The 53,717-nt window shown below is 61.9% G+C and carries 61 protein-coding genes and 1 tRNA gene (2 of these 62 cut by a window edge); 34 read left to right on the forward strand and 28 right to left on the reverse strand.

Translation table 11 applies throughout. The annotated features are described in order from the left end of the window. From ABAC460_RS28690 to dxs, 7 genes are all read left to right on the forward strand, one after another. Window positions 1-249: the final stretch of a hypothetical protein gene (locus ABAC460_RS28690; protein ID WP_023452046.1), read on the forward strand. Its footprint begins 366 nt before the window's first position; only the last 249 of its 615 coding nucleotides appear in the window; its start codon lies off the left edge, out of view; the stop codon is at window positions 247-249. Between the two features lie 66 nt (window positions 250-315). Further along, window positions 316-2,163: a glycoside hydrolase family 2 protein gene (locus ABAC460_RS28695; protein ID WP_031236380.1), complete on the forward strand. Its 1,848-nt coding sequence runs from the start codon at window positions 316-318 to the stop codon at window positions 2,161-2,163. A gap of 114 nt (window positions 2,164-2,277) precedes the next feature. Then, window positions 2,278-3,519 carry an SAM-dependent methyltransferase gene (locus ABAC460_RS28700; protein WP_023452048.1) on the forward strand — a complete coding sequence of 414 codons (1,242 nt, stop codon included), beginning with the start codon at window positions 2,278-2,280 and terminating at the stop codon, window positions 3,517-3,519. 273 nt (window positions 3,520-3,792) lie between these two features. After that, window positions 3,793-4,380, forward strand: a complete 588-nt coding sequence (locus ABAC460_RS28705; RefSeq protein WP_023452049.1) for a histidine phosphatase family protein — start codon at window positions 3,793-3,795, stop codon at window positions 4,378-4,380. Next, on the forward strand, window positions 4,377-4,613 hold the full coding sequence (locus ABAC460_RS28710; RefSeq protein WP_023452050.1) for an exodeoxyribonuclease VII small subunit: 237 nt from the start codon (window positions 4,377-4,379) through the stop codon (window positions 4,611-4,613). The genes ABAC460_RS28705 and ABAC460_RS28710 overlap by 4 nt, the downstream gene beginning before the upstream one ends. Window positions 4,614-4,622: 9 nt before the next feature. Further along, window positions 4,623-5,534: a polyprenyl synthetase family protein gene (locus tag ABAC460_RS28715; RefSeq protein ID WP_023452051.1), complete on the forward strand. Its 912-nt coding sequence runs from the start codon at window positions 4,623-4,625 to the stop codon at window positions 5,532-5,534. A gap of 34 nt (window positions 5,535-5,568) precedes the next feature. Continuing rightward, on the forward strand, window positions 5,569-7,488 hold the full coding sequence (dxs, locus tag ABAC460_RS28720) for a 1-deoxy-D-xylulose-5-phosphate synthase (protein WP_031236382.1): 1,920 nt from the start codon (window positions 5,569-5,571) through the stop codon (window positions 7,486-7,488). Window positions 7,489-7,547: 59 nt separating this feature from the next. Here the strand turns inward: dxs and ABAC460_RS28725 are convergent, their stop codons facing one another. The 4 genes from ABAC460_RS28725 to ABAC460_RS28740 form a co-directional block, all read right to left on the reverse strand. Continuing rightward, entirely contained in the window at window positions 7,548-8,021 is a 474-nt protein-coding gene (locus tag ABAC460_RS28725) for an RcnB family protein (protein WP_023452053.1), read from the reverse strand. A 163-nt stretch (window positions 8,022-8,184) separates the two neighbouring features. After that, window positions 8,185-8,712 carry a DUF1285 domain-containing protein gene (locus tag ABAC460_RS28730; protein ID WP_235075757.1) on the reverse strand — a complete coding sequence of 176 codons (528 nt, stop codon included), beginning with the start codon at window positions 8,710-8,712 and terminating at the stop codon, window positions 8,185-8,187. Continuing rightward, entirely contained in the window at window positions 8,709-9,953 is a 1,245-nt protein-coding gene (locus ABAC460_RS28735) for a cytochrome P450 (protein WP_023452055.1), read from the reverse strand. Before ABAC460_RS28735 ends, ABAC460_RS28730 begins: the two co-directional genes overlap by 4 nt. Then, window positions 9,950-11,068, reverse strand: coding sequence for an alpha/beta hydrolase (locus tag ABAC460_RS28740; protein ID WP_023452056.1), 1,119 nt, complete (start codon window positions 11,066-11,068; stop codon window positions 9,950-9,952). The genes ABAC460_RS28735 and ABAC460_RS28740 overlap by 4 nt, the downstream gene beginning before the upstream one ends. A 312-nt stretch (window positions 11,069-11,380) precedes the next feature. Here ABAC460_RS28740 and ABAC460_RS28745 point away from each other — a divergent pair, with 312 nt between their 5' ends. Beyond that, window positions 11,381-11,584 carry a cold-shock protein gene (locus ABAC460_RS28745; RefSeq protein WP_023452057.1) on the forward strand — a complete coding sequence of 68 codons (204 nt, stop codon included), beginning with the start codon at window positions 11,381-11,383 and terminating at the stop codon, window positions 11,582-11,584. Window positions 11,585-11,756: 172 nt separating this feature from the next. Here the strand turns inward: ABAC460_RS28745 and gluQRS are convergent, their stop codons facing one another. Then, on the reverse strand, window positions 11,757-12,548 hold the full coding sequence (gene gluQRS / locus ABAC460_RS28750; protein WP_023452058.1) for a tRNA glutamyl-Q(34) synthetase GluQRS: 792 nt from the start codon (window positions 12,546-12,548) through the stop codon (window positions 11,757-11,759). A 192-nt stretch (window positions 12,549-12,740) separates the two neighbouring features. On the opposite strand from gluQRS, the gene ABAC460_RS28755 reads away from it, so the two are divergent. Both ABAC460_RS28755 and ABAC460_RS28760 read left to right on the forward strand, forming a co-directional pair. Further along, window positions 12,741-13,301: an HNH endonuclease gene (locus ABAC460_RS28755; RefSeq protein WP_023452059.1), complete on the forward strand. Its 561-nt coding sequence runs from the start codon at window positions 12,741-12,743 to the stop codon at window positions 13,299-13,301. A gap of 113 nt (window positions 13,302-13,414) precedes the next feature. Then, on the forward strand, window positions 13,415-13,651 hold the full coding sequence (locus ABAC460_RS28760; protein WP_081716445.1) for a hypothetical protein: 237 nt from the start codon (window positions 13,415-13,417) through the stop codon (window positions 13,649-13,651). A 98-nt stretch (window positions 13,652-13,749) separates the two neighbouring features. Here ABAC460_RS28760 and ABAC460_RS48080 read toward each other — a convergent pair whose 3' ends face one another. Next, window positions 13,750-15,840, reverse strand: a complete 2,091-nt coding sequence (locus tag ABAC460_RS48080; protein ID WP_023452061.1) for a gamma-glutamyl-gamma-aminobutyrate hydrolase family protein — start codon at window positions 15,838-15,840, stop codon at window positions 13,750-13,752. 146 nt (window positions 15,841-15,986) lie between these two features. Between ABAC460_RS48080 and ABAC460_RS28765 the strand changes: the two genes are divergently transcribed. Then, on the forward strand, window positions 15,987-16,640 hold the full coding sequence (locus tag ABAC460_RS28765) for a TVP38/TMEM64 family protein (RefSeq protein WP_023452062.1): 654 nt from the start codon (window positions 15,987-15,989) through the stop codon (window positions 16,638-16,640). Here ABAC460_RS28765 and ABAC460_RS28770 read toward each other — a convergent pair. Genes ABAC460_RS28770 through ABAC460_RS28780 form a run of 3 tightly spaced genes read right to left on the reverse strand, consistent with a single transcriptional unit; the run spans window position 16,630 to window position 18,721 of the window. Continuing rightward, complete coding sequence (locus ABAC460_RS28770) at window positions 16,630-17,025, reverse strand: TadE/TadG family type IV pilus assembly protein (protein WP_023452063.1); 396 nt, start codon at window positions 17,023-17,025, stop codon at window positions 16,630-16,632. The two genes, ABAC460_RS28765 and ABAC460_RS28770, sit on opposite strands and share 11 nt — an antisense overlap. Next, window positions 17,022-17,471: a TadE/TadG family type IV pilus assembly protein gene (locus tag ABAC460_RS28775; RefSeq protein ID WP_023452064.1), complete on the reverse strand. Its 450-nt coding sequence runs from the start codon at window positions 17,469-17,471 to the stop codon at window positions 17,022-17,024. Before ABAC460_RS28775 ends, ABAC460_RS28770 begins: the two co-directional genes overlap by 4 nt. Before the next feature lie 5 nt (window positions 17,472-17,476). Then, window positions 17,477-18,721, reverse strand: coding sequence for a pilus assembly protein TadG-related protein (locus ABAC460_RS28780; RefSeq protein WP_052012718.1), 1,245 nt, complete (start codon window positions 18,719-18,721; stop codon window positions 17,477-17,479). A gap of 250 nt (window positions 18,722-18,971) precedes the next feature. Between ABAC460_RS28780 and ABAC460_RS28785 the strand changes: the two genes are divergently transcribed. Continuing rightward, window positions 18,972-19,877, forward strand: a complete 906-nt coding sequence (locus tag ABAC460_RS28785; protein WP_023452066.1) for an aspartyl protease family protein — start codon at window positions 18,972-18,974, stop codon at window positions 19,875-19,877. A 24-nt stretch (window positions 19,878-19,901) separates the two neighbouring features. On the opposite strand, the gene ABAC460_RS28790 is transcribed toward ABAC460_RS28785, so the two are convergent. Genes ABAC460_RS28790 through ABAC460_RS28800 form a run of 4 tightly spaced genes read right to left on the reverse strand, consistent with a single transcriptional unit; the run spans window position 19,902 to window position 23,048 of the window. Then, a complete protein-coding gene (locus ABAC460_RS28790) occupies window positions 19,902-21,173 on the reverse strand; it encodes an Nramp family divalent metal transporter (RefSeq protein WP_023452067.1) in 1,272 nt (423 codons plus the stop codon). 20 nt (window positions 21,174-21,193) lie between these two features. Continuing rightward, entirely contained in the window at window positions 21,194-21,775 is a 582-nt protein-coding gene (locus ABAC460_RS0124160; protein WP_031236386.1) for a demethoxyubiquinone hydroxylase family protein, read from the reverse strand. A 53-nt stretch (window positions 21,776-21,828) separates the two neighbouring features. Beyond that, on the reverse strand, window positions 21,829-22,383 hold the full coding sequence (locus ABAC460_RS28795) for a disulfide bond formation protein B (RefSeq protein ID WP_023452070.1): 555 nt from the start codon (window positions 22,381-22,383) through the stop codon (window positions 21,829-21,831). Window positions 22,384-22,391: 8 nt separating this feature from the next. Further along, window positions 22,392-23,048, reverse strand: coding sequence for a YqaA family protein (locus tag ABAC460_RS28800; RefSeq protein WP_023452071.1), 657 nt, complete (start codon window positions 23,046-23,048; stop codon window positions 22,392-22,394). A 207-nt stretch (window positions 23,049-23,255) separates the two neighbouring features. Here ABAC460_RS28800 and ABAC460_RS28805 point away from each other — a divergent pair, with 207 nt between their 5' ends. From ABAC460_RS28805 to ABAC460_RS28835, 7 genes are all read left to right on the forward strand, one after another. Further along, on the forward strand, window positions 23,256-23,711 hold the full coding sequence (locus ABAC460_RS28805; RefSeq protein ID WP_023452072.1) for a MarR family winged helix-turn-helix transcriptional regulator: 456 nt from the start codon (window positions 23,256-23,258) through the stop codon (window positions 23,709-23,711). 137 nt (window positions 23,712-23,848) lie between these two features. Then, complete coding sequence (locus ABAC460_RS28810; RefSeq protein WP_023452073.1) at window positions 23,849-24,577, forward strand: hypothetical protein; 729 nt, start codon at window positions 23,849-23,851, stop codon at window positions 24,575-24,577. A 7-nt stretch (window positions 24,578-24,584) separates the two neighbouring features. Further along, on the forward strand, window positions 24,585-25,394 hold the full coding sequence (locus ABAC460_RS28815; RefSeq protein WP_155914571.1) for a hypothetical protein: 810 nt from the start codon (window positions 24,585-24,587) through the stop codon (window positions 25,392-25,394). 109 nt (window positions 25,395-25,503) lie between these two features. Beyond that, window positions 25,504-25,588, forward strand: a tRNA-Leu gene (locus ABAC460_RS28820). A 171-nt stretch (window positions 25,589-25,759) separates the two neighbouring features. Then, window positions 25,760-25,891 carry an Arm DNA-binding domain-containing protein gene (locus ABAC460_RS49535; protein ID WP_023452075.1) on the forward strand — a complete coding sequence of 44 codons (132 nt, stop codon included), beginning with the start codon at window positions 25,760-25,762 and terminating at the stop codon, window positions 25,889-25,891. Window positions 25,892-26,417: 526 nt separating this feature from the next. Beyond that, window positions 26,418-26,681 carry a hypothetical protein gene (locus ABAC460_RS28825; protein WP_023452076.1) on the forward strand — a complete coding sequence of 88 codons (264 nt, stop codon included), beginning with the start codon at window positions 26,418-26,420 and terminating at the stop codon, window positions 26,679-26,681. A 527-nt stretch (window positions 26,682-27,208) separates the two neighbouring features. Beyond that, window positions 27,209-29,263, forward strand: coding sequence for an alkaline phosphatase D family protein (locus ABAC460_RS28835; protein ID WP_023452078.1), 2,055 nt, complete (start codon window positions 27,209-27,211; stop codon window positions 29,261-29,263). 42 nt (window positions 29,264-29,305) lie between these two features. Here ABAC460_RS28835 and ABAC460_RS28840 read toward each other — a convergent pair whose 3' ends face one another. Further along, on the reverse strand, window positions 29,306-29,989 hold the full coding sequence (locus ABAC460_RS28840) for a hypothetical protein (RefSeq protein WP_023452079.1): 684 nt from the start codon (window positions 29,987-29,989) through the stop codon (window positions 29,306-29,308). A 22-nt stretch (window positions 29,990-30,011) separates the two neighbouring features. Continuing rightward, window positions 30,012-30,449 carry a GNAT family N-acetyltransferase gene (locus ABAC460_RS28845; protein WP_023452080.1) on the reverse strand — a complete coding sequence of 146 codons (438 nt, stop codon included), beginning with the start codon at window positions 30,447-30,449 and terminating at the stop codon, window positions 30,012-30,014. A 54-nt stretch (window positions 30,450-30,503) separates the two neighbouring features. Between ABAC460_RS28845 and ABAC460_RS28850 the strand changes: the two genes are divergently transcribed. Then, the gene (locus ABAC460_RS28850; RefSeq protein ID WP_023452081.1) at window positions 30,504-31,166 is read left to right on the forward strand and encodes a YiiX/YebB-like N1pC/P60 family cysteine hydrolase; all 663 of its coding nucleotides are present in this window, start codon (window positions 30,504-30,506) and stop codon (window positions 31,164-31,166) included. A gap of 163 nt (window positions 31,167-31,329) precedes the next feature. Here the strand turns inward: ABAC460_RS28850 and ABAC460_RS48085 are convergent, their stop codons facing one another. Then, window positions 31,330-33,111 carry a lectin-like domain-containing protein gene (locus ABAC460_RS48085; protein ID WP_023452082.1) on the reverse strand — a complete coding sequence of 594 codons (1,782 nt, stop codon included), beginning with the start codon at window positions 33,109-33,111 and terminating at the stop codon, window positions 31,330-31,332. Window positions 33,112-33,413: 302 nt separating this feature from the next. On the opposite strand from ABAC460_RS48085, the gene ABAC460_RS28855 reads away from it, so the two are divergent. The 4 genes from ABAC460_RS28855 to ABAC460_RS48090 all read left to right on the forward strand — a co-directional run bounded on the left by ABAC460_RS28855 (window position 33,414) and on the right by ABAC460_RS48090 (window position 35,648). After that, complete coding sequence (locus ABAC460_RS28855) at window positions 33,414-33,857, forward strand: hypothetical protein (RefSeq protein ID WP_023452083.1); 444 nt, start codon at window positions 33,414-33,416, stop codon at window positions 33,855-33,857. 37 nt (window positions 33,858-33,894) lie between these two features. Further along, on the forward strand, window positions 33,895-34,128 hold the full coding sequence (locus ABAC460_RS28860) for an alkylphosphonate utilization protein (protein WP_023452084.1): 234 nt from the start codon (window positions 33,895-33,897) through the stop codon (window positions 34,126-34,128). A gap of 150 nt (window positions 34,129-34,278) precedes the next feature. After that, window positions 34,279-35,088: a hypothetical protein gene (locus tag ABAC460_RS28865; protein WP_031236389.1), complete on the forward strand. Its 810-nt coding sequence runs from the start codon at window positions 34,279-34,281 to the stop codon at window positions 35,086-35,088. Window positions 35,089-35,168: 80 nt separating this feature from the next. Continuing rightward, a complete protein-coding gene (locus ABAC460_RS48090) occupies window positions 35,169-35,648 on the forward strand; it encodes a hypothetical protein (RefSeq protein WP_155914572.1) in 480 nt (159 codons plus the stop codon). A gap of 18 nt (window positions 35,649-35,666) precedes the next feature. On the opposite strand, the gene ABAC460_RS28875 is transcribed toward ABAC460_RS48090, so the two are convergent. After that, window positions 35,667-37,133 (reverse strand): catalase, encoded by a 1,467-nt coding sequence (locus ABAC460_RS28875; protein WP_023452087.1) that lies wholly within the window; start codon window positions 37,131-37,133, stop codon window positions 35,667-35,669. Window positions 37,134-37,278: 145 nt separating this feature from the next. On the opposite strand from ABAC460_RS28875, the gene ABAC460_RS28880 reads away from it, so the two are divergent. Further along, on the forward strand, window positions 37,279-37,716 hold the full coding sequence (locus ABAC460_RS28880; RefSeq protein WP_023452088.1) for a GNAT family N-acetyltransferase: 438 nt from the start codon (window positions 37,279-37,281) through the stop codon (window positions 37,714-37,716). Here ABAC460_RS28880 and ABAC460_RS28885 read toward each other — a convergent pair whose 3' ends face one another. From ABAC460_RS28885 to ABAC460_RS28900, 4 genes are read right to left on the reverse strand one after another with little or no spacing between them, the layout of a single operon-like run. Continuing rightward, window positions 37,717-38,649, reverse strand: a complete 933-nt coding sequence (locus ABAC460_RS28885; RefSeq protein ID WP_023452089.1) for an alpha/beta fold hydrolase — start codon at window positions 38,647-38,649, stop codon at window positions 37,717-37,719. A 12-nt stretch (window positions 38,650-38,661) separates the two neighbouring features. Next, complete coding sequence (locus tag ABAC460_RS28890) at window positions 38,662-38,856, reverse strand: hypothetical protein (RefSeq protein WP_023452090.1); 195 nt, start codon at window positions 38,854-38,856, stop codon at window positions 38,662-38,664. A gap of 26 nt (window positions 38,857-38,882) precedes the next feature. After that, entirely contained in the window at window positions 38,883-39,086 is a 204-nt protein-coding gene (locus tag ABAC460_RS28895) for a helix-turn-helix transcriptional regulator (protein WP_023452091.1), read from the reverse strand. Continuing rightward, on the reverse strand, window positions 39,083-39,472 hold the full coding sequence (locus ABAC460_RS28900; RefSeq protein ID WP_031236390.1) for a membrane protein: 390 nt from the start codon (window positions 39,470-39,472) through the stop codon (window positions 39,083-39,085). The genes ABAC460_RS28895 and ABAC460_RS28900 overlap by 4 nt, the downstream gene beginning before the upstream one ends. 172 nt (window positions 39,473-39,644) lie before the next feature. Between ABAC460_RS28900 and ABAC460_RS28905 the strand changes: the two genes are divergently transcribed. After that, window positions 39,645-40,010, forward strand: coding sequence for a hypothetical protein (locus ABAC460_RS28905; protein ID WP_155914573.1), 366 nt, complete (start codon window positions 39,645-39,647; stop codon window positions 40,008-40,010). Window positions 40,011-40,089: 79 nt separating this feature from the next. Here ABAC460_RS28905 and ABAC460_RS28910 read toward each other — a convergent pair whose 3' ends face one another. From ABAC460_RS28910 to ABAC460_RS28925, 4 genes are all read right to left on the reverse strand, one after another. Next, on the reverse strand, window positions 40,090-40,488 hold the full coding sequence (locus ABAC460_RS28910) for a GFA family protein (protein WP_023452094.1): 399 nt from the start codon (window positions 40,486-40,488) through the stop codon (window positions 40,090-40,092). Between the two features lie 73 nt (window positions 40,489-40,561). Then, window positions 40,562-41,176, reverse strand: coding sequence for a hypothetical protein (locus ABAC460_RS28915; protein ID WP_023452095.1), 615 nt, complete (start codon window positions 41,174-41,176; stop codon window positions 40,562-40,564). Continuing rightward, window positions 41,176-42,543, reverse strand: a complete 1,368-nt coding sequence (locus ABAC460_RS48830) for a M48 family metallopeptidase (RefSeq protein WP_155914574.1) — start codon at window positions 42,541-42,543, stop codon at window positions 41,176-41,178. Before ABAC460_RS48830 ends, ABAC460_RS28915 begins: the two co-directional genes overlap by 1 nt. A gap of 5 nt (window positions 42,544-42,548) precedes the next feature. Continuing rightward, the gene (locus ABAC460_RS28925) at window positions 42,549-43,256 is read right to left on the reverse strand and encodes a hypothetical protein (protein ID WP_023452097.1); all 708 of its coding nucleotides are present in this window, start codon (window positions 43,254-43,256) and stop codon (window positions 42,549-42,551) included. 163 nt (window positions 43,257-43,419) lie between these two features. Between ABAC460_RS28925 and ABAC460_RS28930 the strand changes: the two genes are divergently transcribed. From ABAC460_RS28930 to ABAC460_RS28950, 5 genes are all read left to right on the forward strand, one after another. Further along, window positions 43,420-44,598 (forward strand): acyltransferase family protein, encoded by a 1,179-nt coding sequence (locus ABAC460_RS28930; protein WP_023452098.1) that lies wholly within the window; start codon window positions 43,420-43,422, stop codon window positions 44,596-44,598. Window positions 44,599-44,675: 77 nt separating this feature from the next. After that, a complete protein-coding gene (locus ABAC460_RS28935; RefSeq protein ID WP_023452099.1) occupies window positions 44,676-45,308 on the forward strand; it encodes a TetR/AcrR family transcriptional regulator in 633 nt (210 codons plus the stop codon). Continuing rightward, complete coding sequence (locus tag ABAC460_RS28940; protein WP_023452100.1) at window positions 45,301-46,230, forward strand: HlyD family secretion protein; 930 nt, start codon at window positions 45,301-45,303, stop codon at window positions 46,228-46,230. The genes ABAC460_RS28935 and ABAC460_RS28940 overlap by 8 nt, the downstream gene beginning before the upstream one ends. Next, on the forward strand, window positions 46,227-47,156 hold the full coding sequence (locus ABAC460_RS28945; RefSeq protein WP_023452101.1) for an ABC transporter ATP-binding protein: 930 nt from the start codon (window positions 46,227-46,229) through the stop codon (window positions 47,154-47,156). Before ABAC460_RS28940 ends, ABAC460_RS28945 begins: the two co-directional genes overlap by 4 nt. Before the next feature lies 1 nt (window position 47,157). Beyond that, complete coding sequence (locus ABAC460_RS28950) at window positions 47,158-48,288, forward strand: ABC transporter permease (RefSeq protein WP_023452102.1); 1,131 nt, start codon at window positions 47,158-47,160, stop codon at window positions 48,286-48,288. Here ABAC460_RS28950 and ABAC460_RS28955 read toward each other — a convergent pair. From ABAC460_RS28955 to ABAC460_RS28965, 3 genes are read right to left on the reverse strand one after another with little or no spacing between them, the layout of a single operon-like run. After that, window positions 48,285-48,602 carry a rhodanese-like domain-containing protein gene (locus ABAC460_RS28955; RefSeq protein WP_023452103.1) on the reverse strand — a complete coding sequence of 106 codons (318 nt, stop codon included), beginning with the start codon at window positions 48,600-48,602 and terminating at the stop codon, window positions 48,285-48,287. The two genes, ABAC460_RS28950 and ABAC460_RS28955, sit on opposite strands and share 4 nt — an antisense overlap. A gap of 27 nt (window positions 48,603-48,629) precedes the next feature. Further along, entirely contained in the window at window positions 48,630-50,057 is a 1,428-nt protein-coding gene (locus tag ABAC460_RS28960; RefSeq protein ID WP_023452104.1) for a TIGR01777 family oxidoreductase, read from the reverse strand. A 2-nt stretch (window positions 50,058-50,059) separates the two neighbouring features. Continuing rightward, window positions 50,060-50,692: a DUF4166 domain-containing protein gene (locus ABAC460_RS28965; protein WP_031236392.1), complete on the reverse strand. Its 633-nt coding sequence runs from the start codon at window positions 50,690-50,692 to the stop codon at window positions 50,060-50,062. A gap of 144 nt (window positions 50,693-50,836) precedes the next feature. On the opposite strand from ABAC460_RS28965, the gene ABAC460_RS28970 reads away from it, so the two are divergent. From ABAC460_RS28970 to ABAC460_RS28980, 3 genes are all read left to right on the forward strand, one after another. Further along, a complete protein-coding gene (locus ABAC460_RS28970; protein WP_023452106.1) occupies window positions 50,837-51,181 on the forward strand; it encodes a metalloregulator ArsR/SmtB family transcription factor in 345 nt (114 codons plus the stop codon). Between the two features lie 186 nt (window positions 51,182-51,367). Then, window positions 51,368-53,506, forward strand: a complete 2,139-nt coding sequence (locus tag ABAC460_RS28975) for a sialidase family protein (protein ID WP_031236394.1) — start codon at window positions 51,368-51,370, stop codon at window positions 53,504-53,506. Continuing rightward, window positions 53,503-53,717, forward strand: the 5' end (the start) of a protein-coding gene (locus tag ABAC460_RS28980; RefSeq protein ID WP_023452108.1) for a sialidase family protein. Its footprint extends 1,933 nt past the window's final position; the window shows 215 of its 2,148 coding nt (coding positions 1-215); the start codon lies at window positions 53,503-53,505; its stop codon lies beyond the right edge, outside the window. The genes ABAC460_RS28975 and ABAC460_RS28980 overlap by 4 nt, the downstream gene beginning before the upstream one ends.

A 53,717-nucleotide genomic window follows, 5' to 3' on the forward strand; every position in this document is an offset into this window, starting at 1 on the left:
ACCGGTGAGGCCGGCCAAATGGGGGCGGAAGCGACCACGCCGGACCATTTTACCTACGATAACAATCAGACCAACGAACTCAACCAGGACAACAACGACCCCGCCAAGGTCGAGATCGCCAACAGCATCGATATTCCCTTGAGCGACGGCCGGATCATATCGGTGATGATGCAAAAGGAAGATGCCGGATACACGGGGTTGATCTCGCAATGCGCGGGGTTGGGGCCGAAGACGGGCGATAAATTGTGATCGATAAGGATTGAAATTGATCGTTTTGTAGTCGAAGATGCCGGAAATCCAGTTTGGAGAGCCGGTATGAGGATAATGCGCGCGCTGATGGCCATGGTGCTGGTCTGGCTGGTGGCTGGAACGGTCGCGGCCCAGGATCTGCGGCCAAGGGTTCTGTTGACGGGGCGGAGCGGTGATGACCTGTCGGGCCAGTGGACCTATTCCAAGGACCTGTATCGGACGGGGTTGACCGACATCAATGGCTGGGTCGCCAAGTCGCGCATGCAGCGCTATCGCGATGTCGATGTCGCCGCCGAGGAGGCGAGGGGCGGGGCCACGTTTTTCGAGTTCGACCTGGACCGCGGGCCGCAGATGGGCATTCCCGGCGCGTGGAATTCGGCGGAAGCGGAACTGCGATATTATAACGGGCTGATCTGGTTCCAGCGTAAGTTTACGCCTCAGGCGCTGGAGGGGCGGCGGGCGTTTTTAAGGTTCGAGGCGGTCAATTACCGTGCCTATGTCTATCTCAATGGCAAGGAAGTCGGGCGGCACGAAGGCGGGTTTACGCCCTTCGTGGTGGAGATCACCGACGCTCTGAGATCGGGCGAGAACCGGCTGACGGTCGGGGTGGATTCGCGCCATGACGACCAATCCATTCCGACCGAGATCACCGACTGGGACCTGTATGGTGGGATCACCCGGCCGGTGCGGGTCATCTATACGCCGGCGACCTTTATCGATGACGCGACCCTGGAATTGACCGGGGACGGGCGGTTGGCCGGTGGGATTCAGTTGAGCGGACCGGGCGCGGCCGGGCAGGCAGTGACCCTGACCGTTGCCAGGCTGGGGGTAACGGTCAGGGCGACGACCGATGCGACGGGCTATGCGGCGTTTGATCTGAAGGCGCCGCGGGGTTTGCAGCGCTGGTCGCCGGAGACGCCGGTTCTTTACGATGTCGGGTTTGCCACGGCGGACGACCGGGTGAGCGACCGAATCGGTTTTCGGACGATTGCCGTCAAGGGCAACGAGATCTTGTTGAACGGCAAGCCAGTCTTTCTGCGCGGGGTGTCGATGCACGAAGAGGAACTGGGCAGCAATCCCGGCCGGATCATCAATGAAGCTTCGGCGCGGGCCTTGCTGAGCGAGATCAAGTACGGGCTGAACGGCAACTATGTCCGGTTGTCGCACTATCCGCATTCGGAGGTGACGGTGCGGCTGGCCGATGAGATGGGGTTATTGGTGTGGAGCGAGATCCCGGTCTACTGGACGGCCGACTGGGACAATCCGGCGGTGCTGGACAAGGCCCGGCGGGTGCAGGCCGAGACCATCTATCGCGACCGCAACCGGGCGTCGGTGATCATCTGGAGCATCGGCAACGAGACGCCGGTGTCGGAACCGCGCACCCGGTTTCACAGCGCTTTGTCCGATACGGTGCGCAGCCTGGATCCGTCACGGTTGATCGGGGCGGCGTTGCTGGTCGAACGCAAGACGGTGGATGGCCATCCGGTGATCGAGATCGCCGATCCGCTGCTGCCGAAGCTGGATGTGATGGCGGTCAATACCTATGCCGGATGGTATGGCGATGACGGGCTGGACGACTTGCCGGGGATGGTGTGGGATGTGCCGGCGGACAAGCCGCTGATCTTTTCGGAGTTCGGCGCCGATGCCCTGGCGGGGTATTTTGATCCGACGGCGACGCACAAGTTTTCCGAGGACTATCAGGCGCAATATTACCGCAGGACACTGGCGATGGCGGACCGGATCGGTAATCTGCGCGGCATGTCGCCGTGGATATTGAAGGACTTCCGTTCGCCGCGGCGTGAGCATCCGGTGTACCAGAACGGCTGGAACCGCAAAGGGCTGCTGTCGGAGACGGGGGAACGTAAAATGGCCTTTGAAATTTTGGCGGACTACTACAAAGACAAATTGCACTGATCTGCCATCCCGCCTTGTTTTCTTATGAATAAGGGGCATATTCAGGATCGGGCCCCGCGTCCAATCCCGGCGGCCCGACGTACAAGAGTCTCAACCTCATAACCAAGGTCGACCATGTCCGCTGACGCCTCCACCCCCATTTCCGCCGAAACCGAACTGAAAGCGTTACCGTTTCATCTGCGCAAAGGCGTCGAGGTCCTGCGCAAGGCTTTTCACTACGGCACGCTGGAGGTGGTTCTGCCGTCCGGTGCGCATATGGTGATCGCTGGCAAGGCACCGGGCCCGACCGGCGTGCTCCTGGTCAGCGATTTCAACTTCATGAAGCGGGTTATGGACTCCGGCGATATTGGCTTTTGCGACGGCTATCGCGAAGGCGAGTGGGACACGCCCGATCTGGCCACACTGCTGGAAGTTCTGACGCTCAACAGCTACCACCTGGGGCAGTTGTTCACAGGCAACCCGATCATGCAGACGATCAACAACCTGCTGCACGCCTTCAACAAGAACACGAAAAATGGCAGCCGGCGTAATATCTTTGCCCATTATGACCTGGGCAACAGTTTCTACGATCAGTGGCTGGACCAGAGCATGACCTATTCGTCGGCTCTGTTCAGCGGGGATCGGTTCAGTGAGCACAAGGATCTGGGCGCCGCCCAGACCGCCAAGTATGCCAAGCTGGCCAAGCTGGTCGACCTGAAACCCGGCCAGCACGTGCTGGAAATCGGCTGCGGCTGGGGCGGGTTCGCGCAATATGCCGCCGAGGTGATTGGGGCCAGGGTGACCGGGCTGACCCTTTCGCCGGCTCAGCGTGAATATGCCATCGAGCGGATGGAACGGCTGGGGCTGTCCGACAAGGTCGACATCCAGCTCAAGGACTACCGCGACGTCGAGGGGCAGTATGATGCCGTGGTCTCGATCGAAATGTTCGAGGCGGTCGGCGAGGCCTATTGGAAGACCTATTTCGACAAGCTGCACGATGTGTTGAAAAAGGGCGGCAAGGCGGGATTGCAGATCATCACCATCGCCGACGAGGTGTTCGAGGATTATCGCAAGCGGGCCGACTTTATCCAGAAGTATGTCTTCCCGGGTGGGATGCTGCCTTCGGCGCAGAAGCTGGTCGAGCAGACGCGCGCGGCCGGGTTGAAGATGGTGTCGGATTTCCGGTTCGGCCATGATTATGCCGAGACGTTGAAGCAATGGGGCGTCAGGTTCGAAGACGCCTGGAAGGAAGGACGGATCAAGGGGTTTGATGGCTCGTTCCGGAAGTTGTGGCTGTTTTATCTGGCCTATTGTGAAGCTGGGTTCCGCACTGAGCGGACCAATGTCGTGCATCTGGAACTGCAGCGGGCGGATTGAGGTTCGGCTGGCGTCTGAGACTGGGGGGACGACATATACCCCTCCGCCGGCTTCGCCGGCACCTCCCCAGCCTCGCCGGCAGGCATTCGTGGAGAGGAGGGCGTTTTTGGATTTCCACAGTGCTCAGCCGGGCGACCGTCGTGAAAGGGCTTGTCTACGCCGTTAAGGAACGTTACCAACGGGCCCTGTTTTCTTACCATAGGCGAATCCGCAAGGACCCGCCGATTTGGGGACCCGGTGCGCGACACTGTAACCAATTCTGAAGCCCCCCCTATGGGTGCCATCACGCTGTGCCGTCACGGCGAACCGGCGCTGTCGCGGCGGCATACCATGGACTGGCGCGGTTATCGCGACTGGTGGGCCAGGTACGAGGAGGGCGGGCTGCTGGAAGGCCAGACTCCGCCGCATTGCCTGGAAGACTATGCCCGCGATGCACGTTACATCTATTCCTCGACCCTGCGCCGGGCCCAGGAAACCGCTCTGGCCGTGTGCGGCGGGCGGGCCTTTGAGCCGATGGACATGCTGGTTGAAGCGCCTTTGCCGCCGCCGAAGCTGCCGACCTGGATCAAGCTGTCGCCGAAATCGTGGGGATGGGGCACCGTGTCGCGGCTGTGGTGGTGGTATTCCGACCGCCACGAGGCCGAAGAAACCCGTGCCATGGCCGAGAAGCGCGCGAAGGACGCCGCCGATTTCCTGGTCGCAAAAGCCCGCGAAGGCGGTGACGTATTGGTATTGGCGCACGGCTATTTCAACCTGATGATCAGCCTTGAACTGAAGAAGATGGGCTTTATAAAGACGGTGGAGCAGGGGTTCAAATACTGGGGGTGCCGCCGCTACGAGCTGAAAAGGGACCGCAAATGAATGATACCGTTGAATTGTCGTTTGAGGACGCCCTGAAGCAGCTCGAAAAGATCGTCAGTGAGCTCGAATCGGGCCAGGCGCCGCTGGAAAAATCATTGGACCTTTATAAAAAGGGTGCTGAGTTGAAGGCGCTGTGCGAAGCGCGCCTGGAAGCCGCCCGCCTGCAGGTCGAAAAGATTTCGCTGAACAAGGCCGGCGTCCCTGAAGGCGTGGCTCCCGCCGTTTTTGAATAAGGATTCGCCGTGACGCCGGTCGCCGCCAATACCGACCTTCCGCCGCTGCAGCAAAGGCTGGCGGAGACGGCTGACTTGGTCACCGTGGCGCTGGACCGGCTTTTGCCGCGTGGCGAAGGACCGGAATGCCGGCTGACCGAGGCCATGCGTTATGCGGCGCTGGGGCCCGGCAAGCGGTTGCGGCCCTTCTTTGCGCTGGAAACGGCGCGGTTGTTCGATGCCGACGCGAACGCCGTCTTGCGCGCCGCCTGTGCCCTGGAATGCATTCACGCCTACAGCCTGGTTCATGATGATCTGCCGTGCATGGACGATGACGACCTGCGCCGCGGCCGGCTGACCGTGCATCGCGCCTATGACGAGGCGACCGCGGTTCTGGCCGGGGATGCGCTGCAGAGTGTCGCTTTCGAGATCATGGCGTCCGAGGATACCCATGATGATCCGCTGGTGCGCTGCGAGCTGTTGCGGATGTTGGCCCAGGCGGCCGGCGCTCAGGGCATGGCCGGCGGCCAGATGATCGACCTGATCGGGGTCCATGACGACCTGGGCGGGGTGGCGCGGATGCAGCGGCTGAAGACCGGCGCTTTGATCGTCTACGCTTTCCAGATTCCGCTGGTCATTGCCGATGTCGGCGAACGCGAAGGCATGGCGGTGACCCACTTCGCCCAGGACTTAGGGTTGGCCTATCAGATCGCGGACGATGTGCTCGATATCGAGGGCGATCCGGAGGAGATGGGCAAGGCCGCTTCAGGTAAGGATGCCGCCAAGGGCAAGACCAATTTCGTCACCCTGCTGGGGCTGGATGAGGCGAAAAGCCGCGTCAAAATATTGTCCGAACAGGCCAAGTCCCGTCTTGATATTTTTGGCGGAAAAGCGCGATACTTGCGCGAAAGTGTTGACTTTGTTCTGAACCGGCGCAATTGAACGCCGTTCGTTGCGTGTGAAACGGTTGTCCGACTTGTCTCCTGAAACCCCCGTTCTCGACAGCCTGCATGAGCCGCAGGATATCCGGCGTTTGAGCCCGACCCAGGTCAAGGCCCTGGCCGACGAGGTTCGCGCCGAGACCATTGATGTCGTGTCGAAGACCGGCGGGCACCTGGGTTCGGCGCTGGGTGTGGTCGAGCTGACGGTGGCTTTGCACCATACCTTCGAGACGCCGCGCGACATCCTGATCTGGGATGTCGGGCATCAATGCTATCCGCACAAGATCCTGACCGGACGACGCGACCGTATCCGGTCGTTGCGCCAGGGCGGGGGATTGTCGGGGTTCACCAAGCGGTCGGAAAGCCCCTATGATCCGTTCGGCGCGGCCCATGCGGCGACGTCGATTTCGGCGGCTTTGGGGTTCTGCGCTGCGCGCGATCAGAAGGGCGAGGATCACAAGGTCATCGCGGTGATCGGCGACGGTTCGATGTCGGCCGGCATGGCCTATGAGGCGATGAACAATGCCGCCGAAACGACGCGCAACCTGACGGTTATCCTCAACGATAACGACATGTCGATCGCCCCCCCGGTCGGCGGCATGAGCGCCTATCTGGCCAACCTGGTCTCGGGTGGCGCCTATCAGGCTGTGCGGCGGTGGGGCAAGAGCGTGGCCGAGCGGCTGCCGCGGTCGATCTTCGAACTGGTTCGTAAGTCGGAGGAGTTCTCGCGGACCTATGTCACCGGCGGGACCTTCTTCGAGGAGCTGGGATTCTATTATGTCGGGCCGATCGACGGCCACAATATGGAGCATCTGTGCCAGGTGCTGCGGCGGGTGCGCGAAATCCGCGATCGGCCGGTGCTGGTCCACGTGGTAACGCAGAAAGGCAAGGGTTATGACCCGGCCGAGAACGCCGCCGACAAGTATCATGGCGTCGCCAAGTTCGATGTCATTACGGGTGAGCAGTCGAAGCCGAAATCCAATGCGCCGAGCTATACCGAGGTTTTTGCTTCGGAGCTGATCAAGCAGGCGCGCCGGGACGATCGCGTCGTCGCCATCACCGCCGCCATGCCGTCGGGTACCGGGCTGGACCGCTTTGCCGAGGTGTTTCCGACGCGGTGTTATGACGTGGGAATCGCCGAACAGCATGCGGTGACTTTTGCGGCCGGGTTGGCGGCCGAGGGCATGAAGCCGTTCTGCGCCATCTATTCGACCTTCCTGCAGCGTGGTTACGATCAGGTGGCGCACGATGTGTCGCTGCAGAACCTGCCGGTGCGCTTTGCGATCGACCGGGCGGGGCTGGTCGGGGCCGATGGCGCGACCCATGCCGGTTCGTTCGATATCGGTTATCTTGGCGCGCTGCCGCATATGATGATCATGGCAGCGTCCGATGAGGCCGAACTGGCGGCGATGATCGCCACGGCGACGGCCTATGATGATGGCCCCAGTGCCTTCCGCTATCCGCGCGGTGACGGTGTAGGGGTGACGATTCCGGAGATTGCGGAACCGCTGGCGATCGGCAAGGCCCGGATCGTGCGGGAGGGCTCCAAGGTGGCCATACTGTCGCTGGGAGCGCGGTTGCAGGAGGCTTTGAAGGCCGCCGATATGCTGGCGGCGCGGGGCCTGTCGACGACAGTGGCCGATGCGCGCTTTGCCAAACCGCTGGATACCGACCTGGTGCTGCAACTGGCCAAGAACCATGAGTGCCTGATTACGGTTGAAGAAGGTTCCGTGGGTGGTTTCGGCGGGTTCGTTCTGCACTACCTGGCCGGTGCCGGGGCTCTGGATAACGGTCTCAAGATACGGACCCTGACCCTGCCGGATATCTATCAGGATCAGGACAGTCAGGCGAACCAGTATGCGCAGGCTGGGCTGGATGCGGCCGGGATCGTGCTGACGGCGGTCAAGGCGCTGGGGCTGGAAGACGTCCTTGCCGCCAAGCTGGTCAAGGGATAACGAAAAAAACGGCGCCCTCCGGTGGAGAGCGCCGTTTCAGTTCAGTTTACGGCCCGGCTCTAGTAATCGCCGCCGATGATCAGGCCGGCGATCAGGCCCGTGGCGACAGCGGCCAGGACGTAGTTGTCGTCGACCCGGCGCCATTCATAGCCACGCGGCGGGGAATAGAGGCGGCGATGGCTGCGGTAGTCGACATAGCGGCCGCGGTTCCAGTCATCGTAACCGACATAACCGCCGCGGCGCCAGTCGGAACGGTCGCGCCAGCCGTTGTGGTAACCATTGTTGTAGTGGCGACGGTCGTCGCGGCGGTCCCACCGGTCACGGCGGTTGTCGTAACGGTCCCAGCGGTCGCGCCGGTCATGACGATCCCAGCGATCGCCACGATCGCGATGATCGTAACGGTCGCCGCGATCATAACGGTCACCACGATCGTGGCGGTCATAACGGCCGTGGTCGCGGGCCATGGCGGCATCGCTCAGGACGAAGGTCCCGGCGAGGACGGTGGCCAACGTAGCAGCAATAAAGCGTTTCATGGCGAATTCCTCAAAAATCTGTTGCAGTCGCCCCGTATGTGCAAATGTAACCGGCCTGACATGAACCCGACATGAATAGTGCCGTCAGGTTCGCCGGGCGGGGTGTGGATGTGGAGGCTGATAAGCAAGGAAACCGCAAGGATCGTTGCTGGCTACGCGTCGGTCAGATGGCGTCCGAGGTTGCGATCGGAAAGAACTGACCGTTTGAGGTTATTCCGAATACCCCGTCGCGGACTTCGGCCAGGGCGGCCAGGTCCTGGGCCAGGGCGCGAGTCAGGCGGGCTTCCAGGCCTCGGCGGACTTCGATGTAAGGGACGAAACCGTCGTCGTTATTCGTGAAGCGCAAGGGGTGGTCCGGGCCAGCGGTGACTGCGTCGTCGACATTCGTCCGGAAGGTCAGGGCGCCGTCGATCTGCGCCATTTCAACCGCGATGAAGGGAACGTCTTCAACCGTGATGCCCAGTTTTTCGACGGGTGTAACCAGGACATAGCCGTCACTGTCGCGGCGCAGGACCCGCGAGAACAGCCGCACCATGGCCGGACGGGTGATCGGGGTGCCGTTGTGAAACCACGTGCCGTCACGGGCAATGCGAATGTCGATGTGACCGCAGAAGGGCGGGTTCCAGGTTTCGACCGGTAGGGCCTTGTCCTGGGGCAGGTCGCGCAGGAAGGCCGGCAGGTTCTGCATCATGCGGCCCTGAAGGTGACGGGCAGGGCTTCGAAGCCGCGCACGGATAGACCGCGGCGGCGGACCGCCGCGCCGGTAGGTTCGATATCCTTCAGCCGGCGCAGCAGGGTCGAAAAGACGATGTCCAGCTCCATTCGCGCCAGGTGGTTGCCCAGGCAGACATGCGCGCCGCTGGCAAACGCGATGTGGCGGTTGGGCGTGCGGCCGGCGTCGAAGCGATCGGCCTGTGGGAATGTGGCTTCGTCGCGGTTGGCGCAAGCGTAGAGCAGGCCCAGTTTCGTGCCTTTCGGGATCTGCCAGCCGTTGAAGTCGATGTCGGCGGCGGCAAAGCGATGGAAGAAGGGCAGGGGCGCGTCGTAGCGGAACATCTCCTGGACGGCCGTGGTCATCAGCGACGGATCGGCGCGGAGGCGCTGCAACTGATCGGGATGGGCCAGCAGGGCGGCCAAGCCGTTGCCCAGGATATCAATGGTCGAGCCGTGGCCCGCCATCAGGATCAGCATGCAGGTCGAGATATAGTCGTCCTCGCTGAGGTCGCCGGCGTCGTAGCGGGCGATCAGCCGTGAGATCAGGTCGTCCTTGGGCCGGCGGCGGCGGTCGTCCGACAGGCGCAGCAGATAGTCGTAGAATTCGGTCGTGGTGCGTTCGGCCAGGGCTTTGCGCGCGTCGCTGCGGTCGATATCGAAATACTGGACGATGTCGTCGGACCATTGCCGCAGGGGACCGCACTCTTCCTCAGGCACGCCCAGGAAGGTGCCGATCACCGGCCCCGGCACCCTGGCGGCGAAGTCCTCGATAAAGTCCATCCGGCCGGTATCGATGACCGCATCCAGAAGCCGGTCGACATGGGCCTGGGTTTGGGCGTGCAGGCGTTGCAGCGACAGCGTGCGGAATTCGTTGAAGATCATCCGGCGCAGGCGCTGATGGACCTCGCCATCGGCATTGAGCAGGGAGAACTGCACGAAGCGGCTGTGGTGCGGCATGTCGTGCCAGTTGTCGCGTACCTGCTGGGCCGCGATCTCGTCGGGTGTCATCACCGCTTCGGGCGAGCGGACGCAAGACGCATGGACGGCGGCCGCGGCGACGTCGTCAAAGCGCGACAGCAGCCAGATGTCGTAGTCAGCGAAATACCACGGCGCGCCGTAATCGCGCAGGCGGGTATAGGCGGGGTAGGGATCGTCGGCGAAGGCGTCGGACAGGGGGGCGAAACCCAGGTCCGGTTGCGATCCCGGCAGGGGCTTCATGCCACGTCCTGGTTTCTTGGCTGGTTTCTTGGCTGGTCGGGATGGGTTTCCTCGGCCCCGTTCAAGCGGATGAGTTCCAGCCAGTTCTGCGCCATGTCGCGCGTGGCGGCGCGCACGCCGTCGACGACGCTGGCCAGCAGGTCGAAGCCCAGAGGCAGGCTGTCATAACGGCGATAGACGACCTTGGTGCGGGCGGCAATCAGGCGTTTGGCGAAGGCTTCGGCCTGGGGCGCCAGCGGGTCCAGGCCGGCGGCGGCGATCAGGGTGCGGGGCTGGCCGATGATCAGCTTTTCATGCGCCGGCGAGACGCGGGGATCGGTCAGATCTGCGCCGGCCCCGGCGCCGGCATAGTGCGATATCATCTGGTCGAGGTCGTCGGCCGTGACCGGCCACAGGCCCTCGGTCGAGGTTTTCATGGCGCCATCGCCCAGGTCGAGCAGGGGCGTGACCAGCAGTTGCGCCACCGGCAGGGGCTTGAAGTCGCGTTTGAGGTCCAGGCACAGCCGTGCCGCCAGGTTGGCGCCCAGGGTTACGCCGCCGACGGCGACCTCGCCGCTGCGCGAACCCAGGCGGACGGCGTGGGCCTGGGCCCAGTCCCAGGCGAGGCGCGCGTCGTCATAGGCGGCCGGGAAGCGATGGGCGGGCGCCAGGCGATAGTCGGGCAGGAAGACCGGGCAGCGGGCTTCATGGGCGAACAGGGCGCAGAAGGCCTTGGACAGATCGGGGCCGCCGATGATACCGCCGCCCTGGTGGAAAAAGACCAGCAGGGGTGCGTCGGGCGCGATGACCGCCGGTTTGATGATGATGCCGCCAATGCCGCCCGGTGTGTCGCCCGCGGCCGGTTCGATCCTGACCTTGATCCCGGCGGGCAAGCCGAGCAGAGCGGCGGCCTGCTGCCATTCCTCACGCGCGCTTTCCAGGCTCTTGCCGCTCAGGCTGAAGGTGACCTCCTGCTTGGCGGAGGTGAACCAGGTGCGCCACAGGAACTGGATTTGCGCATCCAGGGTCCGGCCGCCGACATAGACCACGCCGCCGCCCGAAAAGAAGCGCAGCACCGCGCTGGGCAGGGACAGGATCTGGCGCAGCAGCCACAAACGCAGGAAAGGGGATGTCATAATTACGTTTCCTAGCACCTTTTCTGAGTTGTTTAGCGGAATTTTGGCCTTCAAACGGGCAAAAGTGGGACATTTTGGCCGAAATCCAGCAGAAAATGCCGGTGGATTCGCCAAAAACCGTGTGTTTTCGTTTGACGGTCACGGAAACTGCTGTCTTACTTGGGTTACAATCCGTTACTCTGGCTGCCTATGCTACCGGGATTTACAGGGTCTTGTGCCCTTTGGTCTCAACCGCCTGCTACCGAGACGATTGTACGTGACGTGTTACGCACGTTGCGCCTCGATAACAGCTCGGACCAAAGGAGAGCACACATGGCCGAAGGTACCGTAAAGTGGTTCAACAGCACCAAGGGTTTTGGCTTCATTCAACCGTCCGCGGGCGGCAATGACGTCTTCGTTCACATCTCGGCCGTTCAGCGCGCCGGCCTGCAAGGCCTGGCCGACGGCCAGAAGGTGTCGTACGAGCTGCAGAACGAGCGCGGCAAGACCGCCGCGGTCGATATCAAGCTTCTCTAAGCTGCTGCTACCGGAGTAAAAGCGTTTCGAAAGCGCAGGCCGCGAGAGTGGTCTGCGCTTTTTGTTTGCCGGAAGATGGGGGCGGAGTCTGTTGAGGAAGATACCCCTCCGCCGGCTTCGCCGGCACCTCCCCACTTCGTGGAGAGGAGGGAGTTCGCGTCATCGTGCGGGATTAGGCTTGAGCCTTCGGAGCGGTGTCCAGCATGGTGCGAATGTCTTCGGGAGACAGGCCGGCATTGCGGTAGTCCTGTAGGGATTTAGAGCCCTTGCGTTTGGCCAGGCGGCGGCCTTCGTCGTCCAGCAACAGAGCGTGGTGTGTGTAATGGGGTGTCGGCAGGTCCAGCAGCGCCTGCAAAAGCACCTGGGTGTGGGTGGCGTCGAACAGGTCGTGGCCGCGAACCACATGCGTGATGTCCTGCCGGGCATCGTCGATCACCACCGCCAGATGATAGGCCACCCCGATGTCCTTACGGCCCAGGATGACGTCGCCGTTGATCTCCGGGCGGGCCGGATTGTCGTTGAATTTTAATGCGTCATAGCGCGCGCCGAGGTGTTGGCGAGCAGCGTCAAGCGACAGCCGCCAGGCCGGAGGGGCAGGGGTGGTTTCAGCAACTTCGTCACCTTGCGGGGCGCTGAGGGCGGCTTCGGCCTGGCCCTTGCGCGTGCGGCTGTCGGCATAGAGCACGCCCATGTCGCGCAGACGGTCCAGGGCCGCCTGGTAGTCTGTCAGATGTTCGCTCTGGCGAAGGACGGGCGTTTCCCATTTCAGGCCCAGCCAGGCCAGGTCGTCGAAGATCGCCTGCTCGAACTGCGGACGGCAACGGGTGTGGTCGATATCCTCGATACGCAGGATAAAGTCGCCGCCGTGGTCCTGGGCGAAGTGGTAGGCCGTGAGCGCGCTGAAGGCGTGGCCCAGGTGCAGGTAGCCGGTCGGAGACGGCGCGAAGCGGGTGCGTACGGTCATGTTCGCTTACTACACCACGCGGTGCCGGCGGGCCACAGATTGGGAAATCTCGGCTGTCGTAAAAAATTGACGTTTCTTTTGCCTGGAATCGGAGTCAAACTATCCACAGGCACCGTCTTCCAGCCGAAGGAGGTTCGTCTTCAAACACTGTTGTTTCCTTTCGCCGCAATCCGTTCAACCGGGGAGGCGGCCATGCAAGTCCTGAAAGCGCCGCCACACGACTGGCGCGCCCTTGTGCTCAACGCCGATTTTCGGCCCTTGTCCTATTACCCGCTGTCGACCAAGCCGTGGCAGGACGTCGTCAAGGCGGTGTTCGAAGATCGCGTAGACGTAGTCTCGACCTACGACATCGAAATCCATTCGCCGTCGATGAAGATGCTGTTGCCCAGCGTCGTGTCGCTGAAGACCTATATCGACCAGAACCGCCCGCCGGCCTTTACCCGATACAATGTCTTTCTGCGCGACCGGTTCTGCTGCCAGTACTGCGGTTCGCCGCACGACCTGACCTTCGACCATGTCGTGCCGGTCAGCCAGGGCGGAAAGTCGTCCTGGACCAACATTCTGACGGCGTGCGCCCCCTGCAACTTGCGTAAAGGGGGAAAAACACCCATCCAGGCGCGAATGATGCCGACAAAAAATCCACACCGGCCCACAATGTTTCAATTGCAGGAGCTGGGGCGGCGTTTTCCCCCTAACTATCTTCACGAAAGTTGGATAGATTACCTGTACTGGGATACGCTCCTCGAGGCGTAGAGGGTTTCATTTTACAGGTCTTGGCATAGAATATGTCGTCTCCGGTGCGGTTTGAAATGGACAGGCGCGCGTTTGGCGTCGTGAACTTCCCGCGGCCGCGCGGCAAGACGCGTATGCCTATGGAACCGCTGACCAAGGCGTTGCAATCGACGTTGGGCGTTCGCATCCAGGCCAAACGCAAGTGGCTGTTCGGCCGCAAGCATCACAGCTTCCTGTTCATGGGCGAGCAGGTGCAGATCTGCCTGCTGGAAAATGGCGACGCGACCTTCGACCTGGGCCTGGTCGACGACGAAATCCGCGAGACCTTGCTGGAACATCTGCGGACCAGCCTGGAGTTCGAAGGGCGTTAGAGCGCGTTTCGATCCGGAAGAATCGGATCGGCGCTCTAAACTTTTGTTTTGACGCGCATCTTTATCCAAAAAGTGCGTCACACTTTTTGGGATGCGCTCTAAACTTCCGCCAGCGGCTCCGACAGGGCGCTTTCCTCGGCGCTGCGTTCGGCGGCGCGCAGGCGGGCGGCTTCAACCAGTTCCCGGAAAAGCGCCAGGCACGAACGCCGGTAGATCATCAGCTCGGGATGGAACTGCACGCCGATCCAGAAGCGGCGCGACGGATCCTCGACCGCCTGGATGATTCCGTTGGGTTCACGCGCCGTCACGCGCAGGCCGGCGCCGACGCGCTCGATCGCCTGGCGATGGATGGCGTTGACGCGGACCTCGGGTTTTCCGAAGATCATGTGCAGCTTCGAGCCGGCGGAGATACGGATCGGCTTGCGCAGAAAGATCGGCTCGATCCAGCCCTCGGCCGAGACCGGCAGGTGGAAGCCGGTCAGGTCGGCGTGCAGGGTGCCGCCGGCAAAGACGTTCAGCATCTGGGCGCCGCGGCAGACCCCCAGCACTGGCAGGTCATGGTCGCGGGCGCTGTTGGCCCAGGACGCTTCCATGTCGCCGCGCGCCAGGTCGTAGCGGTAGCCGTGTTTGGGTTTGCCGTTATAGGTTTCGGGAAAGACGTCCGAGCCGCCGCCAAAGACCAGGCCGTCGATGGTACGTGGATCGCCGGGCGCTGCCGCCGTCAGCTTGACCGGCCGGCCACCGGCGAGCCAGACCGCCAGCTTCATCGCCCACCAGGCCAGCAGGTCGCCGCGCGCGGGCTTGGTGATGCCGATGGCCGGCCGCCGCCTCGCCACCGGGTCGCGCGGGGGCGGAAGCGCTTCGGTCCGGTAGGTGATTTCGGGCGGCAGTTTGCGGTGGCGGATCAGGTGGCTAAGCACGAACAAGGCGCCCAGGCCGACCAGCGGATCCTTGTCGCTGCTGAGCTCGCTGGGGGCTTCGCGATGTTTGGCGATGGCCGTGGTCATGGCTTCGAGGACGTCGTGAGCCGAGGCTGTCGACCCAAGCGCTGAGGCCGCCTCTTCCATGGCGCGGGCGAGGCGGCCGGTGACCAGGTTGCGCTTGGCCCGGCGCCAGGCGTCGGCGGCGGCGTTCAGGTGCGGATCCGATGCGGCGACGTCTTCCAGGGTAGCCAGCAGCCAGACGGCCGGTGTGCGGGTGACCACGCCGACCTCGGCCTGAGGCTCTTCGACCGGTAGGCCGATGGTCTGGCGGTACAGCAGCCACGGAAAGTCGACGCCGGTTTCGATCGAATGGAAGATGCCGGCCCAGAAGCGGGCATTGATCTCGATCATCTGCGGCGGATCGGCGTCCTGGCCGGTCCAGCGGAAGTCGATCTCGCAGACTCCGTCCCACGTCGTCGCCTCCAGGACGCGGACGACGGCGGCGCGGAACGGCTCGGCGTCGACCGACTCGCGGATGGCGCCGGCGCCGGCCTTTTTCGGGAAGGTGGCCAGGTTGCGGTAGGCCATGATGGCGCCCAGTTCGCCGTTATGCGCCAGGGCCGCGACGCAGTAGTCGTCGCCGGCCGCGAAGGTCTGGATCAGCGGCGGGGGATCGAAGCCCAGGGCCGTGGCCTGGGAGGTCAGTTCGCCGCGGTTGTGGGCAATGGTCACCCCTCGGCCGCCGACGCCGGTGACCGGTTTGACGATCAGGGGAAAGTCCAGGTCGATGCGGTCGAGGTCTTCGGGCGAGGTGGGGCTGAACCCTTGAGGCGCGGGCAGGCCGAGGTCAGCGATCAGATCTCCGAAGCGGTCCTTGGTCTGGACCAGGTCGATGCTGGCGGCGTCGGGCGCGGCCACCCGGATCAGCGGTTCGAAGCGGTCGCGGTGGCGGGCGATCAGTTCGACCTCGCGGAAGACCGGCATCAGGACATAGGGGCGGCCGTCGCGCGGGGCATGGGTACGCACGGCCTTTTCGAGATCGTCGAGATAGCGGGCGGGGTCGCTTTCCCACGGCGCCACGACGAAGGTTTCGCGGACATGTTTCGAAAACGTCAGGACCGTCATGGCGACGTCGTCGCAGCCTATGACCTCGATGCCGCGTTGCGCCAGCGACCGGGCGATGACCAGGGCCATCAGGCTGCGGCCATAGGTCAGGATGACCCGGCCCGGGTGGGGTGTTTCGTTCGCCGCCGCGCTTGAACCCATTTGTATATCCATTATGCCATGACCGTCGCCGACGCCTTTTCCGTTTACGGGGAACGGCGCACAGTGCCGTTGATACGGGTCAAGTTCATAAGTTTTCGACAGGTCTTTGTGTGGCGCATGTAACCCAGGCGAGGGGATCGTCCCCGATGCGATTGTGGCTGAGCCTGGCGGCTGTCACGATCGTGGCCGGACTTGCCTGGCATTACGGCATCGGGATCGCTCATGTGAAGGCGCTGCTGCTGCCGTTGCAGGAGATGCAGGCCCGGTCGCCGTGGCTGTTTGCCGCCGGCTATCTGGCGGTTCATATCCTGCTGGAAGCCCTGTGCGCGCCGTTCGAGATACTGCTGGCGGTGATGGCAGGGGCGCTGTTCGGGCCTGTGCTGGGGGCGATCCTGGCATCGTTCGGTTCGACGATCGGCGGAACGGCGGCGTTTTCATGGTCGCGGTGGCTATTGCGCGAGCGGGTGCGGGCGTGGTTCCCGCGCCGTTCGGCCATGGTGGATGAGGGCATGGCGCGCGACGGCGTGCTCTATCTGGTGACCTTGCGGCTGCTGCCGGTGGTGCCGTTTTTCGTGGTCAACCTGCTGGCCGGTTTGACGCCGATTCGCACGCGGACCTTTTACCTGATTACCCAGATTTCGCTGTTTCCAGCCATATACCTTTATGCCAATGCCGGTACGCAACTGGCGCGGATCGACGCGGTGAGCGATATCCTGTCGCCGGCCTTCCTGGGCGTGCTGACGCTTCTGGCGATCCTGCCGTGGCTGGCAAAATGGGGATTGGCCAGGATTAAGACGTAACGACCGGTACCACCAGGCTGGAGCCCATCGAAATCGACGAGTCGGTCATCAGCGGCACTGAGAGCAGGAAGTCGTAGGTCCAGGTGACGCGCCGGACCTGGACGTCGGTGGCGATCTGCTCGGTGGTGACGGTGACGTTAAGGTCGTCGACTGGCACCGCGACCAGCATGCCCATGGCGTTGGCTTCGATGGTCGCGGCCGAGGTGGCCGGATCCAGGATCAGGCTGCGCGACGACCGTTCGATCGCGTTGCGCACGGTCCCGCCGCAATAGACGCCATAGCCGACATTGAACACGCCGATCAGGCCCATGATCAGGACCGGGGACACCAGGGCGAATTCCAGCGCCGTCGCCCCCGACCGGTCGCGACCAAAACCACGCCTCATCTGACGCGGACCTCCTGCTGGGCGATGATCGAGGTGTCGGTGTACCACCCGTCATAGGGCTGGACGATCGATACCCGAACATAGGCCAGCGGGATGGATGAGTCGGCGCACACCGTCGAGCAGGTGGCGGCGATCGAGGCGCAATAGCATTGTTTGACCGCCGAGACCGTGGCGTCCTGGGTTTCCGGCCTCCACGAGGCCAGCACGATGCTGCGAGCGACGCCCAGGTCCGAGCCGCCGCGCATGACGTACTGCGCCGCGCTTGAGACGCTGGAGCGCATGGCCTTTTCCTTCATGGTGACGGCCGAGAGGTCGTCGACCGCGGCCAGGACGCCCAGCAGGATCGGTGTCACCAGAGCGAATTCGACGATGGCGGCGCCCCGTTTTTCACGGGCGAACCGGCGGATGAGGGACTTCAGGTTCAAGGGGGGGATTGTCTTGATCATCGGGTCTACTCCACAAGTTTAACGACGCCGCCGACGGCAAGGGCGCTCATACCGTAGGCAGAGCAATCGATGGCGACGGTGGTATTGCCGCTCCACGCAATCGTGCGGGCGACAAGCTGGGTGCAACCGTTATGGCCCTGGAAATTGCCCAGGTACGAAACGGGTTGTTTCGGAAAATAGATGGCGCCGGTCATCTTGGAGGCCATGTTGCCGTTGACCGTGATGCTGGTCGTGGTGCCATTGCTGCGGCTGCCGAAGAACAGCATCCCCTTGTAGGTGCCGGTGGTCGGCGGAGTCAGGGTGAGGACGGTATTGCCGTTGAAGGCCAGGGTGGCATTGTTGGTCAGGTAGAACATGACCCCGCTGCCGCTGAGGGTCGAGTTGCCGTTCACCCGAAAGGTGCCGCCGTCGATGATATAGACGCCTGGATTGAAGGTGACGTTCTTGTTGATCGCAAGGCCGCCGCAGTAACGGCCGGGCTGAAGCGTGGCGCCGTTGGAATTCTGGCAGGTGCCTGGAACGGTCGGTTCCGGCACGTTGCGGAAGGGATCAGCGACCGGCGGCAGGCCGGTCTTGGCCGAAGTGCAGACCGTCTGGGTGACCAGAGCGCCGAGCGACACACCGCCGGTCGTCATCAGGCAAGGCGCCGTGACGCGGGTCGAGCCCTGGCTGTAGATGGACGAGGCCGACAGCGAATTGGTCATCACGTTGCAGCCGGTGAAGGTCGCCGTCGAATTGCCCGAGAAATAGACCGCCTGGTTGGCCGAGGTGTCGAGCGCCAGGACGCAGGCATTGGAGGCATTCTGGAAATTGGCGACGGCGCGCGACCTCAGCGTGATGACGCTGTCGTCGAAAACCTGGGAGAAGTAGCGCGGCTCGCGGCGGGTAAGGATGACCTCGGCGGACTTGTCATCCTTGTGTGTGCCGGAAGTCGGCGGCGCATGCAGGGTAACCGTGCCCAGAGTGGCGTTGAAGCCGTTGGCAGCGGCGGCGGACTGGGCTGCGGCCAGCATGGCCTGGGGCGAGGATCCCGCCCGCTTTTCCAGGCCGGCGGCATAGGCCGCGGCGTCGGCCGCCTGCTGCAGTTTGCCCTGATCCAGATACCAGATACCGCTTTCGAGACCGAAGGCCGCGCCTCCCGCGACCAGCGGCACGCTGAAGGCAAAAATCGTCGCTACGTTGCCGGACTTGTTCCGTACAAAGCCCCGCAAACGCTTGTGGAAGTCCCAGACCATAACCGCACCCACCATCGTTGCAGATCAAGGGTTACGCCCCGAAAATTTCACAGGTGTAAAAAAATCCGGTTAAATCCCGTTAAGCTTCGTAAATTTTTCGCGCCAGTGGGGAATTGTTCCGGCTGCTGTTCGGCGGGCTTTGGCTGTGCTATCTTCGGGACATATAAAAAGCAAAAACCGGGGAGAATTCATGGACATGGTAGGATCGTACAGGCGCAGGCGTGATGTGCTTGCCGGGGCTGCCGCGCTTGGTTTCTTGCCGTCAATGGCGAGTAGTCAGGATGTTGCAACCCAAGCGGCGCCGTTAACCGAAGACAACGAGGTCGCGGCGCTGGACGCGCGCAGTAATTACGACCGGCTGACCGTACCGGTGACGGTCAATGGCAAGGGGCCTTACCAGTTCATTGTCGATACAGGCGCGGAGTCGTCGGTACTGTCGGATCGGGTCGTTGCGGATCTGGGGCTGGGCAGCGGCGTTGACGTGATCGTCGAAGGTTTGGCGCGGCGTATTCCGACGAAAGCCGTCGAGGTTGCGGAATTGGGTTTTGGCGCATTTCACCGCAAGAATCTGCTGTTGCCGGTCTTGCCGCGGACCATGCTGGGCTGTGACGGCTACCTGGGGCTTGATGCGATCGAGCGAACGCGGGTGACGTTCGACTTCGCTCATAAGCAGGTGCGCATCGAACAGGCGCGAAACATGCCGTGGGAGACGACGCGGTCAGATGTCTCCCGCATCAAGATGGAGGGCCACGCCGGTTACCTGCGCACCGGTGAATGCTGGGTCGACGGGGTCATGGCCACGGCATTTATCGATACGGGCGCTGAGGTGTCGATGGGTAATCCGCCGCTGCTGGCGGCTTTGCAGCGCAAAAAACATGTGGCGGATACGCTGGGGCAAATCACTCTGGTCGGGATTACGGGCGGCGAGATCGAGGGACAGGTGGTTGCGGTGCAGGCGATTCAGATGGAGGACCTGAGATTTACAGACGGCGTTCTGGCCATTGTCGACGTGCCCAACTTCACGATTTGGCAGGTGGACAACAAGCCGGCCTTCCTGATGGGGATGAACTTCCTGCGGCAGTTCGCCAGCGTCGCCATCGACTACCGCGCGCGGGAACTGCGCTTCGAACTGGCGCGGCTGGATAAGGAAACGGGGCGGTACCTGGCCTGACGCCGGATCGGGTTTTTAAAGAATCTATCCGAAAAACTGGAAATATACCAGGCAGCCGGCGGCCAGGGTCATCAGTACCAGGGCCAGGCCGCCCAGGAGGTTCGACACGCGGCCGTTGGTGAATTCGCCCATCACCGCCTTGTTGTTGGCGATATGCAACAGGATACCGATCAGAACCGGCGCGGTTACACCGTACAGGATGGCCGACCACAGCAGGGCCTGGATCGGCGAGATGCCGAGGTAGTTGATGCCGAGCCCCACCGCCAGCGACACGATCACGACGCCGTAGAAGGCCGGCGCCTCATGGAACTTCTTGTCCAGTCCCTCCTGCCAGCCGAAGGTCTCGGCGACGATATAGGACAGGCACCCCGATAATACGGGGATGGCCAGAAACCCGGTGCCGATGACGCCTATAGCGAACAGGTAGTAGGCCGCATCACCCGCGACCGGCCGCAGCGCCTCGGCGGCTTCGGCGACGGTATCGATGTGATGGATGCCGGCCGTATACAGGGTCGATCCGGCCGTAAGGATAATGAAGAACATGACGATGCTGGAAAACAGCATACCGAGATCGACATCGAAGCCCATCTCCCTGATCAGGCGCTTGTCGACCACGACCTGTTTCTTATGCAACTGAACTTCGGCTTCCATGGTGGTCTGCCAGAAGAAGAGGTAGGGCGATATGGTCGTCCCCAATATAGCGACCAGCACGCCGACGAAGGCCTTATCGAAATGAAATTCCGGAACAAGCGCGTGGCGCAGGACAGCCATCCAGTCGGTGCGGGTTATGAACGGCACCGCCAGATAGACCAGCAGTACGGCGCATAGCCATTTCAGCACCGAGGCCAGTCTTTGATAGGGCAGGGCAATGATGGCTGCCAGCAGCAGTGCCGTGAAGACGACGCTGAATGCCTGGGCGTGAACCTGGGGGAAAATCAGGTTGGCCACAGCGCCCATGCCGGCGATATCGGCGCCGATGTTCAGCACGATGGCCGGAACGCTGAACAACAGCATCAGCCACAGGACCGGCTTCGGATAGGTCTTGCGCAGGATGCCGCACAGGCCCTGTGACGTCACGAGACCGATGCGGGCGCACATCTCCTGGATCGCAGCCATCAGCGGAAAGGTGATCAGTGTGGTCCACAAGGTGGCCAGGCCATATTGTGCACCGGCTTGAGTGTAGGTGGCGATGCCCGACGGGTCGTCGTCGCTGGCGCCTGTCACCAGGCCGGGGCCGAGGGATTTCCACAGCCTGGAAAGGCGTCCGGGTTGGGCAGGAGCCTGTGGCGTTTCCATACGGTTCCCTGTTTGGGGGCTTACAGCTTTTCGCTGATCTTGATGGCGACGCGGCAGCCGGCCTTGATCACGGCCGAGAGCAGCGGATAGGCCGGGGCCTCGTGCGCGCCCTGTGCGACGGCGTGGTCGTGGTGGCCCAGTTCGTCGTCGCGGTACTTCGACAGTTGCGCCGCCAGTTCGGGATCGGACGCCTGAAGTTCACGCACCTGATCGGCATAGTGCTCGCCGATGACGCTTTCGACCGCTTCGGTACAGGCGTGGGCGGCCTTTTCGCCCAGAAGGGCCGTGCCGACGCCCAGACCCAGGGCGGCCAGGCGCCAGACCGGCGTCATAGCCGTTGGCCGGACCTTGTTGTCGCGCAGGAGTGTTTCGAAGGCGTCGAGATGGACCTGCTCTTCGCCCTCCATCCGGGTAAACTGTTCGGCCAGGCCGATGTGCGGTGTCTGGCGGAAGACGGCGCTCTGGCCGCGATAGATGTGCACGGCCGCCAGCTCGCCGGCGTGGTCGACGCGCAGGATTTCTTCCAGCCGAGCACGGCTTTCACCCTGACCAGGACGAGGGGGGGCGGGACGGGGAGGAACGGGCTTGAGCGGTTGGGTCATGGCGATATCCTACCACAGATCGGCAGCGGCGCGACGCGGCGTTTTGAAGCGGATTAGTGCTTCTTCTTGCGGCGGAAGCGCAGCGACGCGATCAGGCTGAGGAGGGCCAGGATGGCGCTGGCGATAGCGTTGTAACCCGCCATGGTGATGCCCCACATCTGCCAGGCGATCACGTCGCACATCGGAGGTTTGGACGTGGCGCCGCCAAGGAAGGCGGCCATCGAATCGATACTGAGTTCGCTGCTGTCGGCAGTGCAGGTTTCCGGCCCCCGCCACCAGTGCTGCTCGACCCCGGCATGGAACAGGGAAATGGCGAACCCGGTGGTGAAGATGGCGAACAGGACGAAGGAGAAGACGCGCGGCGGGCCCTTGGCGCCGGTAAACAGCGCCCAGACCGAGGCCACCAGCGAGACCCCCACCGCGATCCAGTAGACATCACGCTGCTTCAGGCACAGGTGGCACGGATGCAGTCCGCCGAATAGCTGGAAGCTCCAGGCCGTGGCCAGCATGGCCAGCGACGCCACGAGCGCGGTAATGCTCCACCAGCGTGAAAAGGCCAGCCGGAGTTTGGCGCCGGCGTCGGTGGAAGGTTTGGGCGTGAGTGACACGAAGAGCCTCAGTGCGGGATCAGTTTGATGGCGACGATTCCTAGCACGATCAATACGACCACAACAGTGCCCACAAAATAGAAGCGTTTTTCCAGTTGCTCCGTGATTTGCGGACCGAAGCGCTTGCAGGCCCAGGCGACCAGGAAGAAACGGGCGCCGCGGGTGGCGGCGCAGGACAGGAAGAAGGGCAGGAGGGACATTTTACCCAGGCCGGACGCGATGGTCACCAGTTTGAACGGAATGGGCAGGAAGCCTTTGATCAGGATCACCCAATGGCCGTACTGTTGCATCAGGTGCTGGAAGTCGGACAGGCGGTCGCCATATCCGAGGAATTGCAGCAGGGACCGGCCGACCGGCTCGAAATAGTAGCCAATAGCGTAGCCGAACAGAGCGCCGAGCAGAGACGCAATGGTGCAAACCAGGGCAAAACGATAGGCGCGGTCCGGACGCGCCAGAATCATCGGCGCCAGCATAAGGTCGGGGGGGAGGGGAAAGAACGAGCTTTCCGCAAACGAAATAGCGAACAGGCCCTTTTCGGCATGGGGACCGGCGGCGATCTTCATCATCCAGACATAGAGCTGGCGCGGCCACATGGCGATCGTGCGCAGCGGCGCCGGCAGGCGTTTGACGAATTCGGGAATTTCGGAGGAGGGCGTCTTGGACACGGGGGATGCGGATTCCGATGGCGTGGGCCTCTCCCTTAGCAGCAGATTATGCACTTGTCGCCCCGCAAACGGCGGCGTAAGCGCTTACATTCTGGAGCCGGTTTCCTAACCTTTAGCGAAAATAGACAAAGCCTTAACTATTACTGATTTGTCATTGGCGGCTGGGTAGGGCATCAGCTAGCCTACCGACAAAAGGACCGAGTTTCCATGCCGCATTCTTCGTTGACCCTGGACGAATACACACCCTACCGCCTGGCGGTGGCCTCCAGCGCCGTCAGCACCCTGATTTCGACGGCCTATGACAGCCTTTATGGCCTCAAGATCCCGGAATGGCGGCTGATCATGATCCTGCGCGAGGACGGGCCTTCGACCCAGCAGGCCCTGGTCAAGCGCGGCGGCATGGACAAGGTGACGATTTCGCGCGCCGCCCAGGCCCTGGCCAAGCGCCGGCTGATCACGCGCGCGCCGCACGAACACGACGGCCGGTCGCACCACCTGATTCTGACCGCGGAGGGTGAACGCCTGTTCGCCGATGTCGCGCCGGCGGCGGCCGAATATGAGAAGGTTATGCTGGCCGATTTCACGCCGGACGAGGTGGCGACCTTCAAGAAGCTGCTGCGCCGTGTCGAAGAAGCCGCGCTCAAGGCACAAAACAACCGCTGACGGGCGAAGTCGCGGATTCCTGACGCAAAATCGGTGATGCGGGATGGCGTGCCCCTTGTCTATCTGTTAACCTTTGTGGTTAGCTGGATCAGGACACGGCGGGATACCGTGTTGTCACGCGTAAGGGAGGAGGGGGCTTGCAGGTCGATTATACCAATGACGGGCACGGCTTACCGTCCGACTTCCCCAGCGATCCCGTTTTCCAATGGGACCTGATGCTGGGCTTTGTCGGCCTGGTGCTATTGGCGCTTGTCCTGGCGGGCCTGTTCATCTTCTTCCAGCGGCTGGGCCGCCAGATGGTGCTGCGCGAAGCCGACGACGCCATCGTCAAGAAGGCCGATCTGGTGTCGAAAGCCCTGTCGCGCGCCGCGCGTGCGCCGCGTGACCAGCAGGAGGCCAAGCTGGCCGAAGCGGTCGGAGAACTCGACAAGCATTTCGGCGCCACCCTGGCCGCCGCCGCCGGTGTCAGCAAGGCGATCGGCGCCGTCAACACCTCTCTCGAAGGGCTGACGGAAGGGGCGCCGCAGGCGAACGGGCTTTTTCCGAACGGCAGCCATGTGCAGGGCAATACCATCATCAATATCGCGGTGAATAACGGCGAAATGTCGAATGGCAACCCGGGCGTGCCTCCCATCGGCGGCCAGCCGGCGGCAGCACCGGCGCCGGACATCGAGGTCACGCCGCGCGAACGGCATGAAATCGTCTGGGAGGCAATTCAGCGTCTGTTCGACTACTGGAAATTCCGCTCGGCGGTGGTGGCGCAACTGCGCGCCGTGCGTCAGCAACTGGATCATTCGCCGTCCTGGGAAGCGCCGCGTCCCGAAGGCGGTGCGGCGGTGTTCGGCCGTCGCGATGAAGCGTCATGAGGGTGGCATGAACGACTTCGATGACAATTTCGGCGGACCGGCCGACGCTTACAACGATCCCTACCTGATCGACTCGGCGCTCGATCCGTACATCTTCGTCACCCTTGGCATGCTGGCCCTGCTGGTCGTGGTGGTTTGCCTGGTCGGCTATTATATCGGCCGCTCGGCGACGCGGCGGCGGCTGGAAGCCGAGCGCAAGGCGTCGCGCGACGCCATCTACGGCAATGTGCGTTATGCCCTGGACAAGGCGCTGAAATCCTCGGGCGCGGTGATCCTGGAACGTGGGCGTGAAGTCGCCGACATCCTGGACGCCAGATTAGGGTTGCTTCTGGTGCTGCACAACAAGCTCGGCAAGGCCGTGGCGACCTTGCGCGGCGCGCCGAGTGCCAAGAAGCCCCAGGCGGCGAAACCGGCGGGACCGAAGGTCGCGCGTGGCACCTACAGCCATGCCTTCGAGGTGACGCAGGCCCTGGAAGATCTGAGCGACTTCTGGACCGAAGCCAATGTCAAGAAACTGCTTGAGGATGCCCAGCGCGAATTGAGCACGCCGCCGTCCGCGCCGGTGGTGCAAAATGCGTCGATGTTCAAATGGGAACGCAAGAAAGCGACCGCGGCCGACGTGGTCAAGGGCGCTCTGGACGACGCCAACAAGGCGGGCACGGCGCCGGTAGAGCCTTTGCCGGGCGAACCCGCGCCTGTAAAGGCCGAGGAAGCGCCGCCACCTCCGGAACCGGATCCGACGCCGCCACCGGCGCCCGCACCGAAACCCAGGCGCGGCGGCCCCCTGCCGGCGCACAAGCGGAATATGCTGGCTTAAACGCTTCGGCGAAGCGATGGCGCGAGTTTCGTCTTCATCCACAAATCCTGCCAAAAACGGTCTTGCACCCGTTTGCGAAAGTCTTTATCTCTCCGGCTTCTTGCCTCAGGCCCCTGTGGTGGAATTGGTAGACGCGCCGGATTCAAAATCCGGTACCGCGAGGTGTGTCGGTTCGAGTCCGACCGGGGGCACCATCAGAGCGTTCATAACGCTTCGCGGGCATTTGAAAATCCCTTATAAATATGGTATCTCAGGCTTGAAAGTGTTCACAGGTCTTCGCATTCCTTCGCCCGTACTCAGGCATTTTGGGGGTCATGATTGGGGTCACTTCACATTCGACTCCATATCGTGAAGGAAGTGACCCCTTGGCATTGTCAGACACCTCGCTCAGAAACGCCAAACCCAAGGAAAAGCAGTACAAGCTGCACGACCTAGGTGGGCTGTTCGTTATCGTCCGACCGAGCGGCGGTAAGCTGTGGCGCATGAGCATGGCATGAGTATCGAGCCCGCTTTGAACAAGTCGACAGGTCACTTGGAGCCGCTATTGAAAAGATCATTGACGCTTCGGGCAGTCACGCCACTAACCCGGACGCCGTCTTTGAAAAGGTAGGTGACTGAAAATTCGGCTACATGGATTGCAGATTTTACGATTCCGCATGTGAACTCGATAAGAATATTTGTGATTTTTTCTTATTTATTATCACGGAGGCTGAATGGCTGAATGGCTGAATGGCTGAATGGCTGAATGGCTGAATGGCTGAATGGCTGAAAATGGGGCCTCACTGTTTAGGCAAACCGAACGATCCTGGTTAAATTTGGTTAGAATATATTGAGAGGTTTTCTCCGGCGACTTTGATCGTAAGGTTTAACCACGTTAAATTGTGTTGGTTCATGGGGGCGCACAAGCGCCAATGCTTAGGAGACGTCGAAATTGGCGAAGCAGCAGCCGCACGGCGGCAAACCTTTCCCGCATTATGCGGGAAAGGTGAGGCCAACATAGACCCGGAAAGAGTTCGAAGTCCAATGCAAACGGTTAAGATCACAGTTGTAGAGAGGCGACATGACGACGAAAAGCTTGTAGAGACCCGTTTTGTTGATGTGGAGACAGATCGGCGACTTACCGGCTTGGTCGCTCGCCGCATTCTTCGGCACCAGTTCCCGGAAATTGGAGAGGTCTTTATTGTTAGCAAGACCGAGTCTGGCTGGACAATTCAAAAAGCACTGAAGCCGGGCGAATGTTGCGAATATCATTTTGTCTGGCGGCACTACAACCTCATGCCCGCCTAATCACGCGCCGCATATGCCAGCCGTTTTCGAGGTACATTTGCTTTGAAATTTCTCGCAAAGTCCTCTTGAAGTGGAGAAGGTTCTTTGCAGTCATAGTGTCCGCATCAACGCGCGACCAGACGACGTGAGCAGGACGCCGCCCTTCCTTTTCATGGAAGATGATCATGCGCGGGTGCCCGAGTATAGCGGTGACCCTTGCCAAGGCCTGATGTTCTTTTAACGGCGCGTTTCCTCGGGTGCGGCGGGGCGCGGTTAGAGGCTGGTCAAAAAGCTTTGCCTTGATGTATGTGGCAAGGGACATCGGAGCCGCCCAGCCATAAACGTGACTTTGCCATTGTGGCCAAGACCGGGGCGAGACCAACGCCGAGGCTTTGGTAGGCAGGCGGCACAGAGAAGGTTCCGAAAATTTCGATATAAATAGTTTGAGGTGAAATCGCAGGGGGCTCGCCTCGACAACCTTACGATGGGTTAACTTGACTTGGGATCGGCGGAGGCAAAGGATCGGCCCCGTCAACCGGGGACATGACATGGATCGACGGAAATTCCTGGCCGGCGCGACTGCGCTCGGCGTCAGCGGACTTTGGGCGGGTCGTACAGTAGCCGCCTCACGTGTCGCCTGGCGTGAGGATCGGGCGCTCTATCCGCAGGGCGTCGCTTCGGGCGATCCCGATGATCACAGCGTCATCCTGTGGACCCGGCGGCCGTTCGAACAGGGTGATCGCCATGAACTGACCGTCGAGGTGGCGCGGGACCCGCAGTTCCGCAAGGTCGTCGCCACTGCGCGCGTTCCCGTGCTCGCGGTGGCCGACTGGACCTGCCGCGCACTGGTCGGTGGCCTGGCGCCGGCAACCGTGCACTGGTACCGCTTCACGGACGACAGCGGCGCCGGCAGCCGCATCGGCCGCACGGTAACAGCCCCGAAAGTGTCGGACCCCAGGCCCGTCCGTTTCGCCTTCGTGTCGTGCAACAGCGTCAATGAAGGGGCGCAGAATGCCTATCGCCGGATGATCTGGGAGGACGAGCGCGCGCCCGATGATCGCAAGATCGGCTTTGTGCTCCACCTCGGCGACTTCATCTATGAAGTCATGGAATATCCCGACGAAGTGCAGCATCGTTATGGGCGGACCGTCTACGATATGGGCCGCATTCCCGATGCGCGCAAGGTCGGTAATTTCCATGTGCCGACGACGCTTGAAGGATACCGCTTCGTCTACCGCGCCCATATCAACGATCCCGACATCCAGGACGCGCGCGCTCATTTCCCGTTCGTCTGCATGGGCGACAATCACGAATTCTCGTGGCAGGGCTGGCAGAGTTTCGTCAAGTTCGGCGGCAAGATCGAACCCGCCCAGCCGCTGCGCGTTGCCGCCAACCAGGCGTGGTGGGAATATATCCCGTCGCGGGTCCGCAAGGTCTCCGGCGCCGGTTTGGAGCAGTTCGATCCCCCCGCGGTCGCCCTGGCGCCCATCGAGACCTTCGACGGTGATGGTTTCGGCACCGAGGCCAACAATCGCACCGCGGTGGACAGTATGGTGGCCTATCGCGCCATGCGCTACGGCCGCAATGTCGAGCTGATGGTCACCGATTTCCACAGCTACGCCATGGAGTATCCGGCCAGCCGGCCGGAGACGGACGTGTTCGATTTTCCCTTCCCGGTGTATCCGCAGGAGCTGATGGAGATTGTCGATGGCGGCCGTGACTATAATAGCGGCAATCCCCCCGAAACCATCACCATCGGCGACAAATCGGCACCGAACTTCCGCAAGGACGAGCCGGCCTTCACGCTTTTGGGGCGCGATCAGAAGGCCTGGCTGAAGGATCGGCTGGCGCAATCGAACGCGACCTGGAAGATCTGGGGCGCGACCAACGGTCCACTCGATGCGCGGACCGACCCGCAGAATTTGCCGGACGAACTCGTGGACATGAAGTGGCCCGGCAAGGATTTTGGCACCTTTGGCGGCGCCGATTTCAGCAGCGCGTTCGCCGAGCGCGCGGAAATCTACGATCATGTCCGTGACCATAAGATTTCGGGCTTTGTGACGGTATCGGGCGATCGCCACAGCTTCTGGGCCGGATATGCCGCGCCCAGATTGCCGCCCGCCGGTTTCGATCCGGTGGGGTTGAGCTTCATCACCGGTTCGGTCTCGGCGCCGGGCATGGCGGAAGCGTCCGAATATTATAAGGACTTTCCCCTGTTGCCGCTTTTCGTACGCAAGCCGGAGGGGGGCGCTCCTGAGGCGACCGTCAACCTGACGATCAAGCGGGGGGTGCGTGCAGCGCTCGAATATGCGGCCAGCGGTGATATCGACAAGGCGCGGGCGCTGACCAACCCCGATGTCGCGCCACACCTGGAATTCGTCGACATGGCCGGGCATGGCTATTGCGTTGTCACCGCCGGGCCAAAGGCGATCGAGACCGAGTTCGTGTGCATCGTCCGTCCGGTCACCCGGGCAACCACGCCCGACGGTGGTCCGCTGCGTTACCGCGTTTCGCATCGTGCAGGGTTGTGGCAGCCGGGTACGGCGCCGAAACTGGAGCAGAGTGTGCTCGAAGGCGAAGGCGAGGCCAAGCTGTCGATGTGATAACGCTTCAGGGGACAGGCAATGTTGTCCGCCGCTCCTGTGCTAGACGGGGCGCGGTTTGCGCTGCCAGGACACTTCCCGCCAGCGGCGCCGGTCCGGCGACAGGCCAGATTTGCGGTCGTAGACGAACTCGCGCCCCAGGATCATATCCAGACCCGACAAGGCGAGACGGGGCAGAGCGTGCGACAGCAGCACCGGCGCGTCCTCGTCCTTTTTGACCGTCATCTGGATGCCGGTGAATCTGACCGGACCCTCATAAAGAAAGGGAATGACCTCAGGCCGGTTTCCGCCCCAGTTGTATTCCGCCGACCAATGGACCATGAGGTGCTGTTCATCCAGCCAGTCTCCAATTTTCAGCCGGTTTTGCGTCAGGGCCGGCGCGTCATTGCCATAGAAGGCTTCGGTCTCCACCTGGTCGCTTTCGGTCAGCCGCAGACCCGTGATGTCTGCCAGGTCGGCCGGAAAGGCCAGGCCGTCAAGAGGTAGGCTGAGATCGGGGGCAGGTTCGGCATCCTCACCCGAATGTTCGTCGACCGAGATCGACAGGTCCCACCAAGCATGCGTGTAATCCGGACCGTACAGCCAGGCATGGATGGGCTGGCCGAACAAGGATTTGCGCTGCACTGCCCAGGCTTCCGTGGCGACGCCGATGCTCAATTCAGCGCTTTCTATGTCCGTGATGACACGGTGATCGATGTGCAGACGCGGTGCCGGAAGCTCAGTCATGGGGTACCTGAAAACGAAGAGATCAGACCAGGAGCTTGGCCATGGTGACGTGGGGGATGGTGACTTCGGTGTATTCGTCGCCTTCGACGATGTAGCCGTGGCGGGCATAGAAGTCACGCGCCGTAACCCGCGCGGCCAGGATGATGCGCGTGGCGCCTTCGGTGCGGGCGGTTTCTTCGGCGGCGGTCAGGAGTTGCGCTCCGATCGACTGGCCACGATGCGAGTCCGCCACGGCCATCTGGCGCAGTTTGAACGTGTCCGCCTTGTACGGCGTCAGGACGACCGTGCCTATCAGGTCTTCGCCGGCAAAGGCGGCCAGGTGGATATCGCCGGCTTCCGTGGTCAATTGCTCCGCCGTAAAGTCGAGCCCCAATGGCGTGCGCAGGATGGCGCGGCGCAAAGCCACCATGGCGTCGTAGTCGGGGGTCGAATGGGCGATGCGGCGGACGGCAAGGGGCATGGTCAAGTCCTGGAAGTTGTGGTTGTGTAGGTCAAATCGCCGGTGGGGGGCAAGATGAAACGCAAGACATGGCTGATCGGGATCACCGCGGTGCTGACCGTGTTGATCGTCTATGCCGGGGTGCGTGTCATGAGCAAGGCGCCGGACTTTCGTGACGGCGATCTGATATTCCAGACCTCAGACAGCAACCAATCGGCAGCGATCCTCGCCGCGACCGGCAGCGCCTTTACCCATATGGGAATCGTCGAAAAACGCAGAGACGGCTGGTACGTCATCGAGGCCGGCGGGAACGTGAGGTCAGTGCCTTTGCGCAGTTGGGTGAAGCGCGGCAAGGGCGGGCGTTATGCGGTCTATCGCCGGGATTTGACGCCGGATCAGGCGCGTACCGTCTTGAAGGCGGCGCATCGGCTGGATGGCCGGCCCTATGACATCTTCTTTTCGTTCAATAACCGCGCCATCTATTGCAGCGAGTTGCCGTATCTCGCCTATGGCAAGGCCGGGTTGACGATCGGCACGGTCCAGAAGGTGCGCGATCTGAATGCCGACAACGGGTTGGCCAAATCGCTGATCGAAAAGCGCTGGCAGCGGCATGAGGACTGTAAGGGGCTGGAGTTCGAGGCCTGTTACGCCCGGATACTCGACCAGGATCTGGTGACGCCGGTGTCGATCGCCAAGGACAAACAGTTTCGGCAGGTTTTCAGCAATTATCCGTTTTAGGAGAGCGTTTAGAGGCCGGACATACCATCAGCCGGACAGATATGGCCGTGTTCGAGGTCAAGCTTCTGCGGGCCAAATCCCCCACCGTCTCATTTGCTTCCAGCAAATGATCCACCTCCCCGCATAGCGGGGAGGTATAAGGTATTTATTTTGCTGATTTTTTTTACCACACAATGTGCGCCAGCACGTCAGCGGTGGTGGCGTTGTTGACCGTGATGATGTTCGTGCTGTTGATCGTGATCAGCACGTTCGAACCCGACTGGGTGACGAACTCAGCGTGCGTGACGCCGGCGGTGAAACCGTTGATGTTGATCGTGTCGTTTTCCGCGGCGCTGAAGTCGGCAATCGTGTCCTTGGCGGCGCCGAACTGGAACAGGAAGATATCCGCCCCCAGGCCACCCGTCAGGACGTCCTTGCCGCCCAGACCGTTCAACGTGTTGTTGCCGCTGTTGCCGATCAGGGTGTTGTTCGAACTGTTGCCCGTGGCGTCGAGGTTTTCTGTTCCGGTCAGTTGCAGGGTTTCAACATAGCGGCCGTGCAGGTTGTAGCTGACGCTGGCATAGATGATGTCGTTGCCTTCGCCGGTGGCTTCGGTGACGCGGCTGTCGCTGTTGCTGACGTAGAAGCTGTCGTCACCCAGGCCGCCGACCATGGTGTCGACGCCGGCCTGGCCGTTCAGGACGTCGTTGCCGGCGCCGCCATCGATGCGGTTGTCACCGGAATTGCCGTTGATGATGTTGTTCAGCCCGTTGCCGGTGCCCTTGGTGTTGGCCGTGCCCGTCAGGGTCAGGTTTTCCAGGTTGGCGCCCAGGGTATAGCTGACATGGGATTGGACCGTGTCGGTGCCTTCGCTGGCGCCTTCGGTCACGACGTCGCCGGCGATGTTGACGACGTAGGTGTCGTCGCCCAGGCCGCCGGCCAGGGTATCCGCGCCGGTGCCGCCGTTGAGAATGTTGTTGCCGGTATTGCCGGTCAAACTGTTGTCGAGCGTATTGCCCGTCAGGTTGATATGGCCTTCACCGCTCAGGATGCCGACTTCGACGGCGGCGCCCGCCAGGGAGTAGGTCACGGAGCTGTAGACCGTGTCGGTGCCTTCGCCGACTTCCTCGTCGATACGGTCGAGGCTGCTGTCGATATAGAAGCTGTCGTCGCCCAGGCCGCCATACAGCAGGTCGTTGCCCGTGCCGCCGTCCAGGATGTCATTACCGGCGGCGCCCGACAGGCTGTCATTGGCGCCATTGCCGTTGATGGTGTCGTTGGCGCCGTCGCCGGTCAGGACGTTTCGGTCGGCGTCGCCGTTCAGCGCGACGGTCTGCGAGTCGTAGCTGAAGGACAGGATGTCGTGGATTTCGGTCGAACCGCCGGTGCTGGCGGTAAAGCCGACCGAGACCAGGTTGGTGTTCAGCACGGCGATCAGGTCGATGGCATAGGTCAGCTGCGCCGTCGCCGGCTTGATGCCGTTGTCCGACAGGAAGACCGACAGGGTGCCGCCGCTGTATTCGACCCATACGTCCCAGACATTGCCGTTGTCCATGGGTGTCTCGACTTCGGAATAGGCCACCGAGGTCACCGAGCCGTCCTGGTCGATGCCGATATGGTTGCCGTTTTCATTCGCGTTCTGCCAGGTGTCGAACTCGATGGCGACGCTGTTGGCCAGGCCGGCATAGCCCAGGCCTTCGCCGTAACCCGAGGCGCCATTGCCGGTTTCACCAGCCGCCAGGACAAAGGTCAGGCCGTCGGCGCCGCCATTGCCGGGTTCAGTGATGCGGAACTGGAAGTGGCTGGTGAAGGCGGCCGCCGAAACCTTGGTGTCGGAAAACACCGCGCCGACGCTGTTACCACTGGTCGAGTTCAGTCGAAGAACCGTGCCGTCTTCGGTTTCGACCGCAGCGGCGGCGTTATACAGATCGAGACCGGTCAGGTCCGAGAAATCGTCGTATTGCATGTTCCATCCCCGGGGTCTTTTCTTTTAAAAGACCTCATCTATCATCGTATTTATTAGACAAATGACGGTTTTAACTTATCAAGCCAAGAAAAAGGCCGTGATAACAGCGGTTAACGTCACGTTTATGATTATGAACAAAACCCCGTTATCTGGCAACCGGGAATTTCATTTTTGAAAAACATTTGGGTGATTCGGCGGGTGTGCGTTTGCCGTTCGCTAACAAAATAAGGCGCAGAGGCTTATCGACCCGCGGTGCGGACTGGCCTAGGTTCGCCGGGAAACGATATCAAGGAGACACCACCATGACCCGGACCCTTTTGATTGCGACGGCTTCGCTGCTGGCCCTGGCGGCTTGTTCGCCGAAGACGGAAACGTCCACGACGACGACCACGACCACGACCACCAGTGTCATCGCCGAGTCCGCGGCGACCTCGATCACTTCGGCGGAGGCGTCCTTCATTGAATCATCGGCGTCGCTGGACACCTTCACCGGGAAGTGGACCGGACCGGAAGGGACATCGCTGACGGTCACGCCCAATGGCGGCACCTATAAGGTGACGGTGGTCAATCTGGACGGTCCGCGTGATTTTGCCGGTATCGGGGTCGACAACGGGATCAAGTTCACCCGCGACGGTCAGGCCTTTACCATCCGCAAGGGCACCGGCGACGACACCGGTATGAAGTGGCTGGCCGGCAAGAAGGACTGTATTGTCGTTGCTCTCGGCGAAGGCTATTGCCACGACTAACGGCGCACGGTAGGCAGCCTTCGAAACGGAGGCTGCCATGAGCGACGAAGACGATATCCTTGTCAAAGACAGCAATGGCACGCGCCTGAACAACGGCGACAGCGTCACCCTGATCAAGGACCTGAAGGTCAAGGGCTCGGGCGGCGTTACGCTGAAGCGCGGCACGCTGATCCGCAATATCCGGCTGACCGATGATCCGGCCGAGATCGAGTGCAATGCCGATAAGGTCAAGGGGTTGGTGCTGCGGACAGAGTTCGTCAAAAAAGCCTGACCTCACGCCCCGGCGGTGCACGACAAAGTGACAAATGCCAGCGGCGTGCTCGCATGGAATCTTTATGAAATCCTTGCCATACGGTTAATCGGCTGGCTGCGGTGGCAGACCAAAGGGGGCATTTCCTTTTCTCCCCGGAAGGACATGTCAATGGCAAAAGACCTTGTACTCATGCGCTCGCGCGGCCGCGCTTTCCAGGCCGTCGTCATCCTCCTGGCCGCGATCGCCCAGATCGTCTGCGCCCGTCTCACCGAAGTCCTGGATACCGGCATCAGTGTCGAACTGCGCTCCGCCGTCGCCACCCATCCCTTGGTACCGTGGAACTTTGCCTTCACCATCTGGGGCGCTATCTTCCTGTTCGCCCTGGTGTCGGCCATCTGGCAGATTTTACCGGAACAGAAACATAATCGCGCCCTGGCGGCCGCGGGATGGAACATGGCCGGTATCTGGGCGATCAACGCCCTGTGGCAGGTCTGGGTGCCGATCGCCGGCTTCGACTGGGTCAGCGTTGTTCTGGTGTTGTCGGGCCTGATCCTGGGCGTCAGCGGGCTGTTGAAGCTGCGTCAGGACATTCAATTGTCACGGCTGGACGAGATCATGGTGTTCGCCCCCCTGGCACTGGTCACCGGCTGGCTGACGGCCGCGTTTTCCATTAATGTGACCACCGTTCTGGTCAGCGGATATTATGCGCTGGACCCCAGCCATGTCGGCGTGTCGCTGGGCTTCCTGGTCGGTCTCATCCTGTTTGGCGGTGTTATGACCTGGATGACGGAGAGCCTGGTCTATGCCGGCGCGCTGATGTGGGCGCTGTTCTGGATCATGATGGCCAATATCTATCGCGACAACGAACCGGCCATGGTCACCACCAGCCTGATCGGCATCGCTTTGATCGGCCTGGTCAGCGCCTGGGCGGTCACCCACCATCATGAGAGCGGTCCGATGCATGTCCGTCGTGGTTAACCCGCCGCGGTTGAAGACCTTTCCCGTTTTCCGGAAATCGTGTTAGCCTCTCCGAAAAATCACCTTCGGGGAGGCTTTTCATGTCGGGCAGGGGTGGATTGAAGATCGTGGTCCTCGGCGGCCTGGTCGCCGGTTTGCTGGACATTGTCGACGCGTTCCTGTTCTGGAGCTGGAAGGCCGATGTCCCGCCCATGCGCATCGGTCAGTCGATTGCCGGTGGCTGGATGGGCGAAGCGGCCTATCGCGGCGGATGGGGGACCTTTGCGCTGGGCATGGTTTCACACTTCGGTATTGCCGTTGCCATGGCTCTGATCTTTTTTGCCGTGGCGAAGCTCGTCCCGCTGATTGCGCGCCACGCCGTGGTGCTAGGCGCTGTCTATGGCGTCGCCCTCTATGCCGTCATGACCTACGTTGTGGTGCCGATGTCGATCGCGACCGTCGGCCAGACACCGCGCTATCCGCCCAACATCGATGTGGTCTTCCTGAACGCCCTGTTCTGCCATGTCGTGCTGGTGGGGATGGTAATCGGCGTCTTCACCAAGCGGGCGGTGAAGGCCTGACCTTCACCGCCGCAGGAATTACGCGACCGCCGCTGTCCGGGCGGCCAGGGCACTGCGGATTCCGTCGCCATAGGCCGGATCGATCCGGTCGAAATGCTCCAAGGCACGTGCGACGATGAACTCCGGCACGCCGGCCATAGATCCGGCGATGCTGTCGCAGGTTCGTGACTTCTGGCCGTCATCGAACAGGTTGAACAGGGCGCGCGCCTGGCTGTAGTCGTCATTGCCGGCGCGATGATCATAGCGGTCGGCGTCGCCTGAGATGCGCAGCGGCGGTTCCCGGTATTGGGGCGCCTGGGCCGGACCGCCAAAGCTGTTGGGCTCGTAATAGGCCTCCGTCGCCGTCTGGGGGGCGAAGAAGCGCATCTGGCCGTCGGCATGGTAGTTGTGCACCGGGCATTTCGGCGCATTGACCGGCAGGGCTTCATAGTGCGTCCCCAACCGGTAGCGGTGGGCGTCGGCATAGGCGAAGATCCGCGCCTGCAGCACCTTGTCGGGTGAGAAGCCGATTCCCGGCACAATGTTCGATGGCGAAAAGGCGGCCTGCTCGATCTCGGCGAAATAGTTGTCGGGATTGCGGTTCAGCTCCATGACGCCGACCGGGATGAGCGGGTAGTCGGCGTGCGGCCACACCTTGGTCAGGTCAAACGGATTGTACGGCGTGGTCTCGGCCTCCAGTTCCGGCATGACCTGGACGTACAGGTCCCATTTCGGGAAGCGGCCGGAGTCGACGGCGCCGAACAGGGCTTCCTGGTAGGTTTCGCGTGATTTTCCGATGACGTCGGCAGCCTCGGCATTGCTGTAGTTGACCTTGCCCTGGCGTGTCTTGAAGTGGAACTTGACCCAGAAGCGCTCGTTATCCGCATTGATGAAGCTGAAGGTATGCGAGCCGAAGCCATCCATGTGCATGGGCGAGACCGGGATGCCACGGTCGGACATCAGGATGGTCACCTGGTGCAGGGCTTCGGGGCTGAGGCTCCAGTAGTCCCACATGGCGGTCGCCGAGCGCAGGTGGGTTTTCGGGTGGCGCTTTTGCGTATGGATGAAGTCCGGGAACTTGTAGGGATCGCGGATGAAGAAGACCGGCGTGTTATTGCCGACCAGGTCCCAGTTGCCCTCTTCGGTGTAGAACTTGACCGAGAAGCCGCGGACGTCGCGTTCGGCGTCGGCGGCGCCCAGTTCACCGGCAACTGTCGAGAACCGCGTCAGCAACGGCGTGGTCTTGCCGACCTCGGAGAAGATGGCCGCGCGGGTGTAGTTCGTAATGTCGTGGGTCACGGTGAAGGTGCCATAGGCGCCCCAGCCCTTGGCGTGGACAACGCGCTCGGGGATGCGCTCACGGTTCTGGTGGGCCAGCTTTTCGATCAGTTGGTAGTCCTGCAAAAGCAGGGGGCCGCGCGGCCCGGACGTCAGGGCGTTCTGGTTGTCGGCCACTGGCGCGCCGGCCGAGGTGGTCAGGTGGTAGGGGCATTTGGCTTCGGACATCAGGTCGCTCCTCAGAAATCGATATGTTGAGGTTACGGGCTGTTGTTACATAAGGACAATCGATTATAATTTTATGTTCGATAAGATGAATTTATGCGGTTGCGGCGAGGCACCCGTCGCGATAGGACGGCGCCGGAGGTGACCCATGGATATTCGCGCGGTAACGGCAGAGGACAAGGCGGCGTGGCAGCCGCTGTGGCAGGCCTATCTCGATTTCTACAACCAGCCCCTTCCGCAAGAGGTCACGGATCTGACGTTTGCGCGTTTCCTGGACGTCGAGGAGGCGATGTTCATGGTCGTGGCGCGGGTCGAGGGGGAGATGGTCGGGTTCGCCACCTATATCCTGCATCGCTCGACCTGGGCGAAGGACGGCTATTGCTATCTCGAAGACCTGTATGTCGACGACAAGGCCCGCGGCCGTGGTGCGGCGCGGGCCCTGATTGCTGCGGTCGCGGACGATGCCCGCGCGCGGGGTATGGGACGGCTTTACTGGGTCACCCACGATCATAACGAACGGGCACGGGCTTTGTACGACAAGGTCGCCGACCTGACCCAGTATGTGCAGTACCAGACGGTGTTGTGACTACTTCAGCGCGGCTTCCAGCGCCGTGTAGAAGGCGTCCGGCTGGTCTAGCATGATGAAGTGCAGGCTTTTGTCGACTGGCGTGAAAGTCACGTTCGGCTGGCCGGTATAGGCGGTTTTGTAGAAGGCCAGGGTTGCGTCCTGGGTCATGCCGTAATGCGAGGCTACGGGTACGATCACCGTGGTCGGCGTGGCGATCTTCGCCAGGTCGGGACGCAGGTCCAGGACCAGGTCTTCGTACATGGCCTGGGCGAAGACGCGGCGGTCAGAGGCCAGCGACCAGGCGACGACCGTTTCCTGGTCGGCCGGGCTGGTGACCATGCGACCGGCGCCGGCGCGCTGCTGGGCGGCGAAGGCTTCCGCCGGGGCGTTGACCAGGCCGTCGCGCATGGCGGCTGCTTGGGGCGCGGTGCCCTGCGCCGTGGCGTTGGGATCGAAGATCAGACCGATAAAGGGCAGGGCGTCGACAATGACCAGCTCGCCGGCGTCCTCAGGGTGCGACCTGGCCAGCATCAGGGCCATCAGACCGCCCAAAGAATGGCCGGCGACGACTGGCTGCTTCAGGCCGTTGGCCTTGATATAGGCATCGACGGCGTCGACCGACGGCGCCAGGATATCGCCTTCCGCATTGGCGCCGGCGGGTTCACCACCAAAGCCTGACAGGTTCAGGACGTGGAAGCGATACTGGCCCTTGAACTTGGCGACCGTACCGTCCCACACCGTAGCCGGGGAGCCCAGGCCGGGGATCAGGATGACGTCCGGGCCTTCGCCGGTGACGGTGACGCTGAAGCGGGCATGGGCTTCGTCAGGAAAGTGGACGGTTTCGGCCTTGGATTGGGAATAGGCGACGGCGCAGGCCACGAAGATGCCGATGCCGATGGCGAACATGGCGCCCATGGACAGGCCTTTTTTGCGTTTTGGGGATTCGGACATGGTGGTGTTTCCTTAGAGGGTGGTGATGAAGGTGAGACAGCGGTTGGCGGCATCAATCAGGGCTTTGGCCAGGCGGTGCTCCGGTTCCAGGAACAGGAAGGCGAAGAAGGCTAAGCCGGCGATCAGGCGAAGCAGGTAGAAGAAGTCGGGCGTGATCGGCCGGGTAAGGTAGTAGCGGTCACGTTCCGCGAGGGGACGATCGGTCATCGGAAGATTCCTTTGTAGAGAAGGGTTTAGGCCGGCCGGTAGGGGTTTTCGAAGATGCTTTCCACCGGCCGGTCGAATACGGCGGAAATCTTGTAGGCGAGGTCCAGGGACGGAATATGCTTATCGGTTTCCAGCGCGATGACCGCCTGGCGTGACACCCCGAGCTGGGCGGCGAGGTCAGCCTGGGTCAGGCCCTTCTCGGTGCGCAGTTCCCGCAGGTACTGTTTCATGACGCCTGCCTCACGAAGATCGAGGTCGCGCCGTACAGGCCCCAGAACAGGGGATAGACCAGGTAGAGCGAAAATTCATGAGCGCCGGCGTTGTTTTCCAGGAAGCCCCAGGCCGTGCACAGGAACAGGGTCAGGCCGGTGGCGATGACGAAGCGGCGGGTGGTAATGGCGCGGACATATTCGTCGACGGCGTCGATATAGCGCAGAAAGACAATGATGGTGCCGCCGATCGGCAAGGCAGGCGCCACGGCCAGGACATAGAGCAGGGGGCCGGTGGGCTGCAGGCTCTTGATCAATAAGATCGAGCCGATGAGGGCCGCGGCATACAGCACCATCCAGAAGGACATGCCGATCATGTATCGGGCGTTGGGAGAAGCGGTTGTCATGAGGTTTTCAGCTCCGGTGAATGTAAGGTCGACTTTACATTTTCCGTGATGTCATGTCAACCTTACATCGGAAAAAATGTCAGGTCAACCTGACTCGTTGTAGGACTTGGATTTGCGGTGTTCCGGGGCTAGGATCGGGTGTGTTTTTTTGAAAATTTTTTTGGAGATGATTATGAAAACCTGGCTGATGTTTGCCGGCGGCGCGGTTGTCGGGATGATTGTGACGGCGGCGGTGGCCGGTGCAGCGCAGGGCGATAGCGGTGAGGTGGCGCGGGTTGCCGCGTTGGAGGCACGTCTGGCCCGGCTGGAACAGGCGGCAGCGGCGGGGGACACAGTGGCGGTCAGTGCGAACAAGCGGGTGGTGGTGACGGCGGGTGACGAGATCTCGCTGGGGACCGGCAAGGCGCGGCTGGTGATGAAAAAATCGGGAGAGATCTTTCTGTCGGGCAGCGACATTACCATTGATGCCACAGGCAAGGTCACCGTCAAGTCGGCCTCGGACGTGACGGTGAAGGGCCGCAAAATCACGGACAACTAGACCCGGCGCACCTCGCACACTTTGAGAAGGCGTGTCCGTTTTTCATGTTCTCATGGCGTCGAAATTCCGCGAGAGGTTGCTAAAACCACATATCGCGCACGCATCGTCCATCGCTCGGTAGATCGTCGAACGTATCGAAACCGTCGAAATGGTCGATCAGCAAATGAGCGACCTCTTCGGGCGCAGCCAGTCGCACATTGACTGCCACCCGCCGGCGGCCATCGTCTTCCAGCCTTAACCCTCGCCACGCCACCACGCAGGCACAGGCCGGGCAGAAGCGGATTTCCAGACTTGGATCGGCGCGGTTGCGTGCATAGGACGTTGTCAAGCCCGTCAGGCGAATGCGTTCGTCTTCGTAGTCGTAGGCCCAGAGCGCCCCATAGCGACGACAAAGCGTGCAGTTGCAGGCGGTGATCGAGCCGGGATCGCCTTCAAGGCGCCAACCGGATTTGCCGCAGTGACACGTGCCTATTAACATGGGTGCTTAATGCCTTGATGGTAGCGCTGACAACGATTTTTGGCGATCCCAAATCCAGAGCCGTTCGCCGGTGTTACGGCAGCTTGGCGCTGTCCATGACGGCGATCACATTCGACAGACTGGCCTGGTAGTAGTGTTCGGCGGGTGCCAGATAGACGATGTAGTAGTTTTTACCGTCTTTCGACACGGCCTGTCCCAAGCCTTTGACGTTCAGGCCGTCCGGCGTCTTGCCCGACAACTCGAAACGCACGCCCCGGACGCCGCTGATGGTTACGGGCTTGGGCGAGGAAGAGGTGACCCGCAGATAGTCCAGTTCGGTGACTGATTGCGTTACGAATTCTATCTGTTCCGACAGGGACATGTTGGTGTGTCCGCGCAGGGCCGGTGTCGATTTGCCGTCGCGCGTGCCCGGTTTGATCACCAACGGCTCAGAGGTCGTCAGGCCATCGGAAATGTGCAACCGGTTCAGCATAAGGCCGTCGATCGTCAGGACGCGAACCTTGGGCGTACGGCCCGACGTCGGGAACTTGCTGACATCGGACCAGGCCCGGTCAAGCGTGACGGCATATTTGCTCTTGACCGAATAGTTGCCGGCCGGTGCGAGCGTGGCCAGGGTGACGCAGCCTGTCAGGGTCATGCCCAGGATCAGCGACGCCGATAAAACTCGAAGACAGGTTTGTATGCGCATCAAAGCCCCCTGGTGTCCGCTTCGCCCGTCGTCGCAGCGGGTTGCTCATTACCGGATGATGTTTTCAAGGTGTCGATCTGGTCCTGGATCAACCAGGCGTCTTCGGCGTCGGGAGCCCCCGCGACATACAGTTCGAAGGCTTCGATCGCCTGGGGCGTATCGCCGTTGCGCCGGTGGATCTCGCCGATTTGACGATAGGTCTGTTTCGGTGCGTCCGGATAACCGACAGCGGTGCGATAGGCGGCCAGGGCCTGGTTCAGGTCATCGCCCTTTGCCCGGCGGCGATAGGCTTCGCCCTTGTAATAGTTGAGCACGCCGGCGTCGTCGTTGTCGATCAAAAGGCGATCGACAACATAAAGCGTACTGCCGTAGTCGCGCAGCTTCAAATCGTCCTCCAGCCATGAGGACAGGAAGGGCCGGATGTGGTCGCGATAGGCTCTTCGGGCGGCCTTTGCATCCTGGGCAGAGCGTGTGCTGGCCGTCCCGCCGTTCATCGCCCTGTCCTGCTCCCGCAAAGCGATTATGCGCAACTCGTTCATGGGGTGGGTTGCGAACATATCGAAAATGCCGCCGCTGTTGCGCCTGGCTTCGAAGTCCGAATGCTGATCCTCATCCAGTTGGCTTTGCCATACCTCGTAGCTGTCACCTGTAATGTAGCCGGCTTCGCGGGTGTAGAGGAGCCCCCAGGCATCGGCCTGAGATTCGGCTTCGCGGGAATAGCTCAGGACGGATGTCAAAATGGCTAAATAGGAGATTTCCATCAAGTCACGCGACAGGTTGGCGATATCGCGCATGGTGTAATAGGAGTCGGTATTGTTTATCGCCGATACTCCGATGGCCGTAATGATCAATTGCGAGGCCAGGATCGCATTCCTGCCGTCTTTGCCTTCTTGTGCACGGCGTAATGAATGAGAGTGGCGAAAGTGGCCGGCTTCATGTCCTACCACGTATGCCAGTTGGTCCTCGGTCCGACACCTTAGCAACAGCGCCGAATTGACCTCTGTATAGCCATTCCCCGCCATAAAAGCGTTGAACATTGGACGATCCATAACATAGGCGCGGACATCTCCCGCGAAAGGGCCGGCCACTCGGGCGACCGTCGCGGACACAAACGCATTGAGTTCGGGATCAAGATTACGGTCGCCATTGCTGCGTGCAGCGTGCTCAGCGTCGGCAAACATTCTCCATATGCCGCCCTCGACACTGCCCGTCTGCGGACGTTGCCCCGGTTTACGTTCAGGGTAGTCGGCAGCGAGAAGCGTTTCCACCCCTGTTTTGACAGGTGGCGGCGTGGCGGCGTGGGCTGCAAACGATGTGCCCGTCAGAGCCAGAGCGAGGACGATTGCGCGGTGAAGATGACCGGGCATGGCGTTCACAGAGGAAACTTGAAGAACAGTTGCTTGATGGCCGTCTTCGCCCCCTCTGCCGTCCGTATATCGGTGCCCGGCGCGACGGCATAGGTTCCGTACCACACGACACGGCCGCTGGTCAGGTCGACCAGTGAAGCACTGACGACCTGTCCTCCCATGGGAACGCCCACGCCCAGCGCCATCATTCCGACCGCCAGCGCGGCGCGCCCACCGGAGGAATAAGTGCCCTGCGCCTGAACGAACAGAACATACGCCGGCTTGACGTCGCCGTCGTCAGGTGCCAGTGCCGCGGCGCCTTCACCCAGGGTCCAGTCGAACGTGGTTTTCGTCGGGAGGGCGAACAGCGGCACTTCGTTCATTGCAATGGTGTCAACCACAACTGAATTGAGTTTCAGCAACTGCAGGTCATGGGCGTCTTCGAATTGGGTCAGTTCAGCCGATTGTGTCGTGTAGCTTTTGGCGGTCAGGGCCGTCGTGGCCGCTTCATTGAGGTATTGGGTGGCGTTTTCAGACCAGTCGTCGCGGCGTTCGTACGCGCCCGCCGCCGTGATCATGCCTAAACTCACCTCCGGGCGGACCACGAGCACAGGCGTGCCATTCGCTGGCTTTTCGATGGTGACGTAGGTTTGGGGATAGGCGAAGACTTCGCTGGCCTGAACCGTTACCCCCAGGCTTAACAGCAGAACACAGGCGATCCATATCTGGCGCATTCTGTCACCCCCGGCTAATCGCGCCCCGCAGCGCGTTATTATTCGCGCAACCTAAACCTGAACCTTTGTTCCGGGCAAGATATAATTCGGCCTCTGGCCGGGCATGGCATAGGCTGGCATTTCCTGGCAAATCGGTTAGGGTCGGGAAAACAAGGGAGAGACCATGGCGGCCGAAGTCATTGCGTTTAAAAAGCGGGAAAAGAAGGCGGAGCCTGCTGCCGCCAAGCCGGGTTCGGTGCGGTTCGAAGCGCTGGATATCCTGCGCGGCCTGTTCATCATCGGCATGTTGCTGGCCAACAATGCCGGCGACTGGGGTCATATCTACGCGCCCCTGGATCACGCCGAATGGCACGGCTTCACCCTGACCGACATGGTATTTCCGGGCTTCATGACCTGCGTCGGACTGTCCATGACCCTGTCGCTGGGGCGCCGGATGCAGGCGGGCGGCAAGACGGCCTTGCTGGTCCATAGTCTCCGGCGGGCGGCCATCCTGATCGGGATCGGCCTGTTCCTCAACCTGTTGCCGCAGTTCGATTTCGGACATTGGCGCTTCCCGGGCGTGCTGCAGCGGATTGGTCTCTGCTACGCCATCACCTCGGCGCTGGTGGTGCTGCATTCGCACCAGAACCAGCAAGGCGGGTTGATCCTGCATGCTCGCCCGCTGGCCCTGTGGGGAGTCGGCTTCCTGGTCGCCTATGCCGTGTTGCTGAAATATGTACCGGTGCCGGATGGGGCCGGGGCCAATCAGTGGGACCCGGTCCATTCGTGGCCGGCCTGGATCGACATGCTGGTTCTGGGCAAGGACCACGTGTGGGACGGGGCGGTGACCTATGACCCCGAAGGCCTGCTGTCGTCCATTCCGGCGACGTCGAACATCCTGTTCGGTATCCTGATGGGGTTGTATATCAACGCCCGGACGCCGCGCAACGCCTGGGGCGGGGTGTTCATTATCGGGGTTCTGCTGATGCTGGCGGCGCTGAGCTTGGACTCGTCCGTGCCGATCATCAAGAAGCTGTGGACGCCGACCTTCGTGCTGTTGAGCTGTGGCTTTGCTTTTACGGTGCTGGCCGTGCTGATGCTGATCATGGACCGGCTGGGCTACAAGACATGGGCGGTGCCGATCAAGCTATTCGGCACCAATGCCATCCTGGTCTATGTCTTCGCCTGGCTGTTGTCGATCGGGTTGGGTATCAGCGGCCTGACCGGCGCTGCGACGACCTGGATCCTGGCGCAGGTCGGCGATCCCTACCTGATGTCCTTCCTGTATGCCTTCGGGGTGCTGGTGATCTGCGGGCTGTTCCTGGTGCCGTTCTACGTCAAGCGCTGGTTCCTGAAGATCTGAGGTGAGGCGGGAGGATTGACTCCCGCCTTTTTCAGGCGTAGTTCAGTACTGACTGGTCAGTACTGAATGGAAGTGTCATGGTTGAGCCTGTGCCTTTGCGATCGCGCCGCGCCGCGCCGGAAGTGCGCCAGGCCGATATCCTCGACGCCGCCCTGGCGGAGTTCTCCGAGCACGGCTTCGAGGGTGCGCGCATGGAGGATGTCGCCCGCAAAGCCCGGGTCAGCAAGGGCACCGTCTATCTCTATTACCCGACCAAGCAGGCCCTGTTCGAAGCCCTGATCATGCGCGATATCGCGCCGCGAGTGGCTTTGGCGTCGGTGTTCCTGAAAGGCTATGACGGGCCGCTGGAGCCGGCCTTGATGCGCATCGTCGAAATGGCCGGAGCGGCGATCGCCACCGGCAAGCTGCCGGTCTATCCGAAGCTGCTGATCGCCGAAGCGCAACGCTTTCCGGATCTGGCCGCCTTTTACCGCCGTGAGGTGGTGGGCAAGATGCTGGAGGGATTGACGGCGTTGTTCGAGCGGGCTCTGGCGCGTGGTGAAATCTCCGGCATGACCGGCGAAATGGCGGCGCATCTGTTCATCGCGCCGGTGTTGAAATCGGTGATGTGGTCGGTGGTGTTCGCCCCGACGGAAGAGGTTCCGTTTCCGCCGGAACCCTATCTGAAGGCCCATGTGCAACTGTTTCTCAGGGGATTGAACCATGCGTAGCTTGGCTTTGGTGGCGTTGTTGATGGTGGCCGGTTGTTCCGTCAAGCCGGCCGATAGCTACAGCGGCTATGTCGAGGCGCAGTCGGTCAGTATTGCCGCGCCGCAGTCGGGCTGGCTGGCGACGGTCGATGTCGATCGCGGCGCCGCCATCGCGGACGGACAGGTGCTGTTTACGCTGGATCAGACCCAGGCCGGCAATAGTTTAGCGGGCGCGCAGAGCCGAGCCGAAGCGGCTTCGGCCCAGGCTGCGGACCTGAGCAAGGGGGCGCGCGAAGCCGACATCGCGCCGCTGCTGGCCCAGCGGGTGCAGGCCCAGGCGGCGCTGGATCTCGCCATCGCCAATGAGGCGCGGTATGCGCAATTGGAGCCCAAGGGCTTTGTCTCGGCGGCGCAGATGGATGCGTTGCGGACGCAGACCCGGTCAGCGCGGGCGGCGGTGGCCAATATCGATCGGCTGATCGCGGAACGCCGCCAGTCGGCGCGCTTGGACCAACAGCGCGCGGCCGAGGCCCAGGCGGCTGCGGCTTCGGCCGATGTCGCCAATGCGCAATGGACGGTGGATGAGCGCTCGGTGCGGGCGCGTTTGACGGGCCAGGTCGATGAGCGTCTGAGAGAGCCGGGGGAGTTTGTGGCCGCTGGGGCGCCGGTTCTGACCGTGAGGCCGAAGGGGCGCGAATTCGTGCGGTTCTATGTGCCGCAGGGGCAACTGGCGAAGTTCAAGGTCGGCACGGTGGTCAGGGTGTCGTGTGATGGCTGTGCGGTTCAGACCGCCCGGGTGCGGTTTATCGCGGCCAATGCCGAGTTCACGCCGCCGGTTATCTATTCCGTCAAGGAACGCCAGAAGCTGATGTTCCTGATCGAGGCCGTGCCGGAAAAACCCGACGCCTTGCACGCCGGCCAGCCGGTGGATGTACGGCTGTGACAACCGATCTCGCCATAGATGTCCGCGGGCTGACCAAGACTTTCGGCAAGCGCAAGGCCGTCGACAACGTCGATATCGCCATGCCGCGCGGCCAGGTGTGGGGCTTTCTGGGGCCAAACGGGTCCGGCAAGACCACCACCATCCGTATGCTGTGCGGGTTGTTGCGGCCCGATGCAGGGCAGGGGACATGCCTGGGATACGACATCCTGAAGCAGAGCCGCGAGATCAAGCGCCAGGTCGGCTATATGACGCAGAAGTTCTCCTATTGGGAGGACCTGACCATCCGCGAGAACCTGGAATTTGTCGCCAACCTTTATGATATCCGCAACAAGAAACAGGTGGTCGACCAGACCCTGGAACAGCTTGGGTTGACGACACGGCAGAAGCAACTGGCCGGGACACTGTCGGGCGGGTGGAAGCAGCGCCTCGCCCTGGCGGCCTGTACGTTGCACAATCCGAAGATGCTGATGCTGGATGAGCCGACCGCCGGCGTCGATCCGCAGGCACGGCGCGACTTCTGGGACCAGATCCATCGGCTGTCGGCCCAGGGACTGACCGTGCTGGTGTCGACCCATTACATGGACGAGGCCGAGCGCTGCGACCAGATTGTCTATATCGCCTACGGCAAGCTAATGGCCCAAGGCCGTGTCGAAGACATTATCGATCAAAGCGGGCTCTATACGTTTGTTGCCGAGGGCACGGGCGTGCGGGAGTTGATGGAACGGCTGCGCGGCAAGCCGGGCGCCGACCATGTCGCCTATTTCGGCAATGCGCTGCATGTGTCGGGCGGCGATTTGAACGCGTTGAAGGGACTGATCGCGCGGGAACAGGTGGCCGGGGTCACCTGGCGCCAGGCGCGGCCCAGCCTGGAGGACGTCTTTATCCACCTGATGGACCAGTCCGTCGATAACACGGTGGTGGCCTGACATGTTCGCGCCCCTGACCCGCATCCTCGCCATATTGATCAAGGAATTCATCCAGATGCGGCGCGACCGCATGACGTTCGGCATGATGATCATGGTGCCGGTGGTGCAACTGACCCTGTTCGGTTTCGCCATCAATTCGGACCCGCGCCATCTGCCGACGCTTTTGTACCTGGAGGACAATTCCGCCGTGGTGCGGTCGCTGGCGGCGGGCCTGGAGAACTCGACCTATTTCGATATCGAAGGCCAGGTGAGCAGCGCGAAGGAAGGTACCGATGCTCTGCAGTCAGGCAAGGTTGCCTTCGTCATCACTGTACCGGCGGGATTTACCCGCGACCTGCTGCGCGGTGATCATCCGCAGGTATTGATCGAGGCCGATGCGTCGGATCCGTCGGCGGCCTCCAACGCAGTGGGGATGATCCAGATGATCGTCAATTCCGCCCTGCGTCAGGACCTGAAAGGCGAATGGGCGGGATTGGCGCAAGGCCCGCCGCCGGTCGATATCGTCGTCCACCGGATGTACAATCCCGAAGGTATTTCCCAGTACAATATCGTACCGGGTCTACTGGGGGTGATTTTGACCATGACGATGATCATGATCACTTCGATCGCCATGACGCGTGAGACTGAGCGCGGCAATATGGAGAACCTGCTGGCCATGCCGGCGCGGCCATGGGAGGTCATGGTGGGCAAGATCGTGCCCTATATCGGCGTCGGCCTGGTCCAGACGGCGATCGTGCTGTTGGCGTCCGCCTATGTATTCGGGGTGCCGTTTATCGGGTCGTTCTGGCTATTGGCGTTCGGGGTGGCGCTATTCATCATCGCCAACCTGGCGGTGGGGTTTACGTTTTCGACGATCGCCCGCACCCAGATGCAGGCCATGCAGATGACGTTCTTCTTCTTCCTGCCGTCGTTGCTGTTGTCCGGGTTCATGTTCCCGTTCCGCGGCATGCCGGAATGGGCCCAGGCGATCGGGCAAATTTTTCCGCTGACGCACTTCCTGCGGATCGTGCGGTCGGTCATGCTGAAGGGGGCGGATTTTACCGCCATGTGGCCCAACATCTGGCCGTTGCTGGTGTTTATCGCCGTGGCGACGGTGGTGGCGATGCGGCGGTACCGGTCGACTCTGGATTAGCGCACGATCGGAAGGCCGGCGGCATGCCAGGCCTTGATCCCGCCCGCCAGGTGATCGGTTATGTCGAGGCCCGCCGCCTGGCAGGCTTCCAGGGCACGGACGGAGCGAACCCCGCCGGCGCATTGCAGCACCACGCGTTTGCCGTGCGGGTCGGGCAGGGCGGCCGGGTCGAAGGTGGACAGCGGCGCCAGGATCGCGCCGTCGATGCGGGCGTCGGCGAACTCGTTCTCTTCGCGGACATCGATCAGCAGGACGTCGCGGGCTTCGAGATGCTGCGCCAGTTCCTCGGGGGGCATGTTGTAGACTTGAACCATGGGGAGACTCCTTTCCCCGGTGGTACATCACATCTTGCCGCCGAGCAAATGATGCAGCGCGCCGTCGAGATTGGGGTGGCGGAAACGGTAGCCGGTGGTTTCCGCCCGGGCGGGAATGACCTTCTGGCCGTTGAGCAGTATGGTTTGCGCCATCTCACCCAGCAGCAGTTTCAGGGCAAAGCCGGGCAGTGGCATGATGGCAGGGCGGTGCATGGCGCGGCCCAAGGTACGGGTAAAGTCGAGGTTGGGTAAGGGTTGCGGCGCCACGGCATTGACCGGGCCTTCGAGGGTGTTGTCGATGACGTGGCCGATCAGGCCGGCGACATCGTCGATATGGATCCACGACATCCATTGCCGGCCGCTGCCCATGGGGCCGCCGCCGCCGAATTCAAACGGGAACAGCATCTGGGCCAGGGCGCCGCCGTCCAGCGACAGGACGATGCCGAGGCGGATCAAGGTGACCTTGGTGCCGTATCGGGTGGCTTGCTGGGCAAGGGATTCCCATTGCCGGCACAGGTCTGAAGCCAGGTCGGGTTCGCCGGGGGCGGAGGCTTCGCGGAACTCCAGGGTGTCGCTGTGGCCGTAGGCGCCGATGGCGGAAGCGTTGATCAGGTGGCGCGGCTTTTCCCGCGCGGTGGCGATCCAGGCGATCAGGTCGCGCGTCAGGTCGAGGCGGCTGGCATAGAGTTTTTGCTTCTTTGCCTTGGTCCATAAGCCGTTGCTGAGGGATTCGCCGGCCAGGTTGATGATGACGTCGACGGGGTTGAGTTGGCTCAGGCTGTCGATCAGGGTGAGGCGGCCGCGGAATTTCGCGGCTTTGGACTTGTCGCGGGTCAGGACGGTGACGTCGTGGCCGTCGTCGATCAGGCCCTGGACCAGGCGTGAGCCGATCAGGCCCGTGCCGCCGGTGACCAGAACCCTTTGATTCGGTTGGGAAAGGTGTAGCGGCGGGACGTCGGCGGGAGCGCGGAAACGGCTTGAGCGCAGGTAGTCGAACACCGCCCAGGCGGTAACGCCGGCGGCGAAAACGGTCATCACCCATGACCACAGGCCATGAGATTGCAGGTGGAAGCCGGCGGGAAATTCCGCCCAGCCGAGGAGGACGGGCGTCAGCAGGCACAGAATGACGCCGTAATTGATGGCCAGGACCGTGTGGGTAATGCGTTCGCTGGGCGGAAGTTTCCGACTCTGGTCCTCGATGACAAAATCCCATAGGGTGAGACATATCTCGCCAATGAGCGTGGCGGCGAAGACCCAGGCCAGTTCGCCGCCCCAGGCGATCCAGCCCAGGGACAGGAAAATAATACCGTAGAAAAAGTTGCGGATTCCATGAATCCATAATTCCCGAGACGCGGAAGCTTTCCACGGCAGGCGTTCGGTGAATTCGTGGTGGTAAATCGTGTCGAAAGCGCCCAGGCAGCCCTGGATCGTCATCATCAGTAAAAGGGCTTCCATGATCAGCTCCTGTGGAAGACTCCGGTCTGGTAGAAGGTCCGGCCCAGCCAGGCGTGATCCATGGCGATGGTGAAGCGGAACCGGCCGTGACCCAGGTCGGTGTGGCTGACATGGGTGCGGCCGGGGCTCAGCCAGTGGGGCAGGGGGATCTGCACGCCGGCGACTTCCCAGAAGTAGCGCTCGCTGACGAAGTGCAGGGCGCCGTGGCGGGCGAAGGCGCGCAGGCGCATGCCGAAACCGAAGCCGACATATTCGCAGAGCTGGCCCTTGGCGTTTTCGCGCTTGGCCGAGGTGACGACAAAGGGTTTGTCCTCGAAGAAGTAGCTGCGTTGCCAGTAGACGCCACCATGGCCCGGGCGTTTGATCAGGTGGACCTGCATCGGCACGTTGCGGCCGCGTTGGGCGGCCAGCGGGTTGCCGATCAGACGGGTGACCTGGGCGAACAGCCAGCCGGCCTTCGAGCAGTGGACCTTTTCCATGACGCCTTCGTAGAGGACGGGTTCGTCGACGGCGGGTTCGTGAAGAAAGCGCGCCTGGACCGCCGGATGGAGCCGGTACCAGTCCGTCCCCATGATGGTCCGAAGCGCGCCTTCTCCCCCCTCCGGCCCCCCGAACTGTTTAGCCTTGGCGTACATGGCTTTTGCCCCCGGCTGATCCTTGACTTGTTGAGCGGATCGGCATACATTTAGCTAACTAGCTAATCGTTACGCCGCCCTTTACAGTTCGTCAATAGGCTAAATGATGGAATGTCGAGGGTGCGCCATCCGGACGCACCTTCCATGAAAATGGTCAAAACCTTCGAGGCCCTGGCTTCGGAACCGCGCTTGAAAATCCTCGCCTATCTCAGCAAGGCGACCATGACCGCCGGCGAGATCGCCGAGCGCTTCGACATGGCCAAGCCGTCGTTGAGCAAGCATCTGAGCATACTGGAGAATGCCGGGCTGATCACCGGCGTGAAGAAGGGCAAGTTCATCCACTACAGCATCGTGTCGGATCATATCGTCAATCAGTTGGATGGGTATCTCCAGGAGGTCTGTCACGTGCGCGGGCCGCTGAAGCGCGAGAGCGAGAAGAAGGCCGGGACAAAAAGCGATGGCCCGCCGACGCCTGAGCGGGATGGGTAGGTCTGAAGCCGGGCGGCGATCGGACTTACGTAAGATACCCCTCCGCCGGCTTCGCCGGCACCTCCCCACTGCGTGGAGAGGAGGGCGTTTGTAATACCCCGTCGTGAACACCCTACCTTCTGCTTGACCCGCGGTTTTGGGTGTGAAAAACGTTTTATATTATAAAATAAACAAACGGGGCGCGAGATGAACGGGAAGGCGATAGTCCTGGCAGGGATGCTGGCGCTTGTGGCCGGTTGTGTCTGCGCTGAACCTTACAGCTGGCAAACCATACCGTTCCAGGGTGGCGGGTTCGTCGACGGCTTCCTATTTCATCCCAAGACGCCCAATATTTTGTACGCGCGGACCGATGTCGGTGGGGCTTATCGTTATGACTACGCGAACCGGCGCTGGGTGCCGTTGATGGACGGCTTCGGCCGCGATGACTGGGACTGTTTCGGCGTCATGACCTTCGCCGTCGATCCCAATGCGCCGCAGCGGCTGTATGCGACCTGTGGTCTGTATCTCAGCGATCGTGTGCCCGACGGTGGCGTCATCCGGTCCGAGGATCAGGGGGCGACCTGGCAGAAGACAACCTTGAAAGGGATCAAGCTGGGCGGTAACGCCATGGGCCGTGGCGCCGGTGAGCGGCTGCAGGTCGATCCCAACAACGGCGATGTGTTGTGGCTGGGGACGCCGCAGAACGGGCTGTTGAAGAGCACCGATCGCGGCCAGAGTTTCAGCCGGGTGGCGGCGTTTGTCCCCAAGGCGGTCACCACGGTTCTGATCGACGGCAAGACGATCTATGCCGGGTCGGGTGATACCGGCGACGGGCTCTATTGCAGTGTTGACGGTGGTGAGACGTTCAAGCGCATCGAGGGTTCGCCCAAGATGATCCCGCATCAAATGGCGCTGGATACGGATGGCACTTTGTATGTCACCTTTGCCGATGCTTTGGGGCCCTGGGGTGTCAGCGACGGCGCCGTGTGGAAGCTGAAAGGCGATGTCTGGACGGATATTACGCCGGCCAAACCCAGCAAGGAGCTGACCTTCGGCTATTCCGGGCTCGATCTCGACCGTCAGCATCCCGGGTCTTTGGTCGTGGCGACGTCGAACCGCTACAGCGGGGTCGGGGACGATATCTATCTGTCGCGCGATGGCGGGGCGACGTGGAAACCCTTCAAGAGTCAGGCTGAGCACAAGGCCGGGGGGCATCCCTGGCTGCTCAACTACATGAAGGGCGACGACGAGGATTCCACGGCCCGCAAGGAGATGGGCCATTGGATGGACGCGCTGAAGATCAACCCGTTTAATAGCGAGGAACTGTTGTACGGGACGGGTTACGGCGTTTGGATGACGCGCAACCTGTCGGCCTTGGAAGCGGGTGGGGCGGTTGTTTTCGACTTCGAGAACGAGAATTTCGAGGAGACGGTGATCCTGGGGCTGGAAAGCCCGCCCAAGGGACCGAAGGTGTTGATGGCGGCCGGCGATGTGTCGGGTTCGGCCTGGCATGACCTCAGCCAGACGCCGTCGCGCGGGCTGTTTTCGCCGACGCACGAGACCAACCAGGGGGTGGCGTTTGCGGCTTTGGCGCCGAACATTATCGTGCGCAGCGCCGACAATGAGGCTATCAGCGGCTATATTTCCTATGATGGCGCCGATAGCTGGCAGCCGCTGCCGGCCGAGCCGCCGCCTTTGCAGACCAAGGACTGGAACAACAACCGTTCGGGCAAGATCGCCATCTCGGCCAAGGGCCGGACGATGATCTGGGTGCCGGAAAACCATCCGGCCTACTACAGCAGCGACGGCGGCAAGACCTGGACCCTGTCCAAGGGCTGGCCGGCGCCGCAGCGCGGCCAGGAGCCGATCGCCGACAAGGTCAATGACGCGACCTTTTACATGTTGGATCGGGTGGCCGGGCAGGTATTGGTGTCGCGCGATCGCGGCCAGTCGTTCGGGCTGCTGGTGGGCGGTTTGCCGGCGGGTGAGGGACAGCTTCGGGCGGTGCCCGGCCGCGAGGAGGAGCTATGGCTGGCCTCGGGTTCGGCGTTATATCGGATTGTCAAAGGCCAGCCGGTGGCGGTGGCCGGTGTCGATCAGGCGTGGCAAGTGACGTTCGGGAAGGCGGCGAAGGGTAAAGCCTATCCGGCGGTGTTCCTATGGGGCATGGTGAGTGGTGAAGAGGGCCTATGGCGTTCCGACGATGAAGGTGTTCACTGGACGCGGATCAATACGGATGCGACGCGGTTCGGCCGCATGCGTGCCATTGCCGGCGATCCGCGAGAGCACGGTGTGTTATACATAGCGCCGGATGGGCGCGGCATTATGGTGGGGAGACCACAATGAACAGACGGCAGGTTTTACTGGCTTCGGCGGCGATTGCGTTGGTTGGGACGGGCGCCCAGGCGGCCGATGCGCCGTACACCTGGACCACCATTCCGTTCGGTGGCGGCGGTTATGTCGACGGGTTCCTGTACCATCCGAAGGCGCCGAACATCCTCTATACCCGGACCGATATCGGCGGCATGTATCGCTACGATTTCGCGGCGAAGAGTTG

The organism is Asticcacaulis sp. AC460 (assembly GCF_000495795.1).
In the GTDB taxonomy this organism is placed as follows: domain Bacteria; phylum Pseudomonadota; class Alphaproteobacteria; order Caulobacterales; family Caulobacteraceae; genus Asticcacaulis.

What these genes read in the sequence shown, in the direction of transcription:
- ABAC460_RS28845 (WP_023452080.1), bottom strand. Translation starts at nt 30,449, where the DNA reads ATGCCCCTTGCCGTCCGCCGCATCGCCCATTCGACCCCCGACTACGAC.
- ABAC460_RS28900 (WP_031236390.1), bottom strand. Translation starts at nt 39,472, where the DNA reads ATGACAACCGCTTCTCCCAACGCCCGATACATGATCGGCATGTCCTTC.
- ABAC460_RS28745 (WP_023452057.1), top strand. Translation starts at nt 11,381, where the DNA reads ATGGCCGAAGGTACCGTAAAGTGGTTCAACAGCACCAAGGGTTTTGGC.
- ABAC460_RS48830 (WP_155914574.1), bottom strand. Translation starts at nt 42,543, where the DNA reads ATGCCCGGTCATCTTCACCGCGCAATCGTCCTCGCTCTGGCTCTGACG.
- ABAC460_RS28730 (WP_235075757.1), bottom strand. Translation starts at nt 8,712, where the DNA reads ATGATGCAGAACCTGCCGGCCTTCCTGCGCGACCTGCCCCAGGACAAG.
- ABAC460_RS28915 (WP_023452095.1), bottom strand. Translation starts at nt 41,176, where the DNA reads ATGCGCATACAAACCTGTCTTCGAGTTTTATCGGCGTCGCTGATCCTG.
- ABAC460_RS28940 (WP_023452100.1), top strand. Translation starts at nt 45,301, where the DNA reads ATGCGTAGCTTGGCTTTGGTGGCGTTGTTGATGGTGGCCGGTTGTTCC.
- ABAC460_RS48080 (WP_023452061.1), bottom strand. Translation starts at nt 15,840, where the DNA reads ATGGGTTCAAGCGCGGCGGCGAACGAAACACCCCACCCGGGCCGGGTC.
- ABAC460_RS0124160 (WP_031236386.1), bottom strand. Translation starts at nt 21,775, where the DNA reads ATGACCCAACCGCTCAAGCCCGTTCCTCCCCGTCCCGCCCCCCCTCGT.
- ABAC460_RS28770 (WP_023452063.1), bottom strand. Translation starts at nt 17,025, where the DNA reads ATGAGGCGTGGTTTTGGTCGCGACCGGTCGGGGGCGACGGCGCTGGAA.
- ABAC460_RS48085 (WP_023452082.1), bottom strand. Translation starts at nt 33,111, where the DNA reads ATGCAATACGACGATTTCTCGGACCTGACCGGTCTCGATCTGTATAAC.
- ABAC460_RS28700 (WP_023452048.1), top strand. Translation starts at nt 2,278, where the DNA reads ATGTCCGCTGACGCCTCCACCCCCATTTCCGCCGAAACCGAACTGAAA.
- ABAC460_RS28925 (WP_023452097.1), bottom strand. Translation starts at nt 43,256, where the DNA reads ATGCGCCAGATATGGATCGCCTGTGTTCTGCTGTTAAGCCTGGGGGTA.
- ABAC460_RS28775 (WP_023452064.1), bottom strand. Translation starts at nt 17,471, where the DNA reads ATGATCAAGACAATCCCCCCCTTGAACCTGAAGTCCCTCATCCGCCGG.
- ABAC460_RS28930 (WP_023452098.1), top strand. Translation starts at nt 43,420, where the DNA reads ATGGCGGCCGAAGTCATTGCGTTTAAAAAGCGGGAAAAGAAGGCGGAG.
- ABAC460_RS28885 (WP_023452089.1), bottom strand. Translation starts at nt 38,649, where the DNA reads ATGTCCGAATCCCCAAAACGCAAAAAAGGCCTGTCCATGGGCGCCATG.
- ABAC460_RS28755 (WP_023452059.1), top strand. Translation starts at nt 12,741, where the DNA reads ATGCAAGTCCTGAAAGCGCCGCCACACGACTGGCGCGCCCTTGTGCTC.
- ABAC460_RS28895 (WP_023452091.1), bottom strand. Translation starts at nt 39,086, where the DNA reads ATGAAACAGTACCTGCGGGAACTGCGCACCGAGAAGGGCCTGACCCAG.
- ABAC460_RS28905 (WP_155914573.1), top strand. Translation starts at nt 39,645, where the DNA reads ATGAAAACCTGGCTGATGTTTGCCGGCGGCGCGGTTGTCGGGATGATT.
- ABAC460_RS28880 (WP_023452088.1), top strand. Translation starts at nt 37,279, where the DNA reads ATGGATATTCGCGCGGTAACGGCAGAGGACAAGGCGGCGTGGCAGCCG.
- ABAC460_RS28855 (WP_023452083.1), top strand. Translation starts at nt 33,414, where the DNA reads ATGACCCGGACCCTTTTGATTGCGACGGCTTCGCTGCTGGCCCTGGCG.
- ABAC460_RS48090 (WP_155914572.1), top strand. Translation starts at nt 35,169, where the DNA reads ATGTCGGGCAGGGGTGGATTGAAGATCGTGGTCCTCGGCGGCCTGGTC.
- gluQRS (WP_023452058.1), bottom strand. Translation starts at nt 12,548, where the DNA reads ATGACCGTACGCACCCGCTTCGCGCCGTCTCCGACCGGCTACCTGCAC.
- ABAC460_RS28950 (WP_023452102.1), top strand. Translation starts at nt 47,158, where the DNA reads ATGTTCGCGCCCCTGACCCGCATCCTCGCCATATTGATCAAGGAATTC.
- ABAC460_RS28740 (WP_023452056.1), bottom strand. Translation starts at nt 11,068, where the DNA reads ATGACATCCCCTTTCCTGCGTTTGTGGCTGCTGCGCCAGATCCTGTCC.
- ABAC460_RS28975 (WP_031236394.1), top strand. Translation starts at nt 51,368, where the DNA reads ATGAACGGGAAGGCGATAGTCCTGGCAGGGATGCTGGCGCTTGTGGCC.
- ABAC460_RS28725 (WP_023452053.1), bottom strand. Translation starts at nt 8,021, where the DNA reads ATGAAACGCTTTATTGCTGCTACGTTGGCCACCGTCCTCGCCGGGACC.
- ABAC460_RS28955 (WP_023452103.1), bottom strand. Translation starts at nt 48,602, where the DNA reads ATGGTTCAAGTCTACAACATGCCCCCCGAGGAACTGGCGCAGCATCTC.
- ABAC460_RS28890 (WP_023452090.1), bottom strand. Translation starts at nt 38,856, where the DNA reads ATGACCGATCGTCCCCTCGCGGAACGTGACCGCTACTACCTTACCCGG.
- ABAC460_RS28790 (WP_023452067.1), bottom strand. Translation starts at nt 21,173, where the DNA reads ATGGAAACGCCACAGGCTCCTGCCCAACCCGGACGCCTTTCCAGGCTG.
- ABAC460_RS28875 (WP_023452087.1), bottom strand. Translation starts at nt 37,133, where the DNA reads ATGTCCGAAGCCAAATGCCCCTACCACCTGACCACCTCGGCCGGCGCG.
- ABAC460_RS28835 (WP_023452078.1), top strand. Translation starts at nt 27,209, where the DNA reads ATGGATCGACGGAAATTCCTGGCCGGCGCGACTGCGCTCGGCGTCAGC.
- ABAC460_RS28865 (WP_031236389.1), top strand. Translation starts at nt 34,279, where the DNA reads ATGGCAAAAGACCTTGTACTCATGCGCTCGCGCGGCCGCGCTTTCCAG.
- ABAC460_RS28760 (WP_081716445.1), top strand. Translation starts at nt 13,415, where the DNA reads ATGCCTATGGAACCGCTGACCAAGGCGTTGCAATCGACGTTGGGCGTT.
- ABAC460_RS28785 (WP_023452066.1), top strand. Translation starts at nt 18,972, where the DNA reads ATGGCGAGTAGTCAGGATGTTGCAACCCAAGCGGCGCCGTTAACCGAA.
- ABAC460_RS28705 (WP_023452049.1), top strand. Translation starts at nt 3,793, where the DNA reads ATGGGTGCCATCACGCTGTGCCGTCACGGCGAACCGGCGCTGTCGCGG.
- ABAC460_RS28935 (WP_023452099.1), top strand. Translation starts at nt 44,676, where the DNA reads ATGGTTGAGCCTGTGCCTTTGCGATCGCGCCGCGCCGCGCCGGAAGTG.
- ABAC460_RS28710 (WP_023452050.1), top strand. Translation starts at nt 4,377, where the DNA reads ATGAATGATACCGTTGAATTGTCGTTTGAGGACGCCCTGAAGCAGCTC.
- ABAC460_RS28805 (WP_023452072.1), top strand. Translation starts at nt 23,256, where the DNA reads ATGCCGCATTCTTCGTTGACCCTGGACGAATACACACCCTACCGCCTG.
- ABAC460_RS28970 (WP_023452106.1), top strand. Translation starts at nt 50,837, where the DNA reads ATGAAAATGGTCAAAACCTTCGAGGCCCTGGCTTCGGAACCGCGCTTG.
- ABAC460_RS28960 (WP_023452104.1), bottom strand. Translation starts at nt 50,057, where the DNA reads ATGGAAGCCCTTTTACTGATGATGACGATCCAGGGCTGCCTGGGCGCT.
- ABAC460_RS28850 (WP_023452081.1), top strand. Translation starts at nt 30,504, where the DNA reads ATGAAACGCAAGACATGGCTGATCGGGATCACCGCGGTGCTGACCGTG.
- ABAC460_RS28840 (WP_023452079.1), bottom strand. Translation starts at nt 29,989, where the DNA reads ATGACTGAGCTTCCGGCACCGCGTCTGCACATCGATCACCGTGTCATC.
- ABAC460_RS28765 (WP_023452062.1), top strand. Translation starts at nt 15,987, where the DNA reads ATGCGATTGTGGCTGAGCCTGGCGGCTGTCACGATCGTGGCCGGACTT.
- ABAC460_RS28815 (WP_155914571.1), top strand. Translation starts at nt 24,585, where the DNA reads ATGAACGACTTCGATGACAATTTCGGCGGACCGGCCGACGCTTACAAC.
- ABAC460_RS28825 (WP_023452076.1), top strand. Translation starts at nt 26,418, where the DNA reads ATGCAAACGGTTAAGATCACAGTTGTAGAGAGGCGACATGACGACGAA.
- ABAC460_RS28860 (WP_023452084.1), top strand. Translation starts at nt 33,895, where the DNA reads ATGAGCGACGAAGACGATATCCTTGTCAAAGACAGCAATGGCACGCGC.
- ABAC460_RS28780 (WP_052012718.1), bottom strand. Translation starts at nt 18,721, where the DNA reads ATGGTGGGTGCGGTTATGGTCTGGGACTTCCACAAGCGTTTGCGGGGC.
- ABAC460_RS28910 (WP_023452094.1), bottom strand. Translation starts at nt 40,488, where the DNA reads ATGTTAATAGGCACGTGTCACTGCGGCAAATCCGGTTGGCGCCTTGAA.
- ABAC460_RS28695 (WP_031236380.1), top strand. Translation starts at nt 316, where the DNA reads ATGAGGATAATGCGCGCGCTGATGGCCATGGTGCTGGTCTGGCTGGTG.
- ABAC460_RS28735 (WP_023452055.1), bottom strand. Translation starts at nt 9,953, where the DNA reads ATGAAGCCCCTGCCGGGATCGCAACCGGACCTGGGTTTCGCCCCCCTG.
- ABAC460_RS28965 (WP_031236392.1), bottom strand. Translation starts at nt 50,692, where the DNA reads ATGTACGCCAAGGCTAAACAGTTCGGGGGGCCGGAGGGGGGAGAAGGC.